The organism is Xanthomonas floridensis (assembly GCF_001642575.1).
In the GTDB taxonomy this organism is placed as follows: Bacteria; Pseudomonadota; Gammaproteobacteria; order Xanthomonadales; family Xanthomonadaceae; genus Xanthomonas; species Xanthomonas floridensis.
On the sequence record NZ_LXNG01000004.1, the window covers coordinates 1 to 57,052 of the forward strand.

49 protein-coding genes (1 of these 49 cut by a window edge) are annotated in these 57,052 nt (G+C 66.8%); 23 read left to right on the forward strand and 26 right to left on the reverse strand.

Features of this window, described 5'->3' with window-relative positions; genetic code table 11:
- Positions 1-239: integrase core domain-containing protein (locus tag A7D17_RS02900; protein WP_153041882.1), on the forward strand; the 239-nt coding region annotated here is incomplete at its 5' end.
- A 295-nt stretch (positions 240-534) separates the two neighbouring features.
- Here A7D17_RS02900 and speE read toward each other — a convergent pair.
- A complete protein-coding gene (gene speE / locus A7D17_RS02905; RefSeq protein ID WP_064507723.1) occupies positions 535-1,392 on the reverse strand; it encodes a polyamine aminopropyltransferase in 858 nt (285 codons plus the stop codon).
- A gap of 236 nt (positions 1,393-1,628) precedes the next feature.
- On the opposite strand from speE, the gene speA reads away from it, so the two are divergent.
- The 5 genes from speA to A7D17_RS02925 all read left to right on the forward strand — a co-directional run bounded on the left by speA (position 1,629) and on the right by A7D17_RS02925 (position 11,686).
- Positions 1,629-3,515 (forward strand): arginine decarboxylase, encoded by a 1,887-nt coding sequence (gene speA, locus A7D17_RS02910; protein ID WP_064507724.1) that lies wholly within the window; start codon positions 1,629-1,631, stop codon positions 3,513-3,515.
- A gap of 224 nt (positions 3,516-3,739) precedes the next feature.
- On the forward strand, positions 3,740-4,075 hold the full coding sequence (locus A7D17_RS23870; RefSeq protein WP_153041883.1) for a hypothetical protein: 336 nt from the start codon (positions 3,740-3,742) through the stop codon (positions 4,073-4,075).
- Positions 4,076-4,616: 541 nt separating this feature from the next.
- Positions 4,617-8,603, forward strand: coding sequence for a non-ribosomal peptide synthetase (locus A7D17_RS02915; RefSeq protein WP_064507725.1), 3,987 nt, complete (start codon positions 4,617-4,619; stop codon positions 8,601-8,603).
- On the forward strand, positions 8,596-9,924 hold the full coding sequence (locus tag A7D17_RS02920; RefSeq protein ID WP_064507726.1) for a glycosyltransferase: 1,329 nt from the start codon (positions 8,596-8,598) through the stop codon (positions 9,922-9,924). The genes A7D17_RS02915 and A7D17_RS02920 overlap by 8 nt, the downstream gene beginning before the upstream one ends.
- 634 nt (positions 9,925-10,558) lie before the next feature.
- Entirely contained in the window at positions 10,559-11,686 is a 1,128-nt protein-coding gene (locus A7D17_RS02925; RefSeq protein ID WP_064507727.1) for an acyltransferase family protein, read from the forward strand.
- A gap of 166 nt (positions 11,687-11,852) precedes the next feature.
- On the opposite strand, the gene A7D17_RS02930 is transcribed toward A7D17_RS02925, so the two are convergent.
- From A7D17_RS02930 to radC, 5 genes are all read right to left on the reverse strand, one after another.
- Positions 11,853-12,608, reverse strand: coding sequence for an SDR family NAD(P)-dependent oxidoreductase (locus A7D17_RS02930; RefSeq protein ID WP_064507728.1), 756 nt, complete (start codon positions 12,606-12,608; stop codon positions 11,853-11,855).
- 166 nt (positions 12,609-12,774) lie between these two features.
- Entirely contained in the window at positions 12,775-13,308 is a 534-nt protein-coding gene (locus A7D17_RS02935; RefSeq protein WP_064507729.1) for a hypothetical protein, read from the reverse strand.
- A gap of 5 nt (positions 13,309-13,313) precedes the next feature.
- Entirely contained in the window at positions 13,314-14,204 is an 891-nt protein-coding gene (locus A7D17_RS02940) for an SPOR domain-containing protein (RefSeq protein WP_064507730.1), read from the reverse strand.
- Positions 14,205-14,376: 172 nt separating this feature from the next.
- Positions 14,377-16,065 (reverse strand): arginine--tRNA ligase, encoded by a 1,689-nt coding sequence (gene argS, locus A7D17_RS02945; RefSeq protein WP_064507731.1) that lies wholly within the window; start codon positions 16,063-16,065, stop codon positions 14,377-14,379.
- A gap of 323 nt (positions 16,066-16,388) precedes the next feature.
- Positions 16,389-17,075, reverse strand: coding sequence for a RadC family protein (gene radC, locus A7D17_RS02950; protein ID WP_064507732.1), 687 nt, complete (start codon positions 17,073-17,075; stop codon positions 16,389-16,391).
- 96 nt (positions 17,076-17,171) lie between these two features.
- Between radC and coaBC the strand changes: the two genes are divergently transcribed.
- From coaBC to A7D17_RS23570, 3 genes are read left to right on the forward strand one after another with little or no spacing between them, the layout of a single operon-like run.
- Entirely contained in the window at positions 17,172-18,443 is a 1,272-nt protein-coding gene (coaBC, locus tag A7D17_RS02955; protein WP_064507733.1) for a bifunctional phosphopantothenoylcysteine decarboxylase/phosphopantothenate--cysteine ligase CoaBC, read from the forward strand.
- A complete protein-coding gene (gene dut / locus A7D17_RS02960; RefSeq protein ID WP_064507734.1) occupies positions 18,440-18,907 on the forward strand; it encodes a dUTP diphosphatase in 468 nt (155 codons plus the stop codon). The genes coaBC and dut overlap by 4 nt, the downstream gene beginning before the upstream one ends.
- A gap of 12 nt (positions 18,908-18,919) precedes the next feature.
- Positions 18,920-21,265 (forward strand): phosphomannomutase/phosphoglucomutase, encoded by a 2,346-nt coding sequence (locus A7D17_RS23570; protein ID WP_064507735.1) that lies wholly within the window; start codon positions 18,920-18,922, stop codon positions 21,263-21,265.
- Positions 21,266-21,373: 108 nt separating this feature from the next.
- On the opposite strand, the gene A7D17_RS02970 is transcribed toward A7D17_RS23570, so the two are convergent.
- From A7D17_RS02970 to pyrE, 9 genes are all read right to left on the reverse strand, one after another.
- Entirely contained in the window at positions 21,374-21,937 is a 564-nt protein-coding gene (locus tag A7D17_RS02970; RefSeq protein WP_323210236.1) for a hypothetical protein, read from the reverse strand.
- Between the two features lie 412 nt (positions 21,938-22,349).
- Positions 22,350-22,691 carry a lipid-A-disaccharide synthase N-terminal domain-containing protein gene (locus A7D17_RS02975; RefSeq protein ID WP_029221472.1) on the reverse strand — a complete coding sequence of 114 codons (342 nt, stop codon included), beginning with the start codon at positions 22,689-22,691 and terminating at the stop codon, positions 22,350-22,352.
- On the reverse strand, positions 22,691-23,413 hold the full coding sequence (locus A7D17_RS02980) for a glycosyltransferase family 2 protein (RefSeq protein ID WP_064507736.1): 723 nt from the start codon (positions 23,411-23,413) through the stop codon (positions 22,691-22,693). The genes A7D17_RS02975 and A7D17_RS02980 overlap by 1 nt, the downstream gene beginning before the upstream one ends.
- Before the next feature lie 258 nt (positions 23,414-23,671).
- Entirely contained in the window at positions 23,672-24,637 is a 966-nt protein-coding gene (locus A7D17_RS02985) for an SDR family NAD(P)-dependent oxidoreductase (protein ID WP_064507737.1), read from the reverse strand.
- A 19-nt stretch (positions 24,638-24,656) separates the two neighbouring features.
- Positions 24,657-24,998: a helix-hairpin-helix domain-containing protein gene (locus tag A7D17_RS02990; RefSeq protein ID WP_064507738.1), complete on the reverse strand. Its 342-nt coding sequence runs from the start codon at positions 24,996-24,998 to the stop codon at positions 24,657-24,659.
- 28 nt (positions 24,999-25,026) lie between these two features.
- Positions 25,027-25,956 carry a ParB/RepB/Spo0J family partition protein gene (locus A7D17_RS02995; RefSeq protein WP_064507739.1) on the reverse strand — a complete coding sequence of 310 codons (930 nt, stop codon included), beginning with the start codon at positions 25,954-25,956 and terminating at the stop codon, positions 25,027-25,029.
- A complete protein-coding gene (locus A7D17_RS03000) occupies positions 25,956-26,753 on the reverse strand; it encodes a ParA family protein (RefSeq protein WP_064507740.1) in 798 nt (265 codons plus the stop codon). Before A7D17_RS03000 ends, A7D17_RS02995 begins: the two co-directional genes overlap by 1 nt.
- A 113-nt stretch (positions 26,754-26,866) precedes the next feature.
- Positions 26,867-27,532 (reverse strand): hypothetical protein, encoded by a 666-nt coding sequence (locus tag A7D17_RS03005; RefSeq protein ID WP_064507741.1) that lies wholly within the window; start codon positions 27,530-27,532, stop codon positions 26,867-26,869.
- A 22-nt stretch (positions 27,533-27,554) separates the two neighbouring features.
- The gene (gene pyrE, locus A7D17_RS03010; RefSeq protein WP_064507742.1) at positions 27,555-28,214 is read right to left on the reverse strand and encodes an orotate phosphoribosyltransferase; all 660 of its coding nucleotides are present in this window, start codon (positions 28,212-28,214) and stop codon (positions 27,555-27,557) included.
- 116 nt (positions 28,215-28,330) lie between these two features.
- On the opposite strand from pyrE, the gene A7D17_RS03015 reads away from it, so the two are divergent.
- The 3 genes from A7D17_RS03015 to A7D17_RS03025 all read left to right on the forward strand — a co-directional run bounded on the left by A7D17_RS03015 (position 28,331) and on the right by A7D17_RS03025 (position 30,954).
- Positions 28,331-29,131: an exodeoxyribonuclease III gene (locus tag A7D17_RS03015; RefSeq protein WP_064507743.1), complete on the forward strand. Its 801-nt coding sequence runs from the start codon at positions 28,331-28,333 to the stop codon at positions 29,129-29,131.
- Between the two features lie 241 nt (positions 29,132-29,372).
- Positions 29,373-30,668, forward strand: a complete 1,296-nt coding sequence (locus A7D17_RS03020) for an AmpG family muropeptide MFS transporter (RefSeq protein WP_064507744.1) — start codon at positions 29,373-29,375, stop codon at positions 30,666-30,668.
- 58 nt (positions 30,669-30,726) lie between these two features.
- Positions 30,727-30,954 carry a hypothetical protein gene (locus tag A7D17_RS03025; protein ID WP_047692723.1) on the forward strand — a complete coding sequence of 76 codons (228 nt, stop codon included), beginning with the start codon at positions 30,727-30,729 and terminating at the stop codon, positions 30,952-30,954.
- 186 nt (positions 30,955-31,140) lie between these two features.
- On the opposite strand, the gene A7D17_RS03030 is transcribed toward A7D17_RS03025, so the two are convergent.
- Positions 31,141-32,274, reverse strand: a complete 1,134-nt coding sequence (locus tag A7D17_RS03030) for an anhydro-N-acetylmuramic acid kinase (RefSeq protein ID WP_064507745.1) — start codon at positions 32,272-32,274, stop codon at positions 31,141-31,143.
- A 341-nt stretch (positions 32,275-32,615) separates the two neighbouring features.
- Between A7D17_RS03030 and A7D17_RS03035 the strand changes: the two genes are divergently transcribed.
- The gene (locus tag A7D17_RS03035; protein ID WP_064507746.1) at positions 32,616-33,566 is read left to right on the forward strand and encodes an IS481 family transposase; all 951 of its coding nucleotides are present in this window, start codon (positions 32,616-32,618) and stop codon (positions 33,564-33,566) included.
- A 19-nt stretch (positions 33,567-33,585) separates the two neighbouring features.
- Positions 33,586-34,548 (forward strand): integron integrase, encoded by a 963-nt coding sequence (locus tag A7D17_RS03040; RefSeq protein ID WP_064507747.1) that lies wholly within the window; start codon positions 33,586-33,588, stop codon positions 34,546-34,548.
- 16 nt (positions 34,549-34,564) lie between these two features.
- Here the strand turns inward: A7D17_RS03040 and ilvD are convergent, their stop codons facing one another.
- On the reverse strand, positions 34,565-36,403 hold the full coding sequence (ilvD, locus tag A7D17_RS03045; RefSeq protein ID WP_064507748.1) for a dihydroxy-acid dehydratase: 1,839 nt from the start codon (positions 36,401-36,403) through the stop codon (positions 34,565-34,567).
- A gap of 264 nt (positions 36,404-36,667) precedes the next feature.
- Here ilvD and A7D17_RS03050 point away from each other — a divergent pair, with 264 nt between their 5' ends.
- Positions 36,668-36,934 carry a YkgJ family cysteine cluster protein gene (locus tag A7D17_RS03050; RefSeq protein ID WP_082861691.1) on the forward strand — a complete coding sequence of 89 codons (267 nt, stop codon included), beginning with the start codon at positions 36,668-36,670 and terminating at the stop codon, positions 36,932-36,934.
- A 280-nt stretch (positions 36,935-37,214) separates the two neighbouring features.
- On the opposite strand, the gene A7D17_RS03055 is transcribed toward A7D17_RS03050, so the two are convergent.
- Entirely contained in the window at positions 37,215-38,111 is an 897-nt protein-coding gene (locus A7D17_RS03055) for a DUF2167 domain-containing protein (RefSeq protein WP_064507823.1), read from the reverse strand.
- 80 nt (positions 38,112-38,191) lie between these two features.
- A complete protein-coding gene (locus A7D17_RS03060; protein ID WP_064507824.1) occupies positions 38,192-38,737 on the reverse strand; it encodes a gamma carbonic anhydrase family protein in 546 nt (181 codons plus the stop codon).
- A 723-nt stretch (positions 38,738-39,460) separates the two neighbouring features.
- Between A7D17_RS03060 and A7D17_RS03065 the strand changes: the two genes are divergently transcribed.
- The 6 genes from A7D17_RS03065 to A7D17_RS03090 all read left to right on the forward strand — a co-directional run bounded on the left by A7D17_RS03065 (position 39,461) and on the right by A7D17_RS03090 (position 46,651).
- Positions 39,461-40,765 carry an MFS transporter gene (locus A7D17_RS03065; RefSeq protein WP_064507750.1) on the forward strand — a complete coding sequence of 435 codons (1,305 nt, stop codon included), beginning with the start codon at positions 39,461-39,463 and terminating at the stop codon, positions 40,763-40,765.
- Positions 40,766-40,914: 149 nt separating this feature from the next.
- Positions 40,915-42,150, forward strand: a complete 1,236-nt coding sequence (locus A7D17_RS03070) for an HD-GYP domain-containing protein (protein WP_064507825.1) — start codon at positions 40,915-40,917, stop codon at positions 42,148-42,150.
- Positions 42,151-42,683: 533 nt separating this feature from the next.
- The gene (locus tag A7D17_RS03075) at positions 42,684-43,160 is read left to right on the forward strand and encodes a MarR family winged helix-turn-helix transcriptional regulator (RefSeq protein ID WP_064507751.1); all 477 of its coding nucleotides are present in this window, start codon (positions 42,684-42,686) and stop codon (positions 43,158-43,160) included.
- 136 nt (positions 43,161-43,296) lie between these two features.
- On the forward strand, positions 43,297-44,319 hold the full coding sequence (locus A7D17_RS03080; protein WP_064507752.1) for a SphA family protein: 1,023 nt from the start codon (positions 43,297-43,299) through the stop codon (positions 44,317-44,319).
- 33 nt (positions 44,320-44,352) lie between these two features.
- Entirely contained in the window at positions 44,353-45,120 is a 768-nt protein-coding gene (locus tag A7D17_RS03085) for a coniferyl-alcohol dehydrogenase (protein ID WP_064507753.1), read from the forward strand.
- A 49-nt stretch (positions 45,121-45,169) separates the two neighbouring features.
- Positions 45,170-46,651: a benzaldehyde dehydrogenase gene (locus tag A7D17_RS03090; protein ID WP_064507754.1), complete on the forward strand. Its 1,482-nt coding sequence runs from the start codon at positions 45,170-45,172 to the stop codon at positions 46,649-46,651.
- Positions 46,652-46,951: 300 nt separating this feature from the next.
- Here the strand turns inward: A7D17_RS03090 and A7D17_RS03095 are convergent, their stop codons facing one another.
- Positions 46,952-47,848: a helix-turn-helix domain-containing protein gene (locus A7D17_RS03095; protein WP_064507755.1), complete on the reverse strand. Its 897-nt coding sequence runs from the start codon at positions 47,846-47,848 to the stop codon at positions 46,952-46,954.
- Between the two features lie 96 nt (positions 47,849-47,944).
- On the opposite strand from A7D17_RS03095, the gene pobA reads away from it, so the two are divergent.
- Both pobA and A7D17_RS03105 read left to right on the forward strand, forming a co-directional pair.
- Positions 47,945-49,132: a 4-hydroxybenzoate 3-monooxygenase gene (gene pobA / locus A7D17_RS03100; RefSeq protein WP_064507756.1), complete on the forward strand. Its 1,188-nt coding sequence runs from the start codon at positions 47,945-47,947 to the stop codon at positions 49,130-49,132.
- Between the two features lie 258 nt (positions 49,133-49,390).
- Positions 49,391-49,903 (forward strand): nuclear transport factor 2 family protein, encoded by a 513-nt coding sequence (locus A7D17_RS03105; RefSeq protein WP_064507757.1) that lies wholly within the window; start codon positions 49,391-49,393, stop codon positions 49,901-49,903.
- Positions 49,904-50,026: 123 nt separating this feature from the next.
- Here A7D17_RS03105 and glpK read toward each other — a convergent pair whose 3' ends face one another.
- From glpK to A7D17_RS03135, 6 genes are all read right to left on the reverse strand, one after another.
- A complete protein-coding gene (gene glpK, locus A7D17_RS03110) occupies positions 50,027-51,526 on the reverse strand; it encodes a glycerol kinase GlpK (RefSeq protein ID WP_064507758.1) in 1,500 nt (499 codons plus the stop codon).
- Positions 51,527-51,658: 132 nt separating this feature from the next.
- Positions 51,659-52,489, reverse strand: a complete 831-nt coding sequence (locus tag A7D17_RS03115) for an MIP/aquaporin family protein (RefSeq protein ID WP_064507759.1) — start codon at positions 52,487-52,489, stop codon at positions 51,659-51,661.
- 179 nt (positions 52,490-52,668) lie between these two features.
- Positions 52,669-54,189, reverse strand: a complete 1,521-nt coding sequence (glpD, locus tag A7D17_RS03120) for a glycerol-3-phosphate dehydrogenase (protein ID WP_064507760.1) — start codon at positions 54,187-54,189, stop codon at positions 52,669-52,671.
- Between the two features lie 287 nt (positions 54,190-54,476).
- The gene (locus A7D17_RS03125) at positions 54,477-55,304 is read right to left on the reverse strand and encodes a DeoR/GlpR family DNA-binding transcription regulator (protein WP_064507826.1); all 828 of its coding nucleotides are present in this window, start codon (positions 55,302-55,304) and stop codon (positions 54,477-54,479) included.
- A gap of 144 nt (positions 55,305-55,448) precedes the next feature.
- Positions 55,449-56,432 carry a PDR/VanB family oxidoreductase gene (locus A7D17_RS03130; protein ID WP_064507761.1) on the reverse strand — a complete coding sequence of 328 codons (984 nt, stop codon included), beginning with the start codon at positions 56,430-56,432 and terminating at the stop codon, positions 55,449-55,451.
- A protein-coding gene (locus A7D17_RS03135) for a GntR family transcriptional regulator (protein ID WP_064507762.1) crosses the window boundary here: on the reverse strand, positions 56,425-57,052 show its 3' portion. Its footprint extends 176 nt past the window's final position; only the last 628 of its 804 coding nucleotides appear in the window; its start codon lies beyond the right edge, outside the window; its stop codon occupies positions 56,425-56,427. Before A7D17_RS03135 ends, A7D17_RS03130 begins: the two co-directional genes overlap by 8 nt.

Consider the following 57,052-nt stretch of genomic DNA (forward strand, 5'->3'; position numbering starts at 1 on the left):
ATCTGCGAACCCGACCCTACACGCCGCGCACCAATGGCAAGGCCGAACGGCTGGTGCAGACCAGCCTGCGAGAATGGGCCTATGCGCGCTCCTATACCGACTCCACGCAACGCGCCAACGCCTTCCAGGGCTGGCTGCATCACTACAACTGGCATCGGCCACACGCCAGCCTCGGCTACAAACCCCCCATCTCCCGAATTCCAATTCCAATGAACAACGTGGTGGGTTTACACACCTAGAACCGGAGCGTACGGCGTCGTGCATGCCCGTTACGCGCACCGGCCGTGCCAAGCGGTGCATGCAGGGGATCGGGAAATCGCTTCAAGCCGCGGTCTGCGGTGCTCTGCGCTTGCCGCAGCATGCGCGCAGACCGCTACGCCGGTTGTGGGGTGCCAGGCTACGGCAGTTAAGACCGGCACGTGGTCGTCAGGCGGGCGCAGTCGCTGCGCGGGGCCGCCTGCCGCATGGACATGGCGGCTGCTCCGCGCCTGTCATGTCCATCTGGCGACCGTTCACCTTGTGCCGCTGGCAGTCTTACTCGCCCAGCGCCTTGGCCACGAACGGCGGTGCGACCAGCACGCCGGTATGCAGGTGCGCGGTGTAGTACAGCGTCTCGAAGCCCTTGGCTTGCGCGGCGTCCTGGCGGAAGGCGAAATCGGCCTTGGCCTGCTTGCTGGCCATGGTCACGCTCCACCAGCCGGTGGGGTAGCACGGCTGCGGGAACGGCAGGGTCTTGAACGACTGGAAGCCGGCCTTGCCCATTTCGGTGCGCATTTCGTTGATCAGGTCCAGCAGCGCCAGCGGCGATTCGGACTGCTGCACCAGGATCCCGTCGTCCTTCAGCGCCCTGAAGCAGCTCTCGTAGAAGGCCTTGTTGAACAGGCCTTCGGCCGGGCCTACCGGGTCGGTGGAATCGACGATCACGATATCCACGCTGCCGGCCGGGCAATTGGCCATGTAGGCCACGCCGTCGTCGAACAGCAGCTCGGCGCGCGCGTCGTGATTGGAATCGCACAGCTCGGGGAAATACTTCTCCGACATGCGGGTGACCTGCTCGTCGATATCGCACTGGGTGGCGCTTTCCACGCCCGGGTGCTTGAGCACCTCGCGCAGCGTGCCGCAGTCGCCGCCGCCGATGATCACCACGCGCTTGGGCGCAGGGTGGGTGAACAGCGCCGGGTGGCTGATCATCTCGTGATAGAAGAAATTGTCGCGGCTGGTGAGCATCACCGCGCCGTCGATGAGCATCAGCTTGCCCCAATCGGTGGTCTGGTAGATCTCGATCTTCTGGAACGGGGACTGCACCTCGTCCAGCTTGCCGCTGATCCGGAAGCCGATGGCCGACCCGGTGGGCTGGAAGTGTTCGATGTACCAGTTGTCGTTGGTGCTCATGCGGACGTCCTAATCGAAAAGAAGCGGGCGGTTCCTTCTCCCGGCGGGAGAAGGTGGCGCGTAGCGCCGGATGAGGGTCGGGCGCAGCCGCGTGCAGCCAAATTGCGCGGCGGCTGACCCTTGCTCGGCCCCGATCCGACCAGGAGCGGGGCGTGAAGTCGGCGCGGATTGTAACGGACCCTGCGCGTGCCAGGCGTTACACTTCACGCCCTTTTTGCCCCAGCCGAGACAACGAAATGAGCGATTGGTCCCTCGACCAAGCCCGCAAGACCTACTCGATCCCGCATTGGGCCGATGGGTATTTCGATGTGAACGCCGCCGGCCACGTGGTGGTCACCCCCACCGTCGACGGCCCATCGGTGTCGCTGCCCGAGGTCGTGGATGCCGCGCGCGCGGCTGGCGCCAAGCTGCCGCTGCTGGTGCGCTTCCCGGACATCCTGGGCCAGCGGCTGGGCAAGCTGCAGGCGGCCTTTGCGCAGGCGCAATCGGAGTGGGACTACGCCGGCGGCTACACGGCCGTGTACCCGATCAAGGTCAACCAGCATCGCGGCGTGGCCGGCACGCTGGCCAGCCACCACGGCGATGGCTTCGGCCTGGAGGCCGGCAGCAAGCCGGAGCTGATGGCGGTGCTGGCGCTGTCGCGTCCGGGCGGGCTGATCGTCTGCAATGGCTACAAGGACCGCGAATACATCCGCCTGGCGCTGATCGGCCGCAAGCTGGGCCTGCAGACCTTCATCGTCATCGAAAAGCCGTCCGAGCTGACCCTGGTGCTGGAAGAGGCACGCGCGCTGGACGTCAAGCCGGGCCTGGGCGTGCGCATGCGCCTGGCCTCGCTGGGCGCGGGCAAATGGCAGAACAGCGGTGGCGACAAGGCCAAATTCGGGCTGTCGCCGCGCCAGGTGCTGGACCTGTGGAAGACGCTGCGCGACACCGAATACGCCGACAGCCTGAACCTGCTGCATTTCCACATGGGCTCGCAGATCTCCAACGTGCGCGACATCGCCAATGGCATGCGCGAGGCCACGCGCTATTTCGTGGAGCTCTCGCGCCTGGGCGCCAAGATCAGCCATGTGGACGTGGGCGGCGGCCTGGGCATCGACTACGAAGGCACGCGCTCGCGCAGCTATTGCTCGATCAACTACGGCCTGCATTCGTACGCCAGCAATATCGTGCAGCCGCTGGCCAGCGCTTGCGAGGAACACGGCCTGACCCCGCCGCGCATCGTCACCGAATGCGGCCGCGCAATGACCGCGCACCACGCGGTGCTGATCGCCAACGTGTCCGAAGTGGAGCAGGCGCCGGAAGGCCGCGTGCCGGATGCGCACGACGACGAGCCGGCGGCGATCCGCCACCTGCGCGAGATCCACGACGAGCTCGACGTGCGCCCGGCAGTGGAACTGTTCCAGGAAGCCCAGCACTTCCATGCCGAGGGCCTGAGCGCCTACGCGCTGGGCCAGATCGACCTGACCCACCGCGCACGCATCGACGATTTGTTCTATGCCATCGCCCACGGGGTGCGCGCGCGCCTGAGCTTCGACGAGAAGAGCCACCGCCCGGTGCTGGATGAGCTCAACGAGCGGCTGGTGGACAAGTACTTCGTCAACTTCAGCGTGTTCGAGTCGATCCCGGATGTGTGGGCGATCGATCAGGTGTTCCCGATCGTGCCGATCGAACGCCTGAACGAAGCGCCGCAGCGGCGCGGCATCATCGCCGACATGACCTGCGATTCGGACGGCATGGTCAAGACCTATGTCGAGAACGAAAGCCTGGACAGCTCGCTGCCGCTGCACACCTTGAATGCGGGTGAGAGCTATCGCATCGGTTTCTTCCTGGTCGGTGCCTACCAGGAAATCCTGGGCGATATCCATAACCTATTCGGCGACACCGATGCGGTGGAAGTGGCCGTGGATGGCGCCGGATATCGCATCGTGCAGCAGCGTCGCGGCGATACCACCGATGTGATGCTCGATTACGTGGGCTATCAGCTGGACACGTTGCGCGCGACCTATGCCGAGCGCATCGCCGCCGCGCAGCTGCCGCCGGAGCGCGCGCAGGAACTGAGCCAGGCGCTGGAAGCCGGGCTGACCGGCTACACCTATCTGTCCGACGAACCCTTGGGCTGATGCACGCCGCGCGCTGCGGGCCAGTGCTGCAGCGCGCTGATCTTGTGTCAGGCGCTCCGCCTCATGGGGCAAGGGGTGAATCGCGCAGGGCGCTGGCTCGCGACACTGCCCAACGGCGCAGTGCGGCGACCGCCATTCGCCGCGTCGTACTCGATCCTCACCGCATCCGCATCCGTAGCCGCCAGGCACGCCATCGTCCGGCTCTGGATGCCGCAGCTGTGCCTGTGTCTGCCACGCTCAGCCACAACAGACGCCAGCGGTCTGCAGAGCGCCACATCAGCAAAACGCAGCGATGCTTCACGCCGATGACAAACGGGCGACGCTTGCATGATCGTGCGACCACCGGCAGCGTTGCTGCAGAAAACGCCATGTTTCATGCGGTGATCTGCACAATAAGCAGGCGTATCAACGACGGCGTGCGCAATGGTCTTATGCGTTGCAAGCATCGACGTGCTTGCGAACGCCGCATCCTATCCATCATTGCGCCAATGAAAGTAGTACCTGATGCGCTGGGGTTGCAGATAGGCGCGTCGCCAAAGCCCGCTTGTTTTACGCAGTGATTCGCACGAAATGCAGGCCTATCAACGCTGCCGGCCACACTGGTCTTACGCGTGGCGTTCGTTGCAAGTCACGCGATAAGCACCGCGTCCGTTCGCTGCCGGGGCGCAGCGCGGTTGCGTATTGGATACTGTATTTGCGGTGTTTTCCTGCAATGCGCAGCGGTGTCGCATCGCATCTGCCCGCAGCTATGCATCGAGAACACTAGTTGAAATCACACTTCGGTTAAAAAATTTTACACATCACGCGCATTTCGTGATTTTTGCACGGTTCTGTCCTCGGACGAATTGTTAGTGTTTGTTTAACTTGTCGGGATACAAGTTGCTCCAATCAGACATTTGCACAATCGGGGTTTCGATGGTGCCTGTCGCTTCGTAGTGCGTGTCCATTGTGCGTGTCCACTGCGGATTGCCGGCTTCTGCCGACAGTCGACGGTGTTTTCTATCTCGCGTTTCATTACCAAGTGCTGATCCGGCGTCACTTTGACCGCAACGCGGCCAAGTCGCTCCGGGCGACCGCGCGCCATACAAAAGGATGCTTGCAATGCACGCCGATGCCGCCCCCCTGGTTCCCTTGACCCGAGCGCAACGCGGCCTGTGGGTGGCCAGCAAGTTGCATACCGACAACACCTTGATGTTGTCCGAAGCACTGGAAATGTTCGGTCCGCTGGACCCTGCGCTATTGGTCCGCGCCACGTTGCAGCTGGCGCGCGAGTTCGACACGCTGCGGCTGTGCATCGTGGAGCACGACGGCGTGCCGCGGCAGGTGATCCTGCCCGAGTACACCGCGCCGGTTCCCTACTTCAACGTCAGCGAAGATCCCGCGCCGCGCAATGCCGCCGAGCACTGGGTGGACGAACAAATCCGTCAACCGGAAGACCTGGAGCATGGGCCGTTATGGCATTGCGCGGTGTTCCGGCTCGGCGAGGATCACCATATGTGGGTGCAGTGCGTGAGCCATCTGGTGATGGATGGCTATTGCGCCTCGATCATGATGCAGCGCATGTCGGTGCTGTATAACGCCTACGCCGCAGACGTGGAGCCGGAGCCCGCGGATTACGGCAGTGCGTTGTCGCTGGTGGAGATGGAGCAGCAGTACCGCGCCTCCGACCGCTTCCAGCGCGATCGCGATTTTTGGATGCAGCAGCTGGCCGATCTGCCGCCACCGGCAACCCTGGCGCGCCCCGGCAACCATCTCTCCACCGGGCTATTGCGCGGCACCGGGCAGTTTTCGCCGCAGCAGGTGGTGCGCCTGCGCGCGATGGGCAAGGACTACGGCGCCAGCCTGCCGCAGATGCTGATCTCGCTGATCGCCGCCTATTACTACCGCTGCACCGGTGCCGAAGATCTGGTGCTGGCGATGCCGGTGACCGGCCGCATCAATGCACGCTACCGCCAGACTGCCGGGCTGGTGGCCAATGTGATTTCGCTGCGCCTGAAGATGGACCCGCAGCAGCCGATCCATGCGTTGTTCGCGCAGGTCGCCTCGGTGGTCAGGCATGCCTTGCGGCATCAGCAATATCGCTTCGAGGACGTACGTCGCGACATCGGCATGTTCGGCATCGACCAGAAGTTCGCCCGCCTGGCGGTCAATATCGAAGCCTTCGATTACGCGCTGCGCTTTGGCGAGGCGTATGCGATACCGCATAACCTGTGCAACGGCCCGGCCGACGATCTGACCATCTTCTGCTACGAGCGCGGCGACGGCGCGGCCCTGCGCTTCGATCTGGATGCCAATCCGGCGTTGTACGACAGCGACGAGCTGGCCGAACACTGCCGTCGCCTGGCCCATCTGGCCGATGTCGTGCTGGCGAACCCGGCATGCGCGCTGGGTGAAGTGGATGTGCTGGGCGAGGAAGAGCGCCGCCGGTTGCTGCACACCTGGAATCACACCGCCGCAGCGCTGCCGGAACCGGCCACGTTGTTGCACGGCATGTTGCAGCGTGCCGAGACGATGCCTGCGGCCGTTGTCGTGCACTACGAAAACCGCACGCTGGATTACGCCACGCTGTGCGAGCTCGCTTCGCGGATCGCTGCGCAATGGGTGGCCGACGGGGTGCGCCCTGGCGATGTGGTCGCTGTCGCGTTGCCGCGCAGCGAGCATCTGTTGGTGGCCTTGCTGGCCATCATGTGGAGCGGCGCGGCCTACCTGCCGCTGGACCCGGAAAGCCCGGCGGCGCGCAATCGGCAGATGCTCAACGATTCCGGCGCCATTGCGCTGGTCTGCGAGCCGGCATTGTGCGAGCGCTATCTGCTCGGCGGCATGGTCTGGCTGGACCCGCGCCCGGCGCATCTGCCAGCGGCGATCGACCCGTTGGCGACTCCGGATGGGACGGCGTATGTGCTGTACACCTCCGGCTCCACCGGCACGCCCAAGGGCGTGGAGATCAGCCATCGCAACCTGTTCAATTTCCTGCATGCGATGGAACACGAGCTGGCGTTGCGTCCGCGCGACCGCGTGCTGGCGGTCACCACCATCACCTTCGACATCGCCGGGCTGGAGCTGTATCTGCCGTTGCTGGTGGGTGCGCGCGTGGTCATCGCGCCGGCTGGCATCAGTCATGACCCGCGCGGTCTCTCGCGCTTGATCGTCCACGAGCAGATCAGCCTGGTGCAGGCGACGCCGTCGCTGTGGCGCATCCTGCTGGCCAATCAGGATCTGGCCCTGGATCGCATCCATGCGCTGGTCGGCGGCGAGGCCTTGGTGCCCGAGTTGGCGACGCACTTGTTGAGCCGGGTCGGGCGCCTGACCCAGTTGTACGGGCCGACCGAAACCACCATCTGGTCGACCATCATGCCGCTGCAGTTGACCGATGCGGCGGCACCGCCGATCGGCAGACCGCTGCTCAACACACGCGTCTATGTGCTGGATGCGCAGCGGCAGCCGTTGCCGACCGGCGCGATCGGCGAGCTGTATATCGGCGGTGTCGGTGTCGCCAAGGGCTATCGCGGCAAGCGGCAGCTCACCAGCGAGCGTTTCCTGCGCGATCCGTTCGCCGACGACGGCAGCACCATGTACCGCACCGGCGACCGCGTGCGTCAGCGCCGCGACGGCCTGCTGGAATTCATCGGCCGCGCCGATGCGCAATTGAAGATCCGCGGCCACCGCGTGGAGCCGGCGGAAATCGAAAACGCATTGCTGCTGCATGCACAGGTGGCGCAGGTGGCGGTGGTTGCGCACAGCGATGGCGACAACGCCGTGCAGCTGCTCGCCTACGTGGTGGGCAAGCATGGCAACACGCCGTCGAGCGAGCTGCTGCGCGCCCATCTGCAACAGCGCTTGCCCGCCTCGATGATTCCAAGCCTGTGGATGCCATTGCCGGCGTTGCCGCTGACGGCCAATGGCAAGCTGGACCGCCGCGCCTTGCCTGCGCCGGGCGCGTTGCCCCAGCGCGCGCATGTGGCGCCGCGTGACGCGCTCGAACATCAGCTGGCGGACCTGCTGCAGGAGGTGCTGGGCATCGAGGTGGTGGGGGTGGACGATAATTTCTTCGAACTCGGTGGCGACTCGCTGCGCGCGGCAGAAATGGCGGCGCGCTTCCCGCAACTGTTCGGCGTGGAGCTACCGCTGGGCGCGCTGTTCCATGCGCCGACGATTGCCGGCCTGTCGGAGGTGATCAAACGCAGCGCGCAGGCACCGAACGACCCGCTGAGCGTGCTGCTGCCGATGCGCGCAGGCAGCGCCGGCGCCACGCCGTTGTTCTGCATCCATCCGGTCATCGGCCTGGGCTGGTCGTATCTCACCCTGCTCGGCCAGCTCGATCCGCAGTGGCCGGTGTACGCATTGCAGTCGCCGGCATTGAGCGACCCGCAGCATCGCCCGGACAGCATCGAGGCGATCGCCCGCGATTATCTGGCGCGTCTGCGCAGCGTGCAGCCGCATGGACCGTATCGTTTGATGGGCTGGTCGTTGGGCGGTCTGATCGCGCACGCCATGGCCGCCGAATTGCATGACCTGGGCGAACAGGTCGAGTTGCTGGCGATGCTCGACAGCTACCCGCATCTGGAACAGGCCGCCGCGCTGCCCGAAGCGGAAAACGTGCGTGCATCGGTGCATGCGCTGGGGCTGACGCTGGCGCACGACCAACCGATGCCGACCACGGTGGCGCAGCTGGCCAGCCTGTTGTGCGATCACTACGGGCTGACCACCGTGCCGGCGGTGCGGCAGTTGCTGGAGCACCGCCCCACGCTGCTGGACGACCTGGGCGCAGTGACCCAGCATCACCTGCACCTGGCGCGACGCCACCGGCCGCGGGCCTTGAATCAGGATGTGCTGTTCGTCGAAGCCAGCGTGCGCATGAGCTCCGGTGGCGACGAGGCGCAATGGGTGGACTACCGGCCGCAGGCATGGCGTCCGTATGTGCGCACGCTGCATCTGCACGCACTGGACAGCGATCACCACTCGATGCTGTCGGCCGCTCACTCGGCAACGCTGTGTGCGCTGCTGCACCAGGCCAGTGCACAGGTGTCGCAGCGCGACGCCAGCATCGCCAGCGCCAGTGCCAACGACGGGGTAGCCGAATATGCCTGAGTCTCTCGCTTCGGCTGCAGCCAGCCGCCCGGTCGTCATCGCCACCCTGGGCACGCACGGCGATGTGCGCCCGATCATCGCGCTTGGCCGCGGCCTGCAGGAGCGCGGCTACCCGGTGCGGGTGTTGACCAGCGCCAACTTCGCATCGCTGATCCGCGCCAACGGTCTTGAGTTCTTTCCGCTCAGCGGCGACCACCAGAAACTGTTGCAGGGTCATCCGGATGTTGCCGAGATGCGCGGTGGCTGGCGCGGCATCTGGGGTACTTTGCGTGCACAGCTGCTGGAGTGGGCGCGCGATTGGGCCGAGCAGGGCCGCGCGGCCTGTGCCGATGCCGGCTTGATTCTCGGCGTCGGCAGCGCGAGCCTGCTGGCGCACAGCCTGGGCCAGGCCTATGGCCTGCCGGTGGTGCTTACGCAATTGCAGCCGCTCACCGCCTCGCGCCATGTGCCGTTGATGCTGATGCCCACCGTGCGTCTGCCTGGGCTGGTGAGCGTGGCGCTGCATCACGCGGTGCGCTTTGCCGGCTGGCAGCTGATGCGCCCGGCCCTCAACGGCATCGTGCGCCCGGCCTTGGGGTTGCCGGCGTATCCGTGGAGTGGCCCCGACCGCAGCGCGCAGCGCGTGGTGTATGGCTATAGCGAGCATCTGTGCCCACGTCCGCCGGACTGGCCGGACCGGGCCCAGGTCAGCGGCTTCTGGCAGCTGCCGCAGCCGCAGTGGCAGCCGCCTGCCGCGCTGGAGGCATTTCTGCAGGCCGGCCCGCCGCCGCTGTACATCGGTTTCGGCAGCATGATCAGCAGCGATGCGGCGCAGCTCACCGCCATCGTCAAGGCGGCGGTGCGTTTGACCGGTCAACGCGCGCTGCTGGCCAGCGGCTGGGGCGGGCTGGCGGCCGGGGAAGATGCCTCCGACGATGCCGGGCGCTTCTTCCAGCTGGAGCAGGCGCCGCACGATTGGCTGTTCCCGCGGGTGTCGGTGGCGGTGCATCACGGCGGTGCCGGCACCACCGGTGCGGCGCTTGCCGCAGGGATTCCATCGGTGGTGCTGCCGTTCGGCTACGACCAACCGTTCTGGGCGCATTGCCTGGCCCAACGTGGGGTGGCACCACCTGCACTTGCACGTGTCGGCCTTCAGCCGGAGACGCTGGCCGAAGCGCTGCGCCAGGCCAGTACACCCGCCATGCGCACGGCGGCACGCGCGCTGGGCCAGCGCATTCGCGACGAAGACGGCGTGCGCAACGCGGTCGATCGGCTGGAAGCCTGGGGGCTATTGCATCCAGTCGCGCGGGTGGCACGGGTCGAGCAGGCGGCGGTGGCCTGAGGCTGACAGTGCTGCATCGGTGTCAAGCCGCGCATCGTGCTCGGCGACAGGGAGTCTCATGCCTGCGCAGGCAGGCTAAGTGCAGCGATCAGGACAGCTGCGCTCGCCGTCAGGCGGGCACGGCCGTCATTCGTTGCGACGTGTACCGCTCGCTTACTCCTGTTCCCGAGCGCGGCGCGCAGACGCGCCTGACGAATGCTCGCTTTGTCGTGTTGGCCACTCTAAGTCGCTGGCGTGATGCAACGGGGTGGCAGGCAGTGCATTGAACGCAAGGCTGCATCGGTCCACGTCGGTCGCAGCGGCCAGCCACATCGCCGCCGCAGGCCAGGCGCCCCTCGCCATGCGGCGCAAGCAGCAGTACGACGTGACGTCAGGGCAACCTCGCAACCGCATGGATCGCCCGCTGCCCTGCAGGCATGGCTGCGGACGCTCGTCGCAGTGATCGTCCGCCGCTCGATGCGTTGTCTGTCCATCTCTCCACGTGTCTGCCACGGTGCTTTGCATCCCGATGCGTGAGCGGGGAATGCACCGGCAGCACGCACCGCAGCGCCGCCGGCAACGCTCACATCGCCCAACCTACGCATGGGCGTCAGCCATACGGCACAATCGGCCGTCCTCATTGCCGATCGCTCCTATGCGCTATCCCGCTCTGGACCTGCTGCGTGGCATCGCCATCGTCTGGGTGATGCTGTTCCATTCCTTCGTGGTCGGCGGGCTGGGGCCGGACTGGGCGTGGCTGTCGCGCTACGGCTGGATGGGGGTGGACCTGTTCTTCGTACTGAGCGGGTTTCTGATCGGCAGCCAGGTGCTTATGCCGCTGGCGTGCGGGCAGCGGCTGGATTTCAAGGACTTCTACCTGCGGCGCGCGTTTCGCATCCTGCCGGCGTTTGCGGTGGTGCTGATCGTCTACATGGTGTGGCCGGGGTTTCGCGAAGCGCCCGGGCTGGCGCCGTGGTGGATGTTCGCCAGTTTCACCCTGAACCTGTTCGTCGATTACGGCCAGCAGGCTGCCTTCTCGCACGCCTGGTCGCTGTGCGTGGAAGAGCATTTCTATCTGGTGTTTCCGCTGCTGGCCACGCTGTTGTTGCGGCGGCCGTCGGCCAGGCGCTTCATTGCGTTGTGCGTGGTGGTGGTGCTGGCCGGCATCGTATTGCGTACCAGCGTGTGGCTGCACAACACCGCGCTGGACCAGATCGGCGGCGGGCAGCAGCGCAACTGGTTTGTCGAAGACATCTACTACCCCACCTGGAACCGCCTCGACGGCCTGCTGGCCGGCGTGGTGCTGGCGGTGCTCAAGGTGTTTCGCCCGCAGACCTGGCAACGGTTGCAGCAGCGTGGAGGCACCTGGTTGCTGGCCGGCATCGCAGTGCTGGCCCTGGCGATGTGGCTGTTTCGCGAACGTACCGGCCTGATCGGCAATGCGGTGGGGTGGCCGGTGCTCTCGTTCGGCCTGGCCTTGCTGGTGCTGGCAGGCACCGCGACCGACAGTGCCTTCGGCCGCCTGCGCGTGCCCGGTGCGGCCTGGCTGGCGGCGATCTCCTACAGCCTGTACCTGACCCACAAGGCGATGTTTCATGTGACTCAAGAATGGTTTGGCGCCACGCTGGAAGGCCGGGGCCTCCTGGCATTTGTGGTGTATGGCGTGGTGGCGCTGGCGGCAGGCGCGTTGCTGCATTACGCGGTGGAGCTTCCGTTCCTGCAGCTGCGCGGCGCGCTGCTGCGGCGGCGTGCGGCACTGCGCAGGGGTGCCGAGCTGGCGTAATGCGCTGTGTAGTTCATCGGTCGAAGGGGCACAAGTAAAAAGCCGCGCAATGCGCGGCTTTCTGATGAATCCGTTCGATGCGCCACATGCCTTGCGCGGCGCACCGCGCAGCGTAGCCCGCGCCCTGCGCGCTCACCGTTTCCACCCACCTCTCAGCCGCACTGCCTCATTGCGCGTCGCGCGCCACCTGAAACCCGGCAAACGACTGCGTCACCGGCATGATTTCCAGCCGATTGATGTTCAAGTGCGCCGGCAGGCTGGCCACGTAGAAGATCTGCTCGGCGATGTCTTCGGCGGTCATTGGGGTGGCGCCGCGGTAGAGCGTGTCCGAGGCGGCCTGGTTGCCGCCGGTGCGCACCAGGGTGAATTCGGTTTCCGCCATGCCCGGTTCGATCGAGGTCACGCGCACGCCGGTGCCGTGCAGGTCCGAGCGCAGGCCCAGCGAAAATTGCTGCACGAAGGCCTTGGTGCCGCCGTAGACATTGCCGCCGGTGTACGGGTAAGTGGCCGCCACCGAGGCGATGTTGATGATGGCGCCGCGACGTGCGATCAACGCCGGCAGCAACCGGTGGGTGAGGGTGACCAGGGCGGTGACATTGGTGTCGATCATCTGCTGCCACTGCTGCAGGTCGGCCTGCTGCGCCGGCGCAGTGCCCAGTGCCAGCCCGGCGTTGTTGACCAGTACGTCGATGTCGGCGAAGGCCGGCGGCAGCGCATCGATGGCCGCGTCCAGCGCCTGCGCATCGCGCATGTCGAATGCGGCGGTGTGCACCTGGCCGGCGGGCAGTTCCGCGGCCAATGCATCCAGGCGCTCGGCACGCCGGCCGGTGGCGATGACCTTCCAGCCGGCGGCGGCAAAGCGGCGCACCGCGGCGCTGCCGAATCCGGAGGTGGCGCCGGTGATCATGACGGTCTTGGACATGGGGAACTCCAGGGGATGGGGGATGCTTGAAGTGACTTGAAAACGTGGCGAGCGATGGTCGGGTGGGTGCGGCGCGCTCGGAGCCAAAGTGTACGAGTGGTCCGGACCGCGGCGGGCATCGGCCGCGCCTGCCTGACGGTGAGCGCAGTCGTTATGTTTGCCGCTCTTAGGGGACAGGAACCGGGCGGGCAGCTGCGTCCTGACGTGCGCGCAGCATGTCTGCAGTGAGCGCTTCGCGGGCGATCACATGCCCTCGGCGCAGCCGCAGCAGCACATAGCCAGCCGGCGCGTCGGACGGTAGGTTCTCCGCAGTCGGCAGGGCGGCGATCACCTCGCCATCCACCCACACCGCCGCGACCGGCGCGCGCTGGCCGGGGAACAACACCGCCAGCGGCAGTTCCGGCGGCGCCTCGGCGCAGGCACCCAGCACCACGCGATCAAGCACCAGCTGTTGCGCGTCCACGCGCCAGAACGCCTGGTAGCCACGCCAGTTGGCGCTGCAACTGCCCAGGGCGTCGCCCGCCTGCGCCACGAAGCGCTTCCAGGTGGCGGGGTCGTCCAGCGGTCCGGACAGCGGCTCGGCCAGCAGCAGTGCCTGCTGGCCATCGATCTGGATCTGGTCGGGAATCTGCTCGGTGGCCTGTGCCGTGCCGATCAGCCCAAGCAATCCCAGTACCGTGCTGGCGAGCCGGCGCATCACCGCGCTTACTGCGCCTTGATCGCGATGGCAGGCAAGCCGCTGCCGGTGAGTTTCTGCTTGGCTTCGGCCAGTTCGCCAGCGCTGCCGTACGGACCCATGCGCACGCGATACACCGTCTTGCCGCTGATTTCGGCCGATTCCACGCGTGCGGCCAGGCCCATCATCGCCAGCTTGGCCTTGGTCGATTCGGCATCGCCGGAGGCACCGAACGAGCCGGCCTGCAGGATGTAACGGGTGTTGTCGGTCACCGCAGGTGCGGCGGCGGGGCTGGACGCCGGCGTGGCGGCGGCAACTGCCGGCTTGGGCGCAGTGGCAGCCGGCGTGGTGAGCGCAGCGGTGCTGGCTGGCGCAGGCGTGGCAGCCGGGCGGGTCTGGGCGGCTTCCGGCAACGGCTTGGGCACGCGGGCGGCCGGTTCGTTCAAGGGCACCGGCACGCTGGCGGCAGGCGTGGCCGCGGCGACGCTGGCTGCGCCGCCCGGTGCTGGTGGCACCGGCTTGCCTTCCAGTGCCGCGCGCGCGCGCGCAGCTTCCTCGGCACGTGCACTGGCGGCCAGTTCCGCATCGGACATCTGCACTTCCTTGCCGGGCAGCAAGGTGTAGAAGTCGTACTGGGTCTGCGCATCGCCGGGCTTGGCCTGCGGCTTGGGCGGCTGCGTGCTGGGCTTGGGCAACTCGGCCGGCGTATCGGTGTCGGCATCGGCCACGGGCTCAGGCTGCGCGTCGGGGTTGGCCCGCGGACCCACGCGCAGGAAGCCGTCGCCGTCCTTCTTGAACAGGTTGGGCGCGGCCAGGAAGATCACCGCCGCAATCGCGGCGCCCGCCACCAACCACACCCAACCGGGCGTGCCATTGCTGGTGTTGCGTCGTGCCTGGCTCTTACCGCGTCGTGCTGCCATCTACCACTTCTCCGAATCGTGTCGTTGCGGGCCATTGCCCGACGTGCTGCGGCGATCGCTGTTGCTGCGCCTGCTGCCGGGCACGGCGCGGGCGATGAGGGGTGGCCAGAACGGCCTTTGCCTGCGGCGCAGCCAGGGGGACGTCCCCGGCTGCGGTATCCCGGTGGCGTGCTTACATCTTTTCCGGAGCGCTGACGCCCAGCAGTTCCAGGCCGTTGGCGAGCACTTGCTGGGTGGCCACCGCCAGGGTGAGCTTGGCATCGCGCTCGGCGGCATCGTCCACCAGCACCTTGCTGTTGTGATACCACGTGTGGAAGGCATGCGCCAATTCACGCAGGTATTGCGCAATCTGGTACGGCTCCAGCGTCTGGCCAGCCATTTCCACCACTTCCGGGTAACGCGATAGCTCCAGCATCACCGCAAGCGAGTGCTCGTCGTCCAGACGCGCCAGCTGGGCCAGGCCGTTGGCCTGTTCGTACTTGAGGCCCTTTTCCTGCGCCTGGCGCAGCACGCTGCACACGCGCGCATGCGCGTACTGCACGTAGAACACCGGGTTGTCGTTGCTCTGCGCGCGCGCCAGATCGATGTCGAAGGTCAACTGCGAATCGGGCTTGCGCGCGATCAGGAACCAACGCACCGCATCGGCGCTGGTTTCTTCGATCAGATCGCGCAGGGTGACGTAGCTGCCGGCACGCTTGGACAGCTTCACTTCTTCGCCGCCGCGCATCACCGTGACCATCTGGTGCAGCACGTATTCCGGCCAGCCCTGCGGGATGCCCAGTTCCAGCGCCTGCAGGCCGGCGCGCACGCGCGTCAGCGAGCCGTGGTGGTCGGCGCCCAGTTCGGTGATCGCGCGCTCGTAACCGCGCTGCCACTTGGTCAGGTGGTAGGCGACGTCCGGCACGAAGTAGGTGTAGGTGCCGTCGGACTTGCGCATGACGCGGTCCTTGTCGTCGCCGAAGTCGGTGGACTTCAGCCACAACGCGCCGCCTTCTTCGTAGGTGTGGCCGGAGGCGATCAGCTTCTGCACCGCTTCTTCGACCTTGCCGTCCTTGTACAGCGAGCTTTCCAGGAAATAGATATCGAAGTCGACGCGGAACGCGGCCAGGTCGTGGTTCTGCTCGTTGCGCAGATACGCCACCGCGAAGCGACGGATCGATTCGAGATCGGCCGGATCCTTGGTGCCGGTGACCAGGTGGCCTTCCAGGTCGACGGTGTCGCCGGCCAGGTAGGCGTTGGCCACATCGGCGATGTAGTCGCCGCGGTAGCCGTTCTCCGGCCAGCCGTCGCTGTCGGGGGTGAGTCCTTGCGCGCGCGCCTGCACCGACAGCGCAAGGTTTTCGATCTGCACGCCGGCATCGTTGTAGTAGAACTCGCGCTTGACGTTCCAGCCATTGGCATCGAGCACGCGTGCCAGGCTGTCGCCGATCGCCGCGGCGCGGCCGTGGCCAACGTGCAGCGGGCCGGTGGGGTTGGCCGAAACATATTCCACGCCCACCGAGCGGCCATTGCCGGCCAGGCCGCGGCCATAGTCGTGGCCCTGCTTGATCACATGCGCCACTTCGCGCTGGTAGGCGGTGGGAGCCAGATGGAAATTGATGAAGCCGGGGCCGGCGATCTCCACCTGGGTCACATCGTCGCTGGCCGGCAGCGCGGCAACCAGCGCCTGCGCCAATGCGCGCGGATTGCTGCGCGCGGCCTTGGCCAGCAGCATCGCCGCATTGGTGGCGAAGTCGCCGTGCTCGCGTGTCTTGGGTCGCTCGACCACAAAATCCGGCGGCAGGGTGTCGGCGGGCAGGGTGCCGTTGGCGCGCAAGGCTTCGATGCCTTGGCCGATCAGTGCGCGGAGTAGGGCTTTCACGTGGGATCTGCTTGGAACGAAACCAGCGATTTTACCCGACCGCGCGGCGCAGGGTCCGGCCGATGGTTCAGGTCGGCGCGCCGGCGTGACGCGATCCACCCAGGCCCCGCGCAACGGCCAGGCGGGCGCGGCCGGTGTTTGCCGCCGGCAATTGCCCTCGTGTGCTGTGGCTCACCCTTGGCACAGGCTGCTTCCGTACGGAGTGGTCGGTCATCTCAGCTAGGTGTTCAGTCCCGGCATGCAGCTGCCCTGGCGCTGCGCACCACCGATGCCGCCCCTCACTGACCGGCAGCTGCCCGGATGGCATCGCGTCCGGCAGGGCATCAGGCGCGCCAGTCCAGCCAGCCGCGCTCGGCCAGCGAGACCGGCCGGCCGTCGCCGATCACGAAGTGGTCCAGCAGGCGGATATCCACCAGATCCAGCCCTTGCAGCAGGCGTTGGGTGACGGCGCGGTCGGCCTCGGATGGCTCCGGATTGCCGGACGGGTGGTTGTGACCCACGATCACCGCCGCGGCGTTGTGCAGCAGCGCCCGCCGTACCACTTCGCGCGGATGGATGTCGGCGCCGTCGATGGTGCCGGTGAACATTTCCTCGAAGGCGATCGCGCGGTGGCGGTTGTCCAGGAACAGCACCGCGAACACCTCGTAGGCGCGGGCGCGCAGCCGCTGCGAAAAATAGCGGCCCACGCTGGGCGGGTCGCTGAGCGCCTCGCCGCGCTCCAGCCCGCTCATCAGGTGGCGGTGCGCCAGTTCCAGCGCCGCGTTGAGCTTGCACGCCGAGGCCGGGCCCAGGCCAGGCAGGCGCGCCAGGGCCGAGGCCGGGCGGTCCAGCAGCACCCGCAGCGGCCCGTGCCGGTGCAGCAACTCGCGCGCGGTCTTGACCGCGTCCTGGCCGCGCAGGCCCGAGCCGACGAAGATCGCCAGCAGCTCGGCGTCGGAGAGGGCAGGCGCGCCGCGCGCCAGGAGTTTTTCGCGCGGGCGTTCGGTGCTGGGCCAGTCGTGTATGTGCATATGGCGAGATTGCCGGTGCTTATCGCCCACGCCCATCAGGCCAGGCAGGGCCATCGGCTAATCTAGTTGTCCTTGTAACCGTAGGACGACTCCGACGTGATCGGCTCCACTCAGGCCCGCCCCCTGGACGGACAGCGTTTGCTGCTGTGCGTCGGCGGAGGCATCGCCGCTTACAAATCGCTTGAACTGGTCCGTCGCCTGCGCGACGCCGGCGCGCAGGTGCAGGTCGCCATGACCAGCGGCGCGCAACAGTTCGTCACCCCGCTGAGCTTCCAGGCGCTGTCCGGGCAACCGACCCGCACCACGCTGTGGGACAGCGCCGCCGAGCAGGCGATGGGGCATATCGAACTGGCCCGGTGGGCCGACCAGGTGATCGTGGCGCCGGCCACCGCCGACCTGCTCGCGCGCCTGGCGCACGGGCTGGCCGACGATCTGGTCACCACGCTGTGCCTGGCCACGACTGCGCCGCTGACCGTGGCCCCGGCGATGAACCACCGCATGTGGCTGCATGCGGCCACCCAGGCCAATATCGCCACCCTGCGCGCGCGCGGCGTGGCAGTGGTCGGCCCCGAGGACGGCCCGCTGGCCGAAGGCGAATCCGGTCCCGGCCGGCTGGCCGAGCCGGCGGCGATCATCGCTGCACTGGCAGGCGCCCAGACCGTCGCCGCCGCGCCTGCCGCCGCCCTGGCCGCCACCGCGCCGGCGTTCATTCCCAGCAGTGCGCAGCTGGAAGGCCTGCGCATCGTGATCAGCGCCGGGCCCACATTTGAAGACCTGGACCCGGTGCGCTACGTCGGCAACCGCAGCAGCGGCAAGATGGGCTACGCCCTGGCCGCCGCCGCTGCCCGCCAGGGCGCCGACGTCGTCCTGGTCAGCGGACCGGTGCACCAGACCACCCCGCCCGGGGTGCAGCGCACCGACGTGCGCTCGGCCGCGCAGATGCGCGACGCGGTGCTGGGCGCTTTCCCGGCCGATATCTACATCGGCGCGGCCGCGGTCGCCGACTACACTCCCAAGCGGGTGGTGTCGCAGAAGATCAAGAAGACCGGCGAAACGCTCACCCTGGAACTGGTGCGCACCCCGGACATCCTGTCCGAGGTCGCCGCGCAGACCGGCGCGCTCAAACTGGTGGTCGGTTTTGCGGCCGAAACGCACGATGTGGAGCATTACGCGCGTGGCAAGCTGGCGGCCAAGCGGCTGGACCTGATTATCGCCAACCAGGTGGGGATCGAGGGCGGCGGGTTCGAGAGCGACAACAACGCCGCCACCGCCTACTGGCAAGGCGGCGAGCGTGTGTTCCCCAGCAGCAGCAAGACCCAGCTGGCCGACCAACTGCTGGCCCTGATCGCGGAGAGATTGCAGGCATGAGCGACCCGACCCACTCCTTGCAGCTGAAGTTGCTCGATCCGCGCTTCGGCGACGCATGGCCGTTGCCGGCCTACGCCACCGAGGCCAGCGCAGGCATGGACCTGCGCGCCGCACTGGAAGCGCCGATGACGCTGGAACCCGGCGATGCGGCGTTGATTCCCAGCGGCATCGCCATCCATCTGGCCGACCCGCAGCTGTGTGCGGTGGTCCTGCCGCGTTCGGGCCTGGGCCATCGTCACGGCATCGTGCTCGGCAACGGCACCGGGCTCATCGATGCCGACTACCAGGGGCCGCTGCTGATCAGCACCTGGAATCGTGGGCGCGAGGCCTTCACCATCGAGCCGGGCGACCGCATCGCGCAGCTGGTGATCCTGCCGATCGTGCGCGTGGGCCTGCAAGTGGTGGATACTTTCGTCGACAGCGCGCGGGGAGCGGGTGGATTCGGCCACACCGGGGTGCGCTGACGGGGGAGTCGCATGAGCAAGGCGAACGAGCGCAGGCAGTCGATGTCCAGCGTGCGTACGAGTGGTCCGGTATTGGGGGGCGTGTTGCTGCTGCTGGCCGCGTGGTTCGGCTGGAACAGCTATGCGCAATGGCACGAAGAGTCGATTGCGCAGACCCTGGAGCAGGCCCGCGACCGTGCGGTGCAGGAGGTCGGCCAGGCGATGGCCGCGCAGGCCAGCCAGCTCGATGCCGTGCTCAAGCAACCAGCGGTCGTGACCGCGCTGGGCAACGGCGACGCATTGGCCGCCGCCTCGATCATCCGTGAGCGTTTCAAGGGCGCCGAGGACGTGCAGGTGCTGCCTGGCGACCTGGCCGCGGCCTACACCAACCCCAAGGATTTCGGTTACGCGCGCCTGAGCCTGCTCGAATCGGCGCAGGTGGCCGACCATGCGCAGGTGCGCGTGGTGCGCGACGCCAGGCAGGTGCGCCTGGGCGTGGCGGCCGCGGTGCGCCTGGGCGGGCAGCCGGCAGTGGCGTATGCGCGATTGCCGCTGCTGCGCCTGACCGGACCGCTGGATGCGATCGCGGTGCCCGGCAGCGCCTACCTGGCGCTGCGCCAGGGCGGTTACAACGTGACCCAACAGGGTGATGCGGCACTGGCCGATGCCGCCGAAACGCTGGCCAGGCCGCTGGGCACCAGCGGCCTGCGCGTGGCCGCAGCGGTGCCGCAGCGCGATGCCGGCCCGCTGGGCCTGGGCGCGGTGGGCTGCGCCATCGTGGCGGGCTTGCTGGGCGTGATTGCCGTGTTGCTGGTACTGGCCAGCCGTGGCCGGGTGGCCTTGCCGCGCCGCCGCGTCGCCGGCGCCACGACGGCCGACGAACCCACCTTCAGTCAAAGCCTGCAACACGACGCCAGCCTCGCCAGCGAGGCGGTTGCGCCGGATGAGGCAGCGCAGCCCGCCACGCCAGCGCTGGTGCCGGCGGTGCAGGTCGCCACCGACATGTTCCGCGCCTACGACATCCGGGGCGTGGTTGGAAAAGAGCTCAATCCCGGCGTGGCGGCGCTGATTGGCCAGGCCATCGGCAGCGTGATGCAGACACAGGGCCTGCGCGATGTGGTGGTGGGCCGCGACGGGCGCCTGTCCGGTCCGGAGCTGACCAACGGGCTGATCGAAGGCCTGCGGCGTGCCGGCTGCAACGTGACCGACATCGGCCTGGCACCGACGCCGATGGTGTATTTCGGCGCATATGAGTTGCGTGCCGGCAGCTGCGTGGCGGTGACCGGCAGCCACAATCCACCGGACTACAACGGCTTCAAGATCGTCATCGGTGGCGAGACGCTGTCCGGCACGGCCATCGCCGAACTGCACCAGCGCATCAACGAAGGCCGCCTGCACACCGCCGCCGCGCCCGGCGAGCTGGAGCAGCGCGATCTCAGCGATGCCTACATCCAGCGCATCGCCGATGACGTGCAGCTCGACCGCCCGATCAAGGTCGTCGTGGACGCCGGCAATGGTGCGGCCGGCGAGATCGCACCACGCCTGCTGGAGGCGATCGGTGCCGACGTTGTGCCGCTGTATTGCGACATCGACGGAACATTCCCCAACCACCATCCGGACCCGAGCGAGCCGCACAATCTCGACGATCTGGTGAAGATGGTGCAGCGTTTCGACGCGGATATCGGCGTGGCCTTCGACGGTGACGCCGATCGCCTGGGCGTGGTGACCAAGGAAGGCACGGTGGTGTTCCCCGACCGTCTGCTGATGCTGTTCGCCGCCGATGTGCTGCAGCGTAATCCCGGCGCGTTGGTCATCTACGACGTGAAGTGCACCGGCAAGCTGTCCGATTACGTACTGCGCAATGGTGGCAGCCCGCTGATGTGGAAGACCGGGCATTCGCTGATCAAGTCGAAGATGCGCGAAACCGATGCCGAGCTGGCCGGCGAGATGAGCGGGCATTTCTTCTTCAAGGAACGCTGGTACGGCTTCGACGACGGCATCTACGCCGCTGCGCGCCTGCTGGAAATCCTGGCCCAGCGCGAGGAAACCCCGTCCGAAGTGCTGGACGCCCTGCCCGAGAGCGTCTCCACCCCGGAGATCAAGGTGCCGGTGGAAGGCGATGCGCATGCGCTGGTGGCGCGCGTTGTCGCGCGTGCACAGGCTGGCGAAGAATCGCCGTTCGAGTCGGCACGGCTGTCCACCATCGACGGCCTGCGCGCGGACTTCGTCGACGGCTGGGGCCTGGTGCGCGCCTCCAACACCACGCCCATCCTGGTGCTGCGGTTCGAAGCCGACAGCGAGGCGGCACTTGAGCGCATCCGCGCGCTGTTCCGCAGCGAATTGCAGGCACTGTTGCCCGAGCATCCGCTGGCGTTCTGAGCCCGGAGGCGTCGCCGCCAGCGGCGTCGCCCCTGCAGCGTCAGCACCGTTGGTCGCGACGCTATGGAACGGCGGCGAAGGCGAAGCAAGCGCGCCACATCGGCAGGCTCAGCATTCGCTGCCGCTGCCGCTGCTGCTACCGGCATTGCCGGCCACTGCATGCAAGTGCAGGCCGTTGGCCATCACCGCCGGTTCGATGGCCTGAGAGCCAGCGCGCTGCAGCCACACCGCATCCCAATACGGATACGCGCCGATCCGGTCGACCAACCCGGCGCGCAACGGCGACGCCACCAGGCTGCGCGCGAACTGTCGGTGATCGATATCCGCTGGAAGCGCCGCCGCCTGCATCTCCGGTTGCCAGATGGTGCCGCCGCGCCCACGTGCGCGATTGACCGCTTCGCCGGCCGCCAGCCGTGCGGCGCCCGCCAGTTGCAGCAGGCCCGCCTTGCCTGGCGCCTGCAGCAAGCCGCACCAGTGCTGTGGCAGCAGCACCCAGCACAACAGCTGCGCACCGTGCCAATGGCGCGGCATCGCCAACGTGGCCGCGGCCGCACGCGCGCAGCGCCAGTCCGCAAACAACGGCACGCCTTGATGGGTGGGCAGGCACAGATGCCAATACGCCGCAGTGGGCGCTGGCACGAAAACCGGACAAGGGACGGACGCGCTGGACATGTCCACAGCCTGCCCGCGCCGTCAGCGCATCAACATCATCCAGTCGCGCATCAAGGCGTCGGCCACCTGCGCAACGCCGCGTAAGAATCAGGCGCCCAGCTGCAGCTCATTCTCGCAGTGCGGCCAACCACCAAGACAACCAGGCGCCGGCTGGAGCGATATATCCATCAACACGACTTGTGCGCGGCGACGACCGACTATCGACGACATCCAGCCGCGTACGAAAGTGTCGCCCGCTTGCGCAACGCCGCGTAAGAATCAGGCGCCCTGCCGCAGCGCTTTTTTTCGCAACGCGGCCAGCCACAGGAACAACCTGGCACCGTCCGGAGCGATGCATCCACCACCACGGCTTGAGCGCGCCAGCTACCGACTAGCGACTACCGACGAATCCCCAATCCCCAATCCCAGCCCCTCAATGCCCCGCCCGATCGCGCTTCCAGCCGCGATGCTTCACATCCAGATACAGGCTGTAAAACGCAGTGAACGCCGGAAACAGGTTCTGCAGCACGCCCACCGAATCCTGCTTGGCCGAAAACACGAAGTAGCTCAGCGTCATCAGGCTGCCGACCACGCTCATGTACCAGAACAGCCGCGGGATCACCGGCTTGCCAGCGCGCTTGGAGGCAACGAACTGCACCAGCCAGCGGCCGCCGAACATCAGTGCACCCACATAGCCGATCAGCTTCCAGCCGGTGACATGGATGCCGGTCCAGTACAGCCAGGTCAGTGGCTGGTCCAGCAGGCTCGTTTCCATCAACGCTCCTCCACCACGGTGCGCTTGCTGCGGGTGATCAGCCACGCCACGCCGCGCAGGTCGCGGATGCCCACCAGCGCGCGATTGAGATTGTTGTACTTGGACACGCCGGCGGTGCGATGGCGGTGGTTCACCGGCACGCTCACCGTGCGCCAGCCGGCGCGCTGCATCAGGGCCGGCAGGTAACGGTGCATGTGGTCGAAATAGGGCAGGTCCAGGAACGCCTCGCGCTCGAACAGCTTGATGCCGCAGCCGGTGTCTGGCGTGTTGTCCTGCAGCATGCGCGAGCGGATCGCGTTGGCCCATTTGCTGGCCCAGCGCTTGGATCCGGAATCCTGGCGGTTGACCCGCCAGCCGGCAAACAGCTTGACCTGCGGCTGCGCCTGGCTGCGCGCGATCAGCAGCTTGGGGATGTCGGCCGGGTCGTTCTGGCCGTCGCCATCGAGGGTGGCGATCCAGCTGGCGCGCGCGGCCTTGACCCCGCTGCGTACCGCCGTGCTTTGCCCACTCTGGGTCACGTGATGCAGCACGCGCAATTCTGGCGTGGTGGCCTTCAGGCCTTGCAGCACGGCCAGGGTGTCATCGCGCGAGTGGTCGTCAACATAGACGATTTCAAAGGCCACCAGGCCGCGCAGCGCTGCGACGGTTTCGCCGACCAGGGCCGCGACGTTGTCGCGTTCGTTGAACACCGGGACGACGACGGAAAGCTGAGGTTGGCTCATGGATTCGTGGTGGCCGGAGGAGGGCAGAGCAAAAAAGATCGCGCATTGTGCCCTGAGCGTCTGAGCCAGGCATGAAGCCTGTGCGCATCAGCCGTGCCGGCATGCGCACAAGCGGCCTGGAGCGTGTAGGGCCGCATGCCGCCAGGCTTGCCTTGGCACGCTGATGGCAGCCGGGTGGTTGCTGTCGCCGCAGTGTACGAGGTGCGGCGGCGGCCGAGCGCTCCCCTGGCCCGCGGTGTTACCTGCGCCGCACCACGCTCAGGCGCGGTCGCCGAAGTAGTGCCGACACCACTCCACCACCTGCGGCAGCCCGTGTTCGACCGGCGTGGCCGGATCGAAGCCGAAGGCGGCCTGCGCGCGCCGGGTGTCGGCCATGGTGCGGAGCATGTCGCCCGGCTGCATCGGCTTGTAGACCTTCTCGGCCGGGCGACCGGCGGCCTGGGCGATCACCTCGATGAAGGTCTCCAGCTCCACCGGCGTGTGGTTGCCCAGGTTGAACACCCGGTGCGGTACCGGCGCGTCGCTGGGCGTGTCCAGCGCGCCGAGCACGCCGGCCACGATGTCGTCCACGAAGGTGAAGTCGCGCTGCATCCTGCCGTGGTTGAACACCTCGATCGGGCGCCCGGCCAGCACCGCGCGGCTGAAGATCAGCGGCGCCATGTCCGGCCGGCCCCACGGGCCGTACACGGTGAAAAAGCGCAGCCCGGTCGCGCGCAGGCCGTACAGCTGCGCATAGGTGTAGCCCATCAGCTCGTTGGCGGCCTTGGTCGCGGCATACAAGGAGCGCGGCTGGTCCACGCGCTGGTCTTCGGAGAACGGCGGGGTGGCCGAATCCCCGTAGACCGAGCTGCTGGACGCATACACCAGGTGCTGCACGCCGCGGTGCCGGCACAGCTCCAGCATGTTGACGAAGCCGGCCAGGTTGCTGTCGACATAGGCAGACGGGTTTTCCAGCGAATAACGTACCCCGGCCTGCGCGGCCAGGTGCACCACGCGGGTGGGCTGGATCTCATCGAACAACGCCGCCAGGCCATCGCGGTCGGTCAGGTCCAGCGTACGGATGTCGACCTGCGGGCACAACGCCGCCACCCGGTCGCGCTTGAGCTGCGGGTCGTAGTAGCTGTTGTAGTTGTCCAGGCCCACCACCGTCTCACCGCGTGCAGCCAGGGCGCGGCAGGTGTAGGCACCGATGAAACCGGCGGCGCCGGTGACGAGAATGGTCATGGCAGTAGTCCTGAAGACATCAAGTACGAAGGGCGGGGGCGCCGGATGGCGGCTGCTCCGCCGTCAGCGCGGATCGGCTCGCCAGGATCGCCTTGCGCTCGGCGCTGAATTCCCACCAGTGGAGTGGCGCCTCGCCCTGCATGAAGCGCACGATCGACAGAAACACGTCGATCACGCACGGGTCGTGCCGCACCCCGCTGCGCTGGCAGAGTTGGGCATGCATCTCGAACGCATCGCAGTCACGCAGCTGCGCCGGCTCGTGGATGCCGAGAAGATGCAGATCCTGTACGCAGGCCGGACCGACATTGGGCAGGTCGGTCAGGCGCCGCAGCTGCGCGCGGTCGACCTTGGCAGGATGCATCGGTGCTCCTCGTGCGCGGGCGGCGGCCTCAACCCTTGTGCAGGCGCAGCCGTTCCAGCACGCCTTCCAGCGTGTCCAGGTCGGTGTAGTGGATCACCAGCTTGCCCTTGCCGCCGCGGCCGTGATTGAACACCACCTTGGTGCCCAGCGATTCGGACAGTTCGGTTTCCAGCGAGGCGATGTCGGCCTGCGGCGCCACTGGCGTCGGCTTGCCACGGCGCAGCCCGCCCGGCACCTTGCCGGCGGCAAACTGCTGTGCGCGGTGTTCCACCTCGCGTACCGACCAGCCCTGGTCGGCCGCTTCCTGGGCCAGCTTGCTGGCCAGTTCCGGCGCCAGGGTGAGCAGCGCACGCGCATGGCCCATTTCCAGGCGGCGGGTTTCCAGCAGCACCCGGATCGCCACCGGCAGTTCCAGCAGCCGCAGCAGGTTGGACACCGACGCACGCGAGCGGCCCACCGCTTCGGCGGCCTCGGCATGGGTCAGCGAAAATTCGTCGATCAACCGCTGCAGCGCCTGCGCTTCTTCCAACGGGTTGAGGTCTTCGCGCTGGATGTTTTCGATCAGCGCCATCGCGATGACGGTGCGGTCGTCCAGCTCGCGCACCACCACCGGCACTTCGGTCAGCCCGGCCAGCTGCGAGGCGCGCCAGCGGCGTTCGCCGGCCACGATCTCGAACTGCCCCGGCGCCAGCGCGCGCGCCACGATCGGCTGGATCACGCCCTGCGCCTTGATCGACTCCGCCAGCTCGGCAAGCTTGACCTCGTCCATCTCCCGGCGCGGCTGGTACTTGCCCGGCTGCAGCTGGGTCACCGCCAAGGTGCGCAGGGTATCGCCCGGCTGCAAGGCCTGTTCGTCGGCACCGGCCGGTGCTGCGGCGGCGGCCGCACCCTTGGGCCCCAGCAGCGCTTCCAGGCCGCGGCCCAGACCGCGCTTCTTTGCCAGCGGCGGCTTGCTCATCAGACGGTCTCCACGGGCCGGACGGCCTTGTTGCGGTCGTTCTGGCGGCGCACGATCTCGCCGGCCAGGCCCAGGTACGCCACGCCACCGCGCGAGGTGCGGTCGTAGCCCACGATGCTCTGGCCATGGCTGGGCGCCTCGGCCAGGCGCACGTTGCGCGGCACGATGGTGCGGAACACCTTGTCGCCGAAATGCTCGGTCAGCTCCGCCGACACCGCATTGGCCAGGTTGTTGCGGATATCGAACATGGTGCGCAGCACACCTTCGATTTCCAGCGCCGGGTTGAGGTTGGCGCGCAGCGCTTCGATGGTTTCCAGCAGCGCGGTCAGCCCTTCCAGCGCGTAGTACTCGCACTGCATCGGCACGATGATCGAATCGGCGGCGGTCAAGGCATTGAGCGTCAGCAGCGACAGCGCCGGCGGGCAGTCGATCAGGATGAAGTCGTACTCGTCGCGGATCGGCGCCAGCGCGCGCTTGAGCCGCTGCTCGCGCTCGCCCTGGTCCATCAACTGGATCTCGGCGGCGGTCAGGTCGATGTTGCCTGGCAGCAGGTCGAAGCCTTCCGGGGCGGTGACCCGGATCTCGGCAGCGCTGTTCTCGCCCAGCAGCAGATCGCAGGTGGAGGCGGCCACATCGCGCTTGTCGATGCCGCTGCCCATGGTGGCGTTGCCCTGCGAGTCCAGATCCACCAGCAACACACGCTTGGGCGCGCGCGCCAGGCCGGCCGCCAGATTGACTGCCGTCGTGGTCTTGCCGACGCCGCCTTTCTGGTTGGCAATGGCGATGATCCGGGCCATGCGGGAGAGCCTCGTGGGCAAGGAGTAAGACCGGCCATTATGCGGGCAGGGCGTCGGATCGGGAAATGCCGCCCGCGGCGGCGGTGCTCACGCGCGGGAATGGCCGCCGCGGCTCAGCCGGCGGGCGCGGCGCTGCCGGAGGGCGCCTGCATGGCGCGGTAGCGCTGCAGGATGTCGGCGATCTCGCCATCCAGCGCCACCCGCTGCTGCTCGAAGCTGGTCTGCAGGCGCAACTGCGCCATCAGTTCGCGATGGCGTTGCTGGATGTCGCCGGCCAGCTTGTCGGCCACCGCCTGGCCGGCAAGCTCACGGTCGCCGGCGGCGCGCAGCAGGGTGGCCAATCCCTCGCGCAGGCTGGTCACGTTGAAGCGTGCGGTGTGGATGTTGTTGTCGACGATGGCGATGCGCTCGTTGAACACGCGGCGCAGGTCGTCCTCGCTCTGATACGACATCAGCATCGCCTGGTCGGTGCGCTTGCGCATCTGCTCTGCGGCCAGATCGGCCTGGCGCTGCTGCTCGCTGGCCGCGGCGGCGGCGCGCTCGTCGCTGTTCATGGCCCGCTGCACCTCGGCGCTGCGCAGCCCGCTCTTGGCGTTGAACTCGTCGCGCGCCTGGTTCACCGCCTCCGGCGGCAGCGTATCGCTGCACACCCGGGCGCCGTTCTGGTTCCAGCAATACAGCTTCTTCGCCGCCGACTTGTCCTGCGCGATGGCAGGCGCGGCGACGAGGGCCGCCATGACGGCGGCGCATAACGCCAAACGTGTGTATTTCGGCATCATCGCAGCCCCCTGTCGCCTGCCGTCAGCCTGTGGTGTCGGTGCCGTAGCGGCCACGATAGGCCAGCAGCGGTTCCCGGTAGCCGACAAGGTCGGCGTTTCCTGCCGCAAAAGCAAGCAGGTCGGCGAGGTTGGCCACCGCGATCACCGCAATGCCGGCCTCGGCCGCCACCGCCTGCGCCGCCGAGCGGCGGTCCTGCTCGGAGGCGATCTCCTGCCGGTCCAGCGCCACCACGATGCCGGCCGCAGTGCCGCCGGCTGCGCGGATGATGCCCAGCGCTTCACGGATTGCGGTACCGGCAGTGATCACGTCGTCCACGATCAGCACCTTGCGGCCGGCCAGTGGCGCCCCGATCAGGGTGCCGCCTTCGCCATGGTCCTTGGCCTCCTTGCGATTGAACGCCAGCGGCAGGTCGCGGCCGCGTCCGGCGTAGGCGCAGGCCAGCGCCGTCGCCAACGGGATGCCCTTGTAGGCGGGGCCGAACAGCAGGTCGAAGTCCACCCCGGCCGCGTCGATCGCATCGGCATAGCACTGCGCCAGCTGCGCAGTCTTGGCCCCGGAATCGAAGCGCCCGGCGTTGAAGAAATAGGGACTGAGCCGCCCGGACTTGAGCGTGAACTCGCCAAAGCGCAAGGCATCGGCGTCCAGGGCCAGCTGCAGGAATCGGGTGCGGTGGTCAGTCATGGGGGGAATGGGGAATCGGGAATGGAGAATCGTAAAGCCTACTCCAGCGGCACAAGGAAGGCCGCCGGTGCGCGATGCGTTTACCATTCCCCATTCCCCATTCCCCATTCCCGCCCATGCGCATCATCAGCTTCAACGCCAATGGCCTGCGATCGGCCGCCAGCAAGGGGTTTTTCGACTGGTTCGTCGCCCAGGACGCGGACGTGCTGTGCATCCAGGAGACCAAGGCCCAGGAGCACCAGCTGGCCGGGCCGGAATTCCTGCCGGCCGGCTATAAGGCCTGGTTTCGCGATGCCAGCACCAAGAAGGGCTACAGCGGCGTGGCGATCTACGCCAAGCAGGCGCCCGACGAAGTACGCACCGCGCTGGGCTGGCCCGAGTTCGACGAAGAAGGGCGCTACATCGAAGCGCGTTTCGGCAACCTCAGCGTGGTGTCCTTCTATATCCCGTCCGGCTCGTCGGGCGAATTGCGCCAGGACTACAAGTTCCAGGTGATGCAGTGGCTGCGGCCGATCCTGGACGAGTGGCTGGCCAGCGGCCGCCAGTACGTGCTGTGCGGCGACTGGAACATCGTGCGCACCGCGCTGGACATCAAGAACTGGAAGTCCAACCAGAAGAATTCCGGCTGCCTGCCGCCCGAGCGCGACTGGCTCAACGGCCTGTGCGCCGACGCGGTAAGCGAGGCCAGCGCCGCCGACGGCCGCGGCTGGGTCGACAGCTACCGCGTGCTGCACCCGCAGGGCCAGGACTACACCTGGTGGAGCAACCGCGGCGCCGCGCGCGCCAACAACGTCGGTTGGCGCATCGACTACCAGCTGGTCACCCCCGGTCTGCGCGAGGCACTGCAGGCCTGCGCGATCTATCGCGAGCAGCGCTTCTCCGACCATGCACCGTATGTCGTGGATTACGCACTGTGAGTGAGGCCGCGCAGTGGATCGGCGCGAGGCGGGGCGGTAGTGTCGCTACTCGGGATTGGCACGCGTCTGGTGGCGTGGCGCAGTCAGGCATCACGCGCATGCAGGCGATAGCACGCCGCAGCGCGAGGGCTGCAGATCCTTCAGGGAGCCGATTGTGCGTTTGCGTCAGCCCGGCCCGCGCCGCGGTCGGTAACACTGCCCGCACTGCATCGGCCAGCATCCGATCCCACCGGCCGCACGCATGAGCAAGCCCGCACCCAAGTACAAAGGCCTGCGCGGCATCCGGCACGCCTTCGCCACGCCATCGGCGGCGACCATGGCATTGTTGGGTTTCGGCAGCGGCCTGCCGTTCCTGCTGATCGCCTCGCAAACGCTGTCCACCCGGCTGCGCGACGTCGGGCTGGACCTGGGCAGCATCGGCCTGATCAGCCTGGCCAGCTTCTTCTATCTGCTCAAGTTCCTGTGGGCGCCACTGATCGACCGCTACGCGTTTCCGCTCACGGCCTTCCTCGGCCGCCGCCGCTCCTGGCTGCTGGTCGCGCAGATCGGCGTCACCATTGGTTTGGTTGCGCTGGCATTTTCGCGCCCGGACCTGAGCGTGACGGGGCTGGTGAGCTGGGTGCTGTTCGCCTCGTTCTGGGGTGCCACCCAGGATTCGGTGGTGGATGCCTACCGCATCGAGATCGCGCCGGAAACCGCGCAGGCAGCGCTGGCCGCGACCTACACCCTTGGGTACCGCATCGGCCTGATCCTGGGCGGCGCCGGTGCGCTGTACATGGCCGAGTACCTCGACTGGACCTGGGCGTACCTGGGTATGTCGGCGCTGATGCTGCTGCCGATCATCACCACGCTGGTGTGCCGCGAGCCCGACCGACCCGAAGCCACGGTGGTCCGTCGCGTGGATGTGGCAGGAGCATTCTGGCAACCCATCTCCAGCTTCTTTTCCGGCAACGGCGTGGCGTTGGGGGTCGTGCTGCTGCTGTTCGTGGGCTTGTACAAGTTCCCGGACCAGGTGATCGGCGTGATGGCCGGGCCGTTCTATCTGGATTCCGGCTACACCAAGGCCGATATCGCCACCGTCTCCAAGCTGTTCGGCGTGTGGATCGGGATTGCCGGTGCCTTTGCCGGCGGCGCGGCGGTGGCGGCATTCGGCTTCCGTCGCATGTTGCTGGTGGCTGCGCTGGGTGTAGCGCTGTCCAACCTGGCGTTCCTGCTGATGGCGCACAACCCGGGCAAGCTGTGGGCGTTCTATGCCGCGCTCAGTGCCGACAACCTGTTCCAGGGATTCGCCGCTACCGTGCTGGTGGCCTTCATGTCGTCGCTGACCGACCGCAACTTCACTGCCACGCAATACGCCTTGCTGGTCTCGCTGGCCAATCTGCCGGGCAAGTTCGCCGGCGGCGTGTCCGGGTTTCTGGTCCAGGCCACGTCCTACAGCACCTTCTTCATCCTCAGCGCCCTGACGGTGATCCCGACCCTGCTGCTATTGGCCTGGCTCTGGCCGCGCCTGCTGGCACACGACAGGCAGCCGGATTGAAACCGCCGTCAAGGTTGTCGATGATGCCCACGGGGCACTGCATCGCACGAGGAAGGGCATGACCGATCTGGTGTTGCGTGACATCGATCCGCTGCTGGTGGACCGCATCCGCCGCATTTCCGTCGCACGGGGCTGGACCCAGCACCAGACCGTCATGCATCTGCTCGAACAGGGCCTGTTCGCCAGCGAATACGAAGTCACCGGCGGTCTGCAGCATCCGGAAGTCGATGCCCTGGCCGAAGCGATTGCCGCACTCAAGGCGCTGCCGGCCGGAAACAATCCCTAGCGGAAGGGGAATTGCGGCGGCTGTCAGGCAGGCTAGGAAAGGGCAGATCCATCACACGTGCAGTGGTGAAGCATCCCTCACCCAGCGGGTCGCGTGATGGGCGCCAAGCAAGCCGGCTCCAATCCTCGTTCGACCCAGCGGTCTAGTCCTGCTGCGCCGGCTGCTGGCAATGGCCTGTGAGGGTCCTCAGGCCGGATGGATCGCCCCCAGCAACCGCGGCCCCGCCGCGCCGGTGACCGACGGCAGGTTCGCCGGGCGCCCGGCCAGGAGTTCGGCCGCCAGCCAGGCAAATCCCATCGCTTCCAGATAATCCGGATCCAGCCCATGCCGCGCGCTGGATTCCACCACCACCCCCGGCAGCCGTGCCGCCAGGCGTGCCATCAGCACCGGATTGCGCACGCCGCCGCCACAGACCAGCACCCGGCGGGTCTGCGGTTGCAGCCGCAGCAAGGCGTCGGCCACGGTGGCCGCGGTGAGTTCGAGCAAGGTCGCCTGCACATCGGCCGGGCGCAGGCGCGCATCGCCCATCGCCTGCATCACCCAGGCCAGGTGGAACTGCTCGCGCCCGGTGCTCTTGGGCGGCGCCAGTGCAAACCATGGGTCGGCCAGCAACGCCTGCAGCAGGCGCGTATCCACCTGGCCGCTGGCCGCGAACGCACCGTCGGCATCGAACGCGGTGCCGTGATGCTGCTGGCACCAGCTGTCCAGCAGCGCGTTGGCCGGGCCGGTATCGAAGCCTAGTACTTCGCCATCGCGCGGGATCAGCGTCAGGTTGCCGATGCCGCCCAGATTGAGCACGGCGCGGTCTTCATCGCCGGCGCCCAGCATGGCCAGATGGAAGGCCGGCATCAGCGGCGCGCCCTGACCGCCGGCAGCCACATCGCGACGGCGGAAATCGGCCACCGTGGTGATGCCGGTGTGCTCGGCAATCCGGCTGGCATCGCCGATCTGCCAGGTAAAGGCCGGATCCCCGTTGGGCCGGTGGCGGATGGTCTGCCCATGCGAGCCAATCGCGCGAATACGTGTGCGCGCCACCCCTGCCGCGTCGATGAGCTGGTTGGCCGCGTCGGCGAACGCCAGCCCCACCTGTGCATCGAGCCGCCCAAGCGCATCGATGGCGACCGTCTCTGCGCCCTGGCCCAGCGTAACCAGCAGTTCGCGCAACGCCGGCGCCCACGGCACCGTGATGCCCGCCACCAACGCGCAGCGGCGATGGCTGTCGTCGGCAAAGCGTACCAGCGCCGCATCGATGCCGTCGGCGCTGGTGCCCGACATCAGGCCCAGGTAAAGCGGGAAATCAGCGTGTTCCAAAGCAGGCATGCCGGAGCCAGAGATGCGCGGCCGTCCAGCTTGTGCAGCCGGAGCAGGGTCGTCAACTGCTCCCGCGTTCGAAGGCAGTGGTCATCGGCTGCGTCCAGCTCTGCCGGCACGCCTGGCACCGGCGACGGGGCATAGCTGTAGTGGCGGGGTGGCGTGGGAAGCAACCAACCGGTGTCGCCGGTTGTGCAATCCCAGCCGATGGCCGCTCCATCACAGGCGCTGCGCCGCCGGTCTGCCGGCGGCAATCGCAGCGCTAGGTGTAATCTCTCAGTAGGTTGTTCATCCGGGGCATCTCTGGAAGATGGGGGTTATCAAGCCAACCCAGCCCCCAGGAGCCCCGGATGAACCTGCATAAACATGCCCGCTTGAGCCCTCGCGGTCGAGCCCTGCTTGTGGATCGCATCCTTGTTCATGGGTTGCGCGTGGAAGAAGCAGCGCATGCGGCCGGTGTCAGCGTCCGAACGGCCTACAAATGGCTCAAGCGCTTTAAGGAAGAGGGGGAAGAAGGGTTGACTGACCGTACCTCCCGGCCTCACAAGTGCCCCCATGCCACGCCTAAGCACGTTGTGGATCAGGTCATCGCGCAGCGCCGTGCACGCCATACGTATCGGCAGATCGCCCAGCAGTTGCCTGTGGCGCCGAGCACCATCGCGCGGTTGCTGCGCCGCGCCGGCCTGTACCGACTGGCGGAGTTGGAGCCGGCGCTGCCGCACAATCGCTGTGAGTACGCCCAACCCGGCCAACTGCTGCATCTGGACATCAAGAAGCTGGCCCGTTTCCGCCAGCCAGGCCACCGCGTGACCGATGATCGGACGGTCACCTCCCGCGGCATTGGCTGGGAGTACGTCCACCTGGCCATCGACGATCACTCCCGCGTGGCCTTCGGCACCATCGAGCCCGATGAACGCGGCATCAGCGCCTGCAGGGCCCTGATGCAGGCGGTTCGCTACTACCGCAGCCTGGGCGTGCGCTTGGAGCGCGTGTTGACCGACAACGGCGCCTGCTACAAATCACGACGCTTCCGACGCCTTGTCCGACGGCTCGGCCTGCGCCATCTGCGAACCCGACCCTACACGCCGCGCACCAATGGCAAGGCCGAACGGCTGGTGCAGACCAGCCTGCGAGAATGGGCCTATGCGCGCTCCTATACCGACTCCACGCAACGCGCCAACGCCTTCCAGGGCTGGCTGCATCACTACAACTGGCATCGGCCACACGCCAGCCTCGGCTACAAACCCCCCATCTCCCGAATTCCAATTCCAATGAACAACGTGGTGGGTTTACACACCTAGTGGGCGACGGCCTGCCAGGCTGTTGGACCGCGTCCGCGAGCGGTTGCGGCGGCTGGGTCGTGCCAGGCGCACCGAGGATGCCTATGTTGGCTGGATTCGGCGCTTCGTCCTGGCCAACGGCAAGCGCCATCCAGAGACCATCGGAGTGCGCGAAGTGGAAGCGTTGCTGAGCCTGCTGGCGGCGCGCGATAACGTGGCGCCTTCGACGCAGAATCAGGCGCTGGCCGTCTTGCTGTTTCTGTATCGCGAGGTGTTGGGACGCGATCTGCCATGGATGGACGAGATTCAGCGGGCCAAGCGGCCGCGGCGGTTGCCGACGGTCCTGAGTGAGGCGGAGGTCATGCCGGTGCTGGCGCAGATGGAAGGGCGGCATGCACTGATGGCGGCACTCCTCTACGTAACCGGTATGCGCTTGATGGAGTGCGTGCGCCTACGCATCAAGGATGTGGATGTTGCGCGCAACGAGATCGTGGTGCGCGATGGCAAGGGTGGGAAGGACCGCCGCACACTGCTGCCGCAGTCATTGCGTGAGGCGCTGCAGCTCCAGTTGGACGAAGCCAAGCGCGTGCATGCGCGGGATCTGCAGGTGGGCGCAGGTGAGGTGTGGCTGCCGCACGCGCTGCTGCTAAAGTATCCCAATGCCGCGCGCGCGCCAGGATGGCAGTATCTGTTCCCGGCGCCGCGTCGTAGCGTGGATCCGCGCGGGGGTGCGGTCCGCCGCCATCATGTGGACGAGAAGGGTTTGCAGCGTGCGGTGAAGGCGGCCTGTCGGCAGGCAGGGCTGGACAAGCCGGCCAGCTGTCACACGCTGCGGCATTCTTTCGCAACCCATCTGCTCGAAGCCGGGTACGACATCCGCACCGTGCAGGAGCTGCTGGGTCACAAGGACTTGGCGACCACCCAGCTCTACACCCATGTGCTGGGGCCAGGCGCGTCGGCGGTGCGCAGCCCGCTCGATCGTCAGCCGCTGGCTGGACGATAAGCGCTGCTCGCGCGCCTCAGCCGTCCAGCATCGCCTTGTCCCGCACGGCACCCTTGTCTGCGCTCGTCGCCAGCAACGCATACGCCTTCAACGCCGTAGTGACCTTGCGTGGGCGCACCTCGACCGGCTTCCAGCCCTTGGCATCCTGCTCGGCGCGACGAAGGGTAAGTTCTTCATCGGACACCAGCAGATTGATCGAGCGGTTGGGAATGTCGATCAGGATCTTGTCGCCGTCGCGCACCAGGCCGATCGCGCCGCCTGCGGCGGCTTCCGGCGAGGCGTGGCCGATCGACAGGCCCGAGGTGCCGCCGGAGAAGCGGCCGTCGGTGAGCAGGGCGCATTGCTTGCCCAGGCCCTTGGATTTCAGATAGCTGGTGGGGTACAGCATCTCCTGCATGCCGGGGCCGCCCTTGGGGCCTTCGTAGCGGATCACCACGATATCGCCGGCTTTCACTTCGTCGGCCAGGATGCCCTTGACCGCCGAATCCTGGCTCTCAAAGACACGGACATTGCCTTCGAACACGTGGATGGATTCGTCCACGCCCGCGGTCTTCACCACGCAACCGTCGCGGGCGATATTGCCGTACAGCACGGCCAGGCCGCCTTCCTGCGAGAACGCATGCGCGACATCGCGGATGCAGCCTTCGCTGCGATCGGTGTCCAGGCTGTCCCAGCGGGTGGCCTGGCTGAAGGCGATCTGCGTGGGGATGCCGGCCGGGCCGGCCTTGTAGAACGTGTGCACTGTCTCCGCGTCGGTCTGGGTGACATCCCACTGCGCGATGGCATCGGCCAGGGTGCGTGCGTGTACCGTGGCCGCGTTGGTGTGCAGCAAGCCGCCACGTGCCAGCTCGCCGAGGATGGCCATGATGCCGCCGGCGCGGTGCACGTCTTCGATGTGGTACTTGGGCGTGTTCGGTGCGACCTTGCACAGTTGCGGCACGCGCTTGGACAGGCGGTCGATATCGCGCATGCCGAATGGCACCTCGCCTTCCTGCGCGGCGGCGAGCAGATGCAGGATGGTGTTGGTCGAGCCGCCCATGGCGATGTCCAGCGTCATCGCATTCTCGAAGGCTTCGAAGGTGGCGATACCACGCGGCAGCGCGGTGGGATCTTCGCCGCCATACCAGCGGTGGCACAGTTCCACCGCCACGCGCCCCGCGCGCAGGAACAGTTGCTCGCGGTCGGCATGCGTGGCCACCACGGTCCCGTTGCCCGGCAGCGACAGGCCCAGTGCTTCGGTCAGGCAGTTCATCGAGTTGGCGGTGAACATGCCCGAGCACGAGCCGCAGGTGGGGCAGGCACTGCGTTCGAATTCGGCCACCTTTTCGTCGGAGGCGCTGTCGTCGGCGGCAATCACCATCGCGTCGATCAGATCGAGCTTGTGCTCGGCCAGCTTGGTCTTGCCGGCTTCCATCGGGCCGCCGGAGACGAACACGGTGGGGATGTTGAGCCGCAACGCGGCCATCAACATGCCGGGGGTGATCTTGTCGCAATTGGAAATACATACCAGCGCATCGGCGCAGTGCGCATTGACCATGTATTCGACCGAGTCGGCGATGATTTCGCGGCTGGGCAGCGAATACAGCATGCCGTCGTGGCCCATCGCGATGCCATCGTCCACGGCGATGGTGTCGAACTCCTTGGCCACGCCGCCGACGCGCTCGATCTCGCGCGCCACCAACTGCCCGAGATCCTTCAGGTGCACATGCCCGGGCACGAACTGGGTGAAGGAATTGGCGATGGCGATGATGGGCTTGTGGAAGTCGCCATCCTTCATGCCGGTGGCGCGCCAGAGTGCGCGCGCGCCAGCCATGTTGCGGCCGTGGGTAGAGGTCTTGGAGCGGTATTCGGGCATGGCAGGTTCAACGACAAAGGCGAGCGGTGGCTGGCAATTAGACCGCGCCAGGACTGTTGCTGCTGCAACCGTCAAGGCGCGCTCCGATGATCCCGCACGGTAGCACGCAGCTGTCGCGCGGACGCGCCGCTGAAATGTAGCGAACGCACGGGCGATACCGTCGAGCGACCGGCCAACACTCCTGCGCCGAACGGTTCATCCCTGTGCGTAACGCTGGTGATGTGGTGCCATTGCCCGTGAGCGTGGGCGGTTTAGACTGTGCGCATGAGCGCACTTGTCTCCTGCCGCGCGGGCTGTGCGGCCTGTTGTATTGCCCCCTCCATCAGTTCGCCGATTCCGGGCATGCCGCAGGGCAAGCCGGCCGGGGTGCCCTGCGTGCAACTGGATGCGCAGTTGGGCTGCCGCCTGTTCGGGCAGCCGAGCCGCCCAGCGGTCTGCGCGAGCCTGCGTCCGTCAGTGGAAATGTGCGGCAGCTCGCGCACGCAGGCGTTGGCGATGCTGGCTGCCCTGGAGCGTGCGACGCAGCCTTGAATGTCGGGGGCGCTGCGCCCCTGCCTGCGGCCAACGCTGGCGTAGCGCAAGGCGGCTGAAGGATCGTGCGTGTTCGAGCGCGTTGCCTGGTGCGTGCAGGCGGCTCAAGGCCACGGTGGTAAAGGGGAGCGAGCAGGGCGCTACGCTGATGACCTGGCCGATCGAGGCCGCGCAGGACTTGCGCTAGCCGCCCCCAAGCGCTGCGATCAGCCCAGTCTTGCCGGTCAAACTGCCGCTGCCGCTGCCGATGTGGATCGGCGGCGGCAGCGTCGACGCGCGCTCAACCGTTGGCGTTGGCCTTGCGCCCGGCAAATACGCGCTTGATGCCGGCGCCCAGCGCCAGCACGCCGAACAGCACCAGCTTCCAGCCCTTGGCCAGCAGCAGGCCAAGCTTGGCGAACAGCCCGGCCTTGGCCGCCAGGCCGCCGCCGATCAGGCCGGCCAGGCCATAGCTGGCGATCTTGTCGGTGGACGGGTTGTGGTCGGCATAGCGTGCACCCTGGTCGAACTCGGTCATCGGCAGCAGCTGCTGCATGCCCTGACGCACCTGCTCGAGCTGGCCCATGCCGGCGACGGCGTTGAGGCTGAGATAGCCGCTGCGTCCCAGTACGCGGATATCGTAGTTGAGCGTGTGCTGCTGGGCGCCATCGAAGCGCAGTTCCTTTGCCCAGTAGAGTTTCTTGCTGCCGGCGTCGTAGCGCGGCGGCACGGCCCAGCCGAGCAGGTCGACCGTGCCATACCCCTGTTCGCGCCGTGCGGCGTTGTCCTCGGCGGTGCCCTTCTGCATCTGTGCCAGCAGTTCGCTGTAATCGATCTTGGCGGCGTCCTCGTCGGACACATAGCCCTCATCGCTGTAGGTCACCACCACCGCCCAGCTGTCCGGTGCATCCAGCGCAGGCGTGCGCGGCACGATCATGCCCAGTACGCTGTCGTCGGGTGGGTTACCCCACAGCTGCTCGAGCACGCGGCGCGTATCGGCCTTGTCGAGGTAACGGAAGGCCGGGTCCAGATCGAAGTGCGCCTTGGCCTGCGGCACGGCGATATGGCCGTCGTGATACTGCAGCGCAGAGAGCACTTGCGCCTCATCCGCGGCTTCGGCCGGTACGGCGAGCAGCAACGGGCTTGCGACAAGCAGGCAGGCGGCCAGCAGGCCGCGCAGGACAACGGAAGTGTGCATCAGGTCGAATCCATTCGATGGCAGCGTCCCCACGCCGCAGGGCGCAGATTCTGCCATGCGTTCACACGGCAGACAACGGGTCAGCGCGCGCTGGCGATACCCAGGTACTGATCCTTGAGCCGCACATAATGCTGGGCCGAGTAATGCAGGCTTTCGATTTCCGTGTCGCTGAGCGTGCGCGCCAGGCGGGCGGGGTTGCCCAGCCACAACTCTGCCTCGCCGACCACCTTGCCCGGCCCGACCACTGCACCGGCACCGACAAATCCGTAGCGTTTGATGGTGGCGCCATCCAGCACACAGGCGCCCATGCCGATCAGGCACAGGTCTTCGATGGTGCAGGCATGCAGGATGGTGCCGTGGCCCACGGTCACGTCGGCGCCGATGATGGTCGGGTAGCCGGCCTTGTTGAACGGGCTGTGGTGGCTGACGTGGATGATGGTGCCGTCCTGCACATTGGTACGCGCGCCGATCTGCACATGATTGACGTCGCCGCGGATCACCGTGCCCGGCCATACCGACACATCGTCGCCCAGGCTCACCTTGCCGATGATGGTGCAGGCCGGGTCGATATAGACGCGCTCGCCCAGTTGCGGGGTGTGGTCCAGAAACGGGCGGATCGGGGTCACGGCATTCTCCGGCAAGTCAGCGTGCCGCCAGGTGCGGACACGGCGGGGATGATACCCGGGCCGTGGTGGTGGCTGTGGAAGGCCCCAGGTCATACGGCAGAGGTGCATCTGCAGGCGCGGCGACATGCTGCCGGCAGCGGCCTGTATGCCGGTGGGGTCACGAAGCGGTGGGCGCTTGCCGCTGTTGTGCAAGGCTGCGATCGCAGACCAAAGACCAAAGACCAAAGACCAAAGAACGCAGTCCGCAGTCCGCAGTCCGCAGTGACTGCACTGTCGTGTAGTACGAACCGCACGCACGTACCGCCGTGTTATTGGCTGGCAGCCGCAGTGCGTCACGCTCAGGCGACGCAATCGGTATCGCGACCAACCGTCCTGCGATGTCTTTGCGGCAGCGCCAGGACTGGCGGCCGTTGCTCATCTCAGCGATGGACGTCGCCTGCCATGGCGTGAAGTCGACGGCGCGTCCGAACGCGTGGTCGCCCAAGCGAAGCGCAATGACGTCACGTCCGATAAGCGCACAGCACTGCGGTGATCCGGCTTGAACCGTGCCTGCGATCGGCCTAGCGTGCGTGCAGATGCGATGCGATGCGGTGGCGAGTGCCGGGCGACGCGAAATCGCTTTCTCCCGCTCGCCGTCGTTGCAGCGCCGCGCAAGGCGCTGTCGATGCACGACTACCGGCATCCCGCTCTGCAAGAACACTCCCTTCTCCACAGGACACCCCGATGCTCCAACGCACCTCGACGCCTGCGCCCTTCGTGCTGGAGCGCATGACGCCCTTTCAGTGGCGGGCAGTAGCGATCTGCGTGCTGCTGACAATGCTCGACGGCTTCGACGTGATGGCGATGGCGTTCACCGCGCCGCATGTGTCGGCGGATTGGCAGTTGTCGGGAAAGTGGCTGGGGGTGTTGTTCAGTGCCGGACTGGTGGGCATGGCAGTGGGGTCGTTGGTACTGGCGCCGTTGGCCGACCGCATCGGCCGCCGCACGCTGACGCTGATCTGCCTGGCGATTCTCACCGTGGGCATGGGCGCCTCGGCGCTGGCCGGCAACGCCTGGCAACTGGGGGCGCTGCGGGCGTTCACCGGGATCGGGATCGGCGGCATGCTGGCCTGCGTGGCGGTGACGGCTGCCGAGTATGCGACCGCGCGCTGGCGCAGTACGGCCACAGTGTTGCAGGCCACCGGCTACCCGGTGGGCGCCACGGTGGGCGGAGCGATCGCGGCGCTGCTGTTGCAGCACTGGTCGTGGCCGTCGGTGTTTCTGCTTGGCGCACTGGGCTCGTTGGCGTGCGTGCCGCTGGTGCTTGCCTTTCTGCCGGAGTCGCTGGAGTTCCTGATGGCTCGCCGGCCGCCGAACGCGCACGCCCGCTTCAACGCGGTGCTGGCGCGGATGGGAATGCCGGCTGCGTCGCAACTGCCGCCGCCACCGGTACAGGCTGCGGGGCAGGGCTATGCCGCGCTGTTCGTCGGGGCGGTGCGGCGGCAGTCTCTGCTGATCGCGCTGGCGTTCTTCCTGTTGATGTTTTCGTTCTACTTCGTGCTCAGCTGGACGCCCAAGCTGCTGGTGACGGCGGGGCTGTCGGCCGACCAGGGCCTGACTGGCGGGGTGCTGTTGAATCTGGGCGGTATCGCGGGCGGTACGCTGTTCAGTTGGCTGGCGCTGCGCGCGCGGCTGTCGCGGCTCACCGCGGGTGCACTGATCCTGGTGGCGGTGGCGATGCTCGCGTTCGGGCTGAGCAGCGCGGTGCTCAGCTGGGCCTTCGTGACGGCCCTGCTCACCGGTGCGGCAATGACCGCGGCCATGGGAGGGTTGTATGCGGTGGCGCCGGTGGTGTTCCCGGCGGCCGTGCGCTCCACCGGCATGGGCTGGGCGATCGGCATGGGGCGCTTTGGCGCGATCCTGTCGCCCCTGTGCGCGGGGGTGTTGCTGGACGCCGGGTGGACGCCGGCCATGCTGTACCTGGCCTGCGCCGTGCCGCTGCTGTTCGCCGCCGCCGCCGTGGTGGCGATGCGCTTGCCGCATCGCTGAACTGCTCAGCCCGCTGCGCCCGACCGCGTGACTGCGCCTGTCCAGGACGGATCGGCGGACCAAAGAAATCGTGCCGGCTGCCGATACCTCCGAAGACCGCCATGCCCATGGCGGACTCTTCCGCGGACATCGTGCACACCAGCGCCGGCATGCTCAGAACCATCGACTCCGACCAACTTCGCCCCGGCATGTATGTCTACAAGCTGCTGGGCGCGTGGGTGCACCATCCGTTCTGGAAAACCTCGTTCCTGGTCGATTCGGACGACGTGGACAAGATCCACGGCAGCCGGATCGAGCAACTGGTGATCGACACCGCGCGCGGGCTGGATGTGGACGCGGGGACGCCGGAAACGGAGGCAGCCGATCTCACTCCACTGGCACCGGAGCCGGAGCCGCCGGAGCCGGCATCCAGCACGCGTACGGTCCGCACCAGCAGCGTCACCGCGCAGGTCGGCATCGAGGCCGAAGTGGTGCGTGCGCGGCGTATTTTCGAAGATGGGCGCGACACGGTGGAGGAGATGTTCCGCGACGTGCGGCTCGGCCGTACCGTCGACACCGAGGCGGCCATGCCGCTGGTGGAAGCCATCAACGATTCGGTGCTGCGTCACCCGCAGGCGCTGATCAGCGTGGCGCGGCTCAAGACCGCCGACGACTACACCTATCTGCACTCGATGGCCGTGGCCGGGCTGATGAGCGGGCTCGCCCGCCAGCTCGGCCTGCCCGATGCGCAGGTGGTGGAAGCGGCGATGGGTGGCCTGCTGCACGACATGGGCAAGGCGGTGACGCCGCTGGACATCCTCAACAAGCCGGGCCGGCTCACCAACGAAGAAATGGAGGTCATGCGCCAGCATCCGCTGGATGGCCATCGCCTGCTGGTGGCCGGTGGCGTGCAGAACGCGGTGGTGCTGGAAATTGCCCTGCATCATCACGAAAAAATGGATGGCAGCGGTTATCCGAACCGCCTGGTTGGCGAAGAGATCTCGCTGATGTCGCGGATGGGCGCGGTCTGCGATGTCTACGACGCCATCAGTTCCGACCGCCCCTATAAACGCGGCTGGGATCCGGCCGAATCGCTCAAGCAGATGGCCTCGTGGAAAGGCCACTTCGACCCGGTGATCTTCCAGGCGTTCGTGCGCCGGCTGGGCATCTATCCGGTTGGTTCGCTGGTGCGGCTGGAATCGCAGAAGCTGGCCGTGGTGATCGAACAGACCCCGGACGCGTTGCTCAAACCGAAGGTGCGGGTGTTCTACTCGGCCAAGCTGCGCAGCCATGTGCTGGTGCAGGATATCGACCTGTCGCGCCCCGACTGCCAGGACCGGATCGAAAAGATGGAAATCCCGAGCGACTGGGGCTTCCGCGATCTCGAGAAACTCTGGCTGCCCTGATCTGGCCGTGTTCCGCGGCGGGTGATGCTGCATGCCCGTCCGGCGTGTGGCGCGTGCCTGCCTGCGCGTCCTTGCTGATCGGCACGCCGCCGACGGCTGCTCCCGGCCACGCCCCGCGGCCGATCACACCGCACCGCCTGGCCCATGCAGCCTGCCGATCCCCGTCTCGACCCAGATCCAGCACTACCTAGCGGACGCGACCATGCTGCGCTGCAGCTTGGCAATGTAGTTATGTTCAATAACTATTCCGGAACGCAATCACTTGCCGACCGGAACCATGTCCACTTCGTGCCTGGATCACCGCCGTCCCTCGCATGCTGCAGCGCTGCTACACCGCTGCCAGGCGTGCGCGTGGAAGCGTGGGCTGGCGCAGAGTTGGCACGGCACGCGACTCCGGCACGCAACGGCGGCCTGCACGTCCACATCGGTAGGCCTGGCCGCGTCTACAATGCGGTGCACGCCGGGGATCGGCGTTGCGGACGGGGTGCGCAGCGCGTCCCGGTCCGCCCGCTGCCTTTGTCGCGAGAACCGCCATGCCCGCTACCGCCCCTGTTGCACCGTTGCCCGATCCCGTCACCGAGGTGGACCAGGCGCGCCTGCTGCGGCTGCTGGGGTATCGCATCACCCGCACCGAGCTGCTGGTGCGGCGGATGTTCCAGGAGTGCGTGGCGGCCTTCGATCTGAAGCCGGTCGATTTCTCCTTGCTGATGCTGGTGGATGGCAACCCGGGGATCAACCAACGCCAGATCGGCGATGTGTTGCACGTGTCGCCGCCGAACCTGGCCATCGTGGTGGCACGGCTGGTCAAGCGCCGGCTGTTGCGGCAGGTGCGCGGGCGGCAGGACCGGCGCATGCAGCATCTGTCGCTGACGCCGGCCGGCATCACCCTGCTGACCGAAGCCGAAGCCGAGGTGTTGCGCATGGAGCGGCAACTCAGCGCAGTGCTCGGCACCAGCGAGGCGCCGCTGCTGCGCGCGCTCGATCGCCTGGATCGTCTGGACACGCCGTAGGCTGCGCCCGCCGGCCACGTAGCCGGCGCCGTGTGTCCACTTCTATTGCAACTGCACGTGCTGTGCGTAGCGCGGGGATTGCCCCTGCCTGACGCCTGCCCTGTGGCAGGCCCGCTGTTCCCTCCCAACGCTGGAGATGTCCGCAGTGAGTCAATCCTTGGAGATGTACCGGGCAGGTGGTGCAAGAGCGTCGTGGCAGGTCCGCGCAACGCTTGGGGCGGCGGCAATGTTTGCCACCGGTACAGCGCTCGCACAGGGCGTGCCGCAGAGTGCGGCGCTCACCAACGGGCTCAATACCGGCGGGACGAGTTTTCTGGATGGTTTCACCCGCACCACGCCCGGCTGGGCCGTGGTGACCTATCTGCGCCAGACCTCGCTGGATGCGGTCAAGGACGCGCGTGGCAACGATGTCCCGGTGTTCGAGAACCCGCGGATCGATTCCACCCTGCTGCTGACCCAGATCGCCTACGTCACGCCGTACACGCTGTTCGGTGGGGCACTGGGCTTCAATACGCTGGTGCCGTTGGTCAATCTGGACGCGTCCTTCGGGCGCGACAGCATCGCCACCCTGCGCGACAACGGCGCTGGCGTCGGCGATCTGACCTTCGGCCCGTACCTGCAGATGCTGCCGGTGATGCGTGACGGGCGGCCGGTGTTTTCGCAGCGTTTTGAAGTCGACGCCGTTGCACCGATTGGCAAGTTCGACCGCGATCGCGATCTCAACCAGGGCGCCGGCTATTGGTCGCTGGTGCCGAACTACGCGTTCACCATCCTGCCCACCGCCAAGTGGGAAGTCAGTGCACGGCTCAACTACGTCTACAACTTCCGCAGCGAGCGCCGGCCGAATCTTCCCGATGGATTCGCTTTCCGCAATGGCCAGGCCGGCGACGCGGGCTGGGTCAATCTCGCCACTTCCTGGGAAGTGACGCCACTGCTGCGGCTGGGCGTCAACGCGTATTACCTCACCCAGTTTCGCGACAACCGCACCAATGGCCAGCGTGTGCCCGACAGCCGCCAGCGCGTGTTCTATGCCGGCCCGGGTGGCGTGTGGCGGTTCGATGCCAACAACATCCTGTTCGCCAATGTGTATCTGCCGGTAGAGGTCAGGAATGCGGCCTCCGGCAACAACGTCAACCTGCAGTACGTCCATGTGTTTTAGCGCCGGTACATCCGGCTCCTTCGGAGGGTGGCAATGAATTTGCAGAACAAGACGATCGTAGTGACCGGTGTGGCGTCGGGCATCGGCGCAGAGGTCGCACGGCTGGCACGGTTTCATGGCGCCACGGTGATCGGGGTGGATCGCACGCCGGTTCAGATGTCCCTGCACGGCTTTCATCAGGCCGACCTGGGTGACCCTGAGTCCATCGACGCGCTGGTCAGCGCCTTGCCGGAGCGCATCGATGCGCTGGCCAACGTGGCCGGCGTGCCCGGCACCGTGCCGCTGGATGTGGTGGCACGCGTCAATTACCTGGGCCTGCGCCATCTGAGCCACGCGCTGCTACCGCGCATCGTCCCGGGCGGTGCCATCATCAATGTCGCCTCGATCCTTGGCGCAGAGTGGCCGCAGCGACTGGAATTGCACAAGCAGCTGGCCGCCGCCGGCAGTTTCGAGGCCGGCACTGCCTGGCTGGCCGCGCATCCGGTGGCCCACGACACCTGCTACCAGTACTTCAAGGAAGCCTTGATCGTGTGGACGCTGCTGCAGTCGCGCCCCTGGTTCGCCGAACGCGGCATCCGCGTCAACAACGTGTCTCCCGGGCCGGTGTTCACCCCGATTCTGGGCGACTTCGCCGCGATGCTGGGCGAGGAACGCGTCAAGCAAGATGCCAAACGCATGACCCGTCCGGCGTACGCCGACGAGGTGGCCGACGCCATCGTGTTCCTGGCATCGGATGCAGCGCGCTGGATCAACGGCATCACCCTGCCGGTCGACGGCGGGCTGGCATCCACCACGCTGTAGTTTCTCCCACCCGTTACTCCCCCCAATGTTTGTAGCAGGAGGCTAGACCATGAATGCTCTTCCCAGCGCAGCGGTCGCTGCGACCGATACGCCCGCGTGGCACGGCTGCATTTTCAATGGCGAGTGGGTGCCCGGCCATGGCGGCAGCCTGCCGATCCATGAGCCGGCGACCGGTGGCTTGCTGCACGAGGTCAGCAAGGCCGATCTGGACGATGTGGCGGCTGCCGTGGCGCAGGCCAAGCAGGCGCAGCGCGCCTGGGCCGCCACGCCGCCGCGCGAGCGCGCCGCGATCTTCCATCGCGCCGCGCAGGTCATGCAGGCGCGCAGTGCCGAAGCTGCGCTGCTGATTGCACGCGAAACCGGCGGCATCCTGCCCAAGGCCCAGCGCGAAGTGGATGAAGCAATAGTGTTCTACCAACAGGCCGCCGGGCTGCCGCTGCAGGCGGTGGGCCAGGTGCTGCCAACCGCCGCCGGCCAACTCAGCCTTGCCCGGCATCTGCCGCTGGGCGTGGTGGCGGTGATCTCGCCGTTCAATTTCCCGCTGATCCTGTCACTGCGCTCGGTGGCGCCGGCGCTGGCCATGGGCAACGCCGTGATCCTCAAGCCCGACCCGCGCACGCCGTACACCGGCGGAGTGATCATCGCGCAGGTGCTGGAAGAAGCCGGCCTGCCCAAGGGCTTGCTGCACGTGCTGCACGGCGATGCGCAGATCGGCCAGGCGTTGGTGGAGGCGCCGGATATCCCGATGATCGCTTTCACCGGCTCCACTGCGGCTGGTCGCCGTATCGGCGAAATTGCCGGGCGACACCTGAAAAAAGTGTCACTGGAACTGGGCGGCAACAACGCGGTGATCGTGCTCGACGACGCGGATCTGGACCGCGCCGCCTCGGCGATCGCCTTCGGTGCGTACCTGCACCAGGGACAGATCTGCATGGCGACCGGACGGGTGCTGGTCCAACGCAGTGTGGCCGATGCGCTGACCCAGCGGCTGGCGGAAAAAGCACGGCATCTGCCGGTGGGCGACCCGGTCAGCGGCACCGTGGCACTGGGCCCCATCATCGACCAGCGCCAGCTGCAACGGGTGATCGACATCGTCACCGACAGTGTGGCCGCTGGCGCGGTCGTGGAAGCCGGCGCAACCAACGAGGGGCTGTTCTATGCGGCCACCGTGCTGTCGAACGTACGCCCGGGCATGCGCACGTTCGACGAAGAAGTGTTTGGGCCAGTCGTCAATATCAGCGTGTTCGATACCGACGAAGAAGCCGCCGAGATGGCCAATCACGGCGAATACGGTCTGGCTGCCGGCATCCTGTCTGCGTCGGTGTCGCGGGCGATGGCGCTCGGCGAGCGCCTGCACACCGGCCTGCTGCACATCAACGACCAGACCGTGGTCGATGAAGTGATTAATCCATTTGGCGGCACGGGCGCATCCGGCAATGGCACCAGCGTTGGTGGTCCGGCCGACTGGGAGCAGTACACGCACTGGCAGTGGCTGACGATCAAGAACGAGGTGCCGCAGTATCCGTTCTAATCGCCTGTACGCGTGTGCGTAGCCTGGTCGTGCGGTGCGGCGGTCGCAAGGTCCGTGCCGCGCCGCCGATGCAAGGCCGGGTGGTGGGCGGCAGCCAGCACGATCAGGCAGGCTAGTGCACCGGCAGTGCGTAACTGCATTGAGTGGTAGCCGAAACCGGCGCTGGATGCGCAAGCGCGGGAAGCGCGCCGAATGCAGAACCTCCACGCGCTGGCCGGCGCAGTGCTGCGTCGGCCTGGCGGCATTGCCGGGCCCACGCTTGCGTGCTCGCCGCTATCAGATGTAGCGGCACTACCGGCCTCACTCGCCAGCGCGAAAGCGCGTTGGCGAGCACCCCGCATGCCGCGCGAAGTAGCGGCTGAAATAGGCGGCATCGAAAAATCCAAGCGTGGCGGCGATCTGCTGCACGCTCAGGCTGGTGTAGCGCAGGCTGCGGCGGGCCTCGAGCATGATCCGGCGTTGCAGCAGTTCCAGCGCCGACGCATTGGCCAAGCGTCGGCACAGTGCATTGAGATGGCCCGGGGTCAGACCCAACTGGTCGGCAAAACGGGAGATCGGCCAGTGCGCACGATAGTGCTGGTCGATCAATGCCTGGTAGGCACGCAGGTGGCGCAGCGCAGGGTCTGCCTGTGGGCTGGCGTCCGCTGCGTCGTGCAGGTCTTGCAAGGCCGTCCGAGCGGTCCAGATCACCAATTGCGTTGCAGCGGCCTGCAGTGCGGCAGCGTGTCCCACACGCCGATGCACGTGATCATTGGCAATGCTGCCGAACAGCAGGTCGAGCAGTGTCCGCGAGGCATTGGCCTGCAGCACCGCCGGCCGTGCCAGGCCTGGCTGCAGCACGGGTGCCGCGTCCAACGCGCTGCGCACCAGCGGCATGCACAAGGTGATGATGTGCCCGCGTACCCGCGGGTCGAATGCGAACCCGTGCACGCACAGCGGTGGCAACCACACCAGGGTGGCGCCACGCAGGCGCTGGGTGTGTCCATCCAGTTGCAGTGTCGCTGGCCCGCGCTGCACATACAGCAGCTGCGCCAGGTCTTCATGCCGGTGCGGGGTGATGTGCCAGTCGTGCAGCCGGCTGCGCGCAGCAATCGATTCCCAATGCAGCAGCTCCGGTGCATCGGCGTGCTGCTCGCCGTACAGGCCGAACGCGGGAACGGCAGTGGTTGCAGTGATTTGGCGTGCGCGTGTGGGCATCGTCGAAAAGTCCAAGCACTGCGCGCAATCATCCCTTCAATGGTCGCGTTTGGCTACCGACACTGCAGGCCCAATCATTGAAGGCAGGAGCGCCCCATGCGGACGCAAGTTGCAATCGTCGGTGCCGGGCCATCCGGCCTGCTGCTGGGCGAACTGTTGCTACATGCCGGCATCGACACGCTCATCGTCGAGCGGCAGGCGCCAGAACACGTACTGGGACGCATCCGCGCCGGCGTACTGGAGCAGGGCAGCGTGGAGTTGCTGCAACGCGCCGGTGTGGGCGAACGCCTGCAGCGTGAAGGTCTGCCGCATCATGGCTTCGAACTGTCGCTCGATGGGCGGCGTGAGCGCATCGATCTGCTACGCGGTTGCGGCCGTGGGGTCACGGTGTATGGCCAGACCGAAGTCACTGCCGATCTGATGCAGGCGCGTCAGCGCGGTGATGCGCCGACCTACTACGGCGCACGCGACGTCACCCTGCACGCGCTGGACAGCGCTACGCCCAGCGTGGAGTTCACCCATGAGGGCAGCCGCGTGCGTGTTGCCTGTGACTACATCGTTGGCTGCGACGGCTTCCGTGGCGTCAGCCGTGCCAGCATCCCTGCCGAGCGGATGCGCCTGTTCGAGCGCGTCTATCCGTTCGGCTGGCTGGGTGTGCTGGCCGATACGCCACCGGTGCACGACGAACTGATTTATGCACGCCACCGCCTGGGATTTGCACTGTGTTCGATGCGCTCCCCCACGCGCACGCGCTACTACGTCCAGGTGCCGGCCGACACACGCGTGGAGGCATGGAGCGATGTGGCGTTCTGGAACGCATTGCGCGCACGGCTGCCGGCAGCGTTGGCAGAGCAACTGGTCACCGGCCCGTCGATCGAGAAGAGCATTGCGCCGTTGCGCAGCTTCGTGGCCGAGCCGATGCAGTACGGACGCCTGTTCCTGGCCGGAGATGCCGCGCATATCGTGCCGCCCACCGGTGCCAAGGGGCTGAATCTTGCGCTGGCCGATGTCGGGTTGCTCGCACAGCTATTCACGCGCTGGAAGGTCTCTGGCAATGCCGACGTCTTGCAGCAGTATTCGATGCTGGCACTGCAGCGGGTATGGAAGGCCGAGCGGTTTTCGTGGTGGATGACCACGCTGCTGCATACCTTCGACGATGAAGATCCGTTTACCGCACGCATCCGCCAGGCCGAGCTTGCGTATCTGCTGGACAGCGAGGCCGGACGCGCCACCATTGCCGAAAACTATGCGGGTCTGCCCATGGTCGAACTGCCCGACGCCTGACGACAACACACGCGCCTTCGGCACCCTGGATGGCAACCTCTCCTGGCACGCGCTGCGTACGGTAATCATTTGATCACCTGGAATTTTCCAAGTGCCCAAGTGCACTTTCGGGTGGCTAGCGAACGTGCGGACGTGCTGGGTAGGGTGGTCCCGACGCGTGGCAGTGTGCGCAAGCAAGGACGCGTCATTCCCCCCAATTGCGGTGCCGTCCGCCGATCCCCTGCGAATGCACGGACCGCTTCACCCCTGGAGTGACTCATGAAGAAATTAGTCTCCCGCGCCCTGGTCTTGATCATGCTGCTCGCCCCGATGGCGGCGTTTGCGCAGACTGCGGTGACCGCCAACCCCAACCACGAAAAGTTGCTGATCGGCTCCAACTGGTACGAGACCGCCAACAAGCGCCTGGTCTACGACTTTTGGCGCATCGTGTTCGAGGCAGGCCAGGTGCAATACGCGCCGATGTACATGGACAAGAACTACATCCAGCACAACCCGAATGTGGCCAATGGACGCGATGCCTTCATTGCCTTCCTGACGGCCTTCGTGCCGCCGACCAAGGTGCAGCCGCGGGTGCAACTGCCGTTGGTGGCGATCACCGCCGACCATGACCTGGTCACGCTGGTGTCGGTGCGCACGCTGCCGGACCCGCGGAACCCCGGCAAGACCTACACCACCACCTGGTTCGACATGTTCCGCATCGAGAAGGGCCTGATCAAGGAACACTGGGATCCGGACACCATCGCCGGCCGGGCAAGCACCGGCGGCCAGTAAGCGCTTGAAACGGCGCTGGCCTGCGTCACCGCAGGCCAGCGTCATGCGCGTGATGGCGGCGCAGCTGCCGCGCCAGATCGCGCAAGATGAGACGGTCACTGCACGCCTTGCAGCCAGCGCGGGTCAGCTGATCTTGAAGCCCATCGTCGCTTCCACCGCCTGCTGCCAACCGGCGTACAACTGCTCGCGCTTGTCCTCGGCCATGGCCGGCTCAAAACGACGATCCACCGCCCACTGCTTGGCGATTTCTTCGCGGCTGCTCCAGAACCCGGTTGCAAGACCCGCCAGATAGGCCGCACCGAGTGCGGTGGTTTCGGCTACCTCCGGCCGCAGCACCGGCACGTTGAGGATGTCGCTCTGGAACTGCGCCATGAAGTCGTTGGCGATGGCGCCACCGTCGGCGCGCAGTTCCTTCAATTCGATGCCCGAATCGCTCTGCATCGCGGTGAGCACGTCGCGGGTCTGGTAGGCCATCGACTCCACCGCCGCGCGCACGAAGTGTTCCTTGCTGGTGCCGCGGGTCAGGCCGAACACCGCGCCGCGGATATCGCTGCGCCAGTAAGGCGCGCCCAGGCCGACGAAGGCCGGCACCAGATACACGCCATCGTTGTCGCCGGCGCGCTCGGCATAGGCCTGCGAGTCGCTGGCCTTGCCCAACATGCGCAGGCCATCGCGCAGCCACTGCACCACTGAACCTGCGACGAAGATCGCCCCTTCCAATGCATATTCCACCTTGCCGTCGATGCCCCAGGCGATGGTGGTCAGCAGTCCGGCCTTGGAGGCCACCGCCTTGTCGCCGGTATTCATCAGCATGAAACAACCGGTGCCATAGGTATTCTTCGCCATGCCCGGTTCGAAACAGGCCTGGCCGAACAATGCGGCCTGCTGGTCCCCGGCGATGCCGGCAATGGGCACCTGCTCGCCATAGAAATACTGGGTCTGGGTCATGCCGTAGACCTCGCTGGAGGAGCGCACCTCAGGCAGCATCTGCGCGGGCACATCCAGCATGGCCAGCAGGTCGGCATCCCACTCCAGGGTATGAATGTTGAACATCATGGTGCGCGAGGCATTGGTGTAGTCGGTGACGTGCACCTTGCCGCCGGTGAGGTTCCAGATCAGCCAGCTGTCGATGGTGCCGAAGGCCAGCTCGCCGTTGCGCGCGCGCTCACGGGCGCCTTCCACATGGTCGAGAATCCATTTGACCTTTGTACCGGAAAAATACGCGTCGATCAGCAGCCCGGTCTTGTCGCGCACCATCTGCTCGTGTCCGGCTTCTTTCAGCTGGGTGCAGATGTCCTTGGTCTGCCGCGATTGCCACACGATGGCGTTGTAGATCGGCTGGCCGGTGGCCTTGTCCCACACCACCGCGGTTTCGCGCTGGTTGGTGATGCCGATGCCGGCGATCGCGCGCGCATCGATCTGCGCGTTGTTGAGCAGCTCGGTAATGGTGGTGTAGACGCTGGTCATGATCTCGCGCGGGTTGTGTTCCACCCAGCCCGGCTGCGGAAAGATCTGCCCGAATTCGCGCTGCGCTACGCCGGCCACCTTGCCTTGGCGATCGAACAACATCGCGCGCGAGCTGGTGGTGCCTTGATCGATCGCCAGGACATATTGCTTTTCCATCGAAGATTCCTCAAACAATGCCGGCGTTGGCGCACGGCGAGAGTGGTCGGTGCAACCGGGGGGCGCTGCACGAACGGCACGCCGGCGGCGGCGATTCGTGCAAGCGGTCAGGCGTGCCGTTGGGCACCGCGATCAGCGCGGATCCAGCGGATCCAGCGGCGGCGTGTCGCCCTGCAGGTGCCGCACACGTGCCGGCAGGAACGGCAGGATCAGCCACTGGTACGCCAGTGCGCCGATCGGCCCGCCGATCAACGGCCCGACGATCGGCACCCACCAGTAGTTGTCCTTGGCCGGCAGGGCGGCTTCGCCCCAGCCTGCGAAGTAGGCGAACAGACGGGGCCCGAAATCGCGTGCCGGATTCATCGCCCAGGCTTCCAGATACCCCATCGAGGCACCCAGCGTGGCGACCAGCAGGCCGATCATCAACGCGCCGGAATTGGCACCCGGTGCGGCTTCGTTGAAGCGTTCGGTGATGGCGAAGATGCCGAAGATCAGGAACGCGGTCATGATGATCTGGTCGACCAAGGCGTGCATCGGCGTGACCGCCAGACCCGGCGCGGTGAAGAACACCCCGGCGGCACCGCCGGCTTCGCGGGTGAGCTGCTGCACCTGGTTGAAGTGATCGATCACCGGCCCGTAGAGCTGATAGACGATGGCCGCCCCCAGGAATGCACCGATCACCTGCGCGATCCAGTACGGCACCACCTTCTTCCAGGAAAAATCACGAAACAGCGCCAGCGCCAGGGTCACCGCCGGATTGGCGTGGGTGCCGGAGACCGCGCCGGTGACGTAGATGGCCAGCGTGACCGCCAGGCCCCAGGCGATGCACACCCCCCAATACGCATTCTGGTACGGGCTAGGGTCGTACAGCACGTACATCGCTGCGACCGAATCGCCCAGTGCGATGATGATGAACATCGCCACCGCTTCGGAAATCAACTCACCCACGAGTTGACGGTTCATGCGGGCAGGCCCGTGTTGCAGTCACGGGTGCGCGCAAGCTGGCGCGATGCACGCATTGGCGCGCAAGGAAATTGATTGGTGCTCATCGGGTGTGCCCTCCACATGGATCGTCATGATGCCGGCAGTACGCCAGGATTCGTTGCCGGACGACCCGTCCTCGCCGGCAACGCGGTGTGTCTTCAAGCCGCGGCGGTGGCAGTGGCGATGGCCGGCACCGGCTGCGCCTGCAGATACGCCTCCAGGCGCTGACGCCCGTCTGCATCGATGCGCAGGCCGAGTTTGCTGCGACGCCACAGGATGTCGTCGGCGCTCTGCGCCCATTCGTACTGCCGCAGGTACTCCACCTCGGCCTGGTACAGGTCCGCACCGAAGTGCATGCCCAGTCCGGCCATGTCTGTTGCATCGCCCAGCAGTTGCTCGGCGCAGGTGCCGTAGTTGCGTACCAGCCGCTGCGCGGTGGCAGCAGGCAACCAGGGACGCGCAGTGCGCACCCGCTCGAGCAGGCTGGCGATGTCGCGCTGCTCGCCGCCGGGCAGCGCATCGCCGCGCGCAGTCCACGCCGGCGTGCGGGTCCCCAGGGCCTGCGTGATCCGGTCGACCGCTTCTTCGGCCAGCTTGCGGTAGGTGGTCAGCTTGCCGCCGAACACGTTGAGCAACGGCGCGCCGTCGTTGACCACTTCCAGTTGATAGTCGCGTGTGACCTCGGCGGCATTGTCTTGCGCATCGTCCAGTAACGGACGCACGCCGCTGTAGTTCCACACCACGTCCTGCGGGCCGATTTGCTGCTGGAAATACAGGTTTGCCGCGTCGCACAGGTATTGCACTTCGGCCGCATCGATCTTGGGCGCGGCGGGGTCGGCCTCGTAGTCGACATCGGTGGTGCCGATCAAGGTGAAGTCATGCTCATAGGGAATGGCGAACACAATGCGCCGGTCCGGTTGCTGGAAGATGTAGGCGTGGTCGTGATCGAACAGCTTGGGCACCACAATGTGGCTGCCCTTGACCAGGCGCAATGCGTGCTGGTGCGGCACCGCTGCGACCTTGTCCAGGAACGCCACTGCCCACGGGCCAGCCGCGTTGGCCAGCGCGCGCGCCTGCACGGTGCGGCGGCGGCCCTGGCGGTCTTCGAGTTCGGCATACCAGAATCCGGCATCGCGCCAGGCGCCCACGCAGCGGGTGCGGGTGTGGATCTGCGCGCCGCGTTTGGCTGCATCCATCGCGTTGAGCACCACCAGGCGGGCGTCCTGTACCCAGGCATCGGAATACACGAATCCGGTGCGCAACGATTCCTGCAGCGGCGCGCCCACCGGATGGGTGCGCAGCGACAGCCGCCGCGAGCGCGGCAGGCTGCGCTTGCTGCCGCCGAGGTGGTCGTACAGGAACAGGCCGGCGCGAATCATCCAGGCCGGGCGCAGATGCGGCTGGTGCGGCAACAGGAAGCGCAGCGGCCAGATGATGTGCGGTGCCAGCCGCAGCAGCACTTCGCGCTCGGCCAGCGCCTTGCCGACCAGGGCGAATTCATACTGTTCCAGATAGCGCAGGCCGCCGTGGATGAGCTTGGTGCTGGCGCTGCTGGTATGCGATGCCAGGTCGTCCTGTTCGCACAGGCACACCGACAGACCGCGCCCCGCCGCGTCGCGGGCGATGCCGACCCCGTTGATGCCGCCGCCTACCACCAGAAGATCGTACGTCTCGCTCATCGGTGTCTCCGTCCAGATCCGCACTAGCGAACCTAAGTTGTCATGTTCGAACATATTCGAACATAGCACCTTGCGGGAGCGTGAAGACGAAAATCGCCTAAGGCTGACGACAGAAACGGGGTCAGATGGCTATCTTAACTGCGAGGATGATTGGTTCAGTCTATCGATATGCATGGAGTACCAACGTCTTCTTGCCAAAACGCACAAAAACGAACATGGCATCGTTCTTCAGTCGCTGGGCAGCCCGCGCGGATCGACAGCGCCACGCCGGGGCGATGCCTGTCTGTCTAGGCGGCGCCGTTCGTGCCCGCCACATGCACCCGCGTGCCGGCTTCTTCCAGCACCCCGGCCAACTCCTGCGGCGGGGCGCGGTCGGTGAACCAGTCATGCACCTGTGCGAGTGCGCCCAGCCGCACCATGGCATTGCGTCCGAACTTGCTGTGGTCGGCGGCCAGCAGTACCTGGCGCGAGTGCTCGATGATGGCCTGGGCCACGCGCACTTCCTGATAATCGAAATCCAGCAAGGTGCCGTCCAGATCGATGCCGGAAATGCCGATCACCCCGAAATCCACCTTGAACTGGCGGATCAGTTCCACCGTGGCTTCGCCGGTCACGCCCTGGTCGCGGCCACGCACCACGCCGCCGGCCACGATCACCTCGAAGCTGGGGTTGGCGCTGAGCATCACCGCCACGTTGAGGTTATTGGTGATCACGCGCAGACCGCGATGCTGCAGCAGGGCGCGCGCCACTTCTTCGTTGGTGGTGCCGAGGTTGATGAACAGCGAGGCATCGTCGGGAATGAAGCGCGCCACCTGCGCGGCGATGTGCTGCTTCTCGTTGGCCTGCAGTGCCTTGCGCGCGGTATAGGCCAGGTTTTCCACGCTTGAGGGCATGCTGACGCCGCCGTGATACCGGCGCAGCACGCCGGCATCGCAGAGCAGGGTCAGGTCGCGCCGGATGGTCTGCGGGGTGACCTCGAAGCGCGTCGCCAGGCCTTCCACCTCGGCAAAGCCCTGCTGTCGCACCAGTGCCACCAATTGTTCCTGGCGCGGGTTCAAGGCCGGCGCCGGGACAGTCCTGTAGTGAGTCGACTCCATGCACAGATGATCGCGCATGCGCGTGAGGATGCAAACACGGTTATCGGCCAGGCACCGACCGAGCGGACTGATCGGTGCGCCAGGGCGCGCTGGCAGCGCATGCGGTCCCGGCCAGCGTGCGCGCCAGTCCATTGCCCGGCGCACGCGCTGGCCACCGCTGTGTCAGCCCAGTTCGCCGCGGTAGCCGGTGTCGATGCTGATGCTGCCGCCCACCGCGCGCGACACGCAGGCGCACAGCTTGCGGTTCTCGCGGCGTTGCTCGTCGCTGAAGAACACGTCGCGGTGATCGATGTCGGCTGCGGTATCCAGCACCTCGACCGCACACAGGCCGCATTCGCCCCGGCGACATTCGGCAATCAGCTCGACGCCGGCATCGGCCAGTGCATCGAGCATGGATTGGTTTTCCGCCACCGGAACCTCCAGGCCAAGCCCGGGCAGCTTGACCACGAATGCCTGCGCCGGCACCCGGCCGCTGTTGCCGAAGGTTTCGAAATGCAGCCGCGCGCGCGGCCGCCCGGCCGCATGCCAGTACTGGCGGACCGCTTCCAGCATGCCCAGCGGCCCACACACATACACCTCGGCGTTGGGCGAGAGCCGGTCCAGTGCGGCGGCCAGGTCGACCGCGCCGGCGCTGTCGTCGCAATGCAGGTGCAGGCGCTCGCCGAGCACGTCTTCCAGCTCATCCACGTAGGCCATCGCGCTGCGCGTGCGGCCGACGTAGAGCAGGCGGAAGGCGGGGTGACGCTGCGCCAGCCGCTGCGCCATGCCCAGGATGGGCGTGATGCCGATACCGCCGGCGATCAGCAGGATCTCCTCGCCGCTTTCGTCCAGCGCGAAGTTGTTGCTGGGCGGCGACATCTCCACCACGTCCCCGGGCTGTAGCGACCACATATGCAGCGAGCCGCCACGGCTGTCGGGCATCTGCCGCACCGCGATGCGGTAATGCCCGTCCTTGCGTGGCTCGCCCACCAGCGAGTACGAGCGCACATCGTCGCGGCCATGCAGCCGTACGCGGAAATCCAGATGGCTGCCCACCTCGAAGCTGCGCGCGGCCGGGCCCGGATCGAGCACGATTTCGCGCACGCCTTGGCAGGCGTCGGCGATGCTGACGACATGAGCGCGATGCCAGTGGGTGTCTTTACGCATGAGGGGCTCCAGGCAGAAGGGCATGCCGGTCGGTGCCGGCGTTGGACGCATGGGCGCGGCCGATCAGGGCGCCGCCACGCACCTGGCTGACCGCCGCAGGGGTTTGCAACAGGTGGCGGAGATTGCGATGGGCCAGGCGTGCGTGTTCGCGCATCAGCGCTTCGGCGCGGCTGCCCTGGCGCTGGTCGATGGCGGCGATCACTTCGCGATGCTGTTCCTGCGCCAGGGTCAGGATGACCCGCGCATCGGCATCGCTGGTCTGCGCCATGACCAGTCCATTGGGAGAGGCGAACGGCAGCTGCACCACGCGCGTCAGCGCACGCTCAAGCACATCGCTGCCAGCCATCGCCATCAGCAGGGAATGGAAGCGCGCGTTGGCCTGCACATAGGCGGAAAAGTCGACGCCCTGACGTGGCGCGCTGATGATGGTGTCGATCTCGGTCAGCAGCGCGCGTGCCTGGGCCAGCTGCGCGGCTGACACGCCGCGCTCGGCAGCGATGCGTGCGGCCAGGCCTTCGAGCGTGCCACGCAGTTCGATCGCATCGTGCACATCGCGTTCGCTGAAGGCCTGCACCGCATAACCACCGCCCGGCAAGGCGCTGGCCAGGCCTTCTTCGCAC

Excerpts from the sequence above, each read along its gene's own strand:
- speE (WP_064507723.1), bottom strand. The coding sequence starts at position 1,392 with ATGAGCACCAACGACAACTGGTACATCGAACACTTCCAGCCCACCGGG.
- speA (WP_064507724.1), top strand. The coding sequence starts at position 1,629 with ATGAGCGATTGGTCCCTCGACCAAGCCCGCAAGACCTACTCGATCCCG.
- A7D17_RS02915 (WP_064507725.1), top strand. The coding sequence starts at position 4,617 with ATGCACGCCGATGCCGCCCCCCTGGTTCCCTTGACCCGAGCGCAACGC.
- A7D17_RS02920 (WP_064507726.1), top strand. The coding sequence starts at position 8,596 with ATGCCTGAGTCTCTCGCTTCGGCTGCAGCCAGCCGCCCGGTCGTCATC.
- A7D17_RS02925 (WP_064507727.1), top strand. The coding sequence starts at position 10,559 with ATGCGCTATCCCGCTCTGGACCTGCTGCGTGGCATCGCCATCGTCTGG.
- A7D17_RS02930 (WP_064507728.1), bottom strand. The coding sequence starts at position 12,608 with ATGTCCAAGACCGTCATGATCACCGGCGCCACCTCCGGATTCGGCAGC.
- A7D17_RS02940 (WP_064507730.1), bottom strand. The coding sequence starts at position 14,204 with ATGGCAGCACGACGCGGTAAGAGCCAGGCACGACGCAACACCAGCAAT.
- radC (WP_064507732.1), bottom strand. The coding sequence starts at position 17,075 with ATGCACATACACGACTGGCCCAGCACCGAACGCCCGCGCGAAAAACTC.
- dut (WP_064507734.1), top strand. The coding sequence starts at position 18,440 with ATGAGCGACCCGACCCACTCCTTGCAGCTGAAGTTGCTCGATCCGCGC.
- A7D17_RS23570 (WP_064507735.1), top strand. The coding sequence starts at position 18,920 with ATGAGCAAGGCGAACGAGCGCAGGCAGTCGATGTCCAGCGTGCGTACG.
- A7D17_RS02970 (WP_323210236.1), bottom strand. The coding sequence starts at position 21,937 with ATGTCCAGCGCGTCCGTCCCTTGTCCGGTTTTCGTGCCAGCGCCCACT.
- A7D17_RS02975 (WP_029221472.1), bottom strand. The coding sequence starts at position 22,691 with ATGGAAACGAGCCTGCTGGACCAGCCACTGACCTGGCTGTACTGGACC.
- A7D17_RS02980 (WP_064507736.1), bottom strand. The coding sequence starts at position 23,413 with ATGAGCCAACCTCAGCTTTCCGTCGTCGTCCCGGTGTTCAACGAACGC.
- A7D17_RS02985 (WP_064507737.1), bottom strand. The coding sequence starts at position 24,637 with ATGACCATTCTCGTCACCGGCGCCGCCGGTTTCATCGGTGCCTACACC.
- A7D17_RS02990 (WP_064507738.1), bottom strand. The coding sequence starts at position 24,998 with ATGCATCCTGCCAAGGTCGACCGCGCGCAGCTGCGGCGCCTGACCGAC.
- A7D17_RS02995 (WP_064507739.1), bottom strand. The coding sequence starts at position 25,956 with ATGAGCAAGCCGCCGCTGGCAAAGAAGCGCGGTCTGGGCCGCGGCCTG.
- A7D17_RS03000 (WP_064507740.1), bottom strand. The coding sequence starts at position 26,753 with ATGGCCCGGATCATCGCCATTGCCAACCAGAAAGGCGGCGTCGGCAAG.
- A7D17_RS03005 (WP_064507741.1), bottom strand. The coding sequence starts at position 27,532 with ATGATGCCGAAATACACACGTTTGGCGTTATGCGCCGCCGTCATGGCG.
- pyrE (WP_064507742.1), bottom strand. The coding sequence starts at position 28,214 with ATGACTGACCACCGCACCCGATTCCTGCAGCTGGCCCTGGACGCCGAT.
- A7D17_RS03015 (WP_064507743.1), top strand. The coding sequence starts at position 28,331 with ATGCGCATCATCAGCTTCAACGCCAATGGCCTGCGATCGGCCGCCAGC.
- A7D17_RS03020 (WP_064507744.1), top strand. The coding sequence starts at position 29,373 with ATGAGCAAGCCCGCACCCAAGTACAAAGGCCTGCGCGGCATCCGGCAC.
- A7D17_RS03025 (WP_047692723.1), top strand. The coding sequence starts at position 30,727 with ATGACCGATCTGGTGTTGCGTGACATCGATCCGCTGCTGGTGGACCGC.
- A7D17_RS03030 (WP_064507745.1), bottom strand. The coding sequence starts at position 32,274 with ATGCCTGCTTTGGAACACGCTGATTTCCCGCTTTACCTGGGCCTGATG.
- A7D17_RS03035 (WP_064507746.1), top strand. The coding sequence starts at position 32,616 with ATGAACCTGCATAAACATGCCCGCTTGAGCCCTCGCGGTCGAGCCCTG.
- ilvD (WP_064507748.1), bottom strand. The coding sequence starts at position 36,403 with ATGCCCGAATACCGCTCCAAGACCTCTACCCACGGCCGCAACATGGCT.
- A7D17_RS03050 (WP_082861691.1), top strand. The coding sequence starts at position 36,668 with ATGAGCGCACTTGTCTCCTGCCGCGCGGGCTGTGCGGCCTGTTGTATT.
- A7D17_RS03055 (WP_064507823.1), bottom strand. The coding sequence starts at position 38,111 with ATGCACACTTCCGTTGTCCTGCGCGGCCTGCTGGCCGCCTGCCTGCTT.
- A7D17_RS03065 (WP_064507750.1), top strand. The coding sequence starts at position 39,461 with ATGCTCCAACGCACCTCGACGCCTGCGCCCTTCGTGCTGGAGCGCATG.
- A7D17_RS03070 (WP_064507825.1), top strand. The coding sequence starts at position 40,915 with ATGCTCAGAACCATCGACTCCGACCAACTTCGCCCCGGCATGTATGTC.
- A7D17_RS03075 (WP_064507751.1), top strand. The coding sequence starts at position 42,684 with ATGCCCGCTACCGCCCCTGTTGCACCGTTGCCCGATCCCGTCACCGAG.
- A7D17_RS03080 (WP_064507752.1), top strand. The coding sequence starts at position 43,297 with ATGTCCGCAGTGAGTCAATCCTTGGAGATGTACCGGGCAGGTGGTGCA.
- A7D17_RS03085 (WP_064507753.1), top strand. The coding sequence starts at position 44,353 with ATGAATTTGCAGAACAAGACGATCGTAGTGACCGGTGTGGCGTCGGGC.
- A7D17_RS03090 (WP_064507754.1), top strand. The coding sequence starts at position 45,170 with ATGAATGCTCTTCCCAGCGCAGCGGTCGCTGCGACCGATACGCCCGCG.
- A7D17_RS03095 (WP_064507755.1), bottom strand. The coding sequence starts at position 47,848 with ATGCCCACACGCGCACGCCAAATCACTGCAACCACTGCCGTTCCCGCG.
- pobA (WP_064507756.1), top strand. The coding sequence starts at position 47,945 with ATGCGGACGCAAGTTGCAATCGTCGGTGCCGGGCCATCCGGCCTGCTG.
- A7D17_RS03105 (WP_064507757.1), top strand. The coding sequence starts at position 49,391 with ATGAAGAAATTAGTCTCCCGCGCCCTGGTCTTGATCATGCTGCTCGCC.
- glpK (WP_064507758.1), bottom strand. The coding sequence starts at position 51,526 with ATGGAAAAGCAATATGTCCTGGCGATCGATCAAGGCACCACCAGCTCG.
- A7D17_RS03115 (WP_064507759.1), bottom strand. The coding sequence starts at position 52,489 with ATGAACCGTCAACTCGTGGGTGAGTTGATTTCCGAAGCGGTGGCGATG.
- glpD (WP_064507760.1), bottom strand. The coding sequence starts at position 54,189 with ATGAGCGAGACGTACGATCTTCTGGTGGTAGGCGGCGGCATCAACGGG.
- A7D17_RS03125 (WP_064507826.1), bottom strand. The coding sequence starts at position 55,304 with ATGCGCGATCATCTGTGCATGGAGTCGACTCACTACAGGACTGTCCCG.
- A7D17_RS03130 (WP_064507761.1), bottom strand. The coding sequence starts at position 56,432 with ATGCGTAAAGACACCCACTGGCATCGCGCTCATGTCGTCAGCATCGCC.